A 56,672-nucleotide genomic window follows, 5' to 3' on the forward strand; every position below is an offset into this window, starting at 1 on the left:
GCTGCGCAACCTCGCCATCAGCCGCCACCGACTCGCCGGCGCCACCAACATCGCCGAAGCCTGCCGCGACACCAGCCGCCACCCGCTGCGAGCCGTTGACCTGCTCACATAACTGCAACATCAACTATGCCGGGGCCCTGGATGTGGTGGACCTGGCACCACGACGCGGTGCGCCCGCACCCGGGGTGCGCGCACCCGCGGTCGCGGGCGGCGACCGCGCGGCGCAGCCCGTCGGGGACGGTGCGGTTCGCCCGGCCCACGTCCAAGGGCTGCCCGGCACCGCCGAGCACGACCGGGATGACCGCGGCGTCACAGGCCAGCATCCGCAGGCCCGCCACGGGCAGCCGGCCGCCGAGGTCCAGTACCGCCGACCGGGCCCGACCCTCCAGGTCCTCCAACCCGATCAGCACGTTCAGGTGCGGGCGCCCGCCCCCGCACTGCGGGACGTCGCCGTGGTCCAGGACGTAGCCGCACACCTCGGCCAACGCCTCGGCCTGGCGCTGCGCGGGGCCACGGTCGTCCTCGGCGGTGAGTGGGCGAGCCTTCGCGTCGATGACGGTGGCGATCGCGTCGTAGAGGGCCGGGTCGTCGAACCGGCCCTTGACCAACCCGCCCCCGCCCCGGCGCGGACTCAGCCGCAACTCGTTGACCGGTGCCGGGGCGCGCTCGTCGGGTTCGGGCCCATCCGCGTCCAGGGCCTCGACCAGCGCGACACCCCACGCCGCGAGCTCCGAGGGGGTGTACACCGAGGCCTTCGCGGCCAGCTCGGCCTCCGCCCCGGCCCACACCGCAGGCGCCAACCGCCCCGCCGCACCGGAGGCCAGGACCCGGGCGATCACCTCCACGTGCCGCAACCCCGCCCCACCGGCGGCGAACACCGCCGCGGTCGCCGCCAACCTCGCCGCCACCACGGTGCCGTCGACCCCGACCCGCTCACACACCGCCTCGGCAGCCACCGTGCGACGACGGGCCTCGAACCGCTCCCACCCCACCAGATCGGCCAACGCCACGACCGGGTTGCGGTAGCCGCGCTCGGCGAACACGCCCCGGCGCTCCAGCGCGGCGACCGCCCCCACCACCACCCGGTCCAACCGCCGCGACACGCCCTCGCACACCGTGAGCACCGACACCAGCTCGTCATCGGCCGCGTCGGGCCCGGCCGCATCACACAACGCGTCGACCGCCTCGACGAGCAGGCGGTGAGCGGCGGCGAGCCGGTCGGTGGACATGACCCCAGAATACGCGAACACATGTTCGACACCTATGAATCAGTCCAAACAATTTGCATCTGCGAACACGACATCGACTCTCCCGGATCGAGGGTGTGAGGCGGCGCGGCACGAACCGGGCACACCGTCACGTACTCCCCGCGCGGCATGCCGGCATCCTCGGCGACGAGCACCGGCCGGGGACCGGCGGTCGGCGGTTGGCCCGGGCCTCGACCGCAGCGGGTGCCCGGGCTCGGCAGGGTTCGCGGCCGGAGCCCGACGCTGTCGCGGTGCCCGACCCAGGGCGGCGGACCCGCGCGCCGTGGTCACGCGAGCAGGAGCGCCACGGGCGCCAGGCGGGGCGCACCGGCGGTCGCCCCGACCTCCGCACGACCGGGCCGCGATGTCCGCGGCGGCCCCGCGCCGGTCCGCCCGTCCGGGTGGCCACCTCCGCCCCGGCCTGCGATCCTCGTCGCCGTCGTCGGAGCCCGGCCGGGTCCGGCGCGCGAGAAGGAGGAGGCCCGGTGACGCACGCCGATTTCGCCGCCCGCCCCGACTGCGCGGCCGGGGCGCTGTTCGTCGACGACGAGGGGCGGGTGCTGATCGTCGAGCCCACCTACAAGCCGCGGTGGGAGATCCCCGGTGGGCAGGTGGAGCGCGGTGAGACCCCGCGGGAGGCCTGCCTGCGGGAGCTGCGCGAGGAGCTGGGGCTCGACCTGCCGCTCGGGCGGCTGCTGGTCGTCGACTGGGCACCGCACGTGCGCGACGAGCACGTCCGCTTCGTCTTCGACGGCGGCACGCTCACCGATGCGCAGCTCGACGGGATCGAGCTGACGACCGGCGAGCTGGCCTCGTGGGCGTTCCTCCCCCCGGACGAGCTGTTCGTGATGCTGACCCCGCGGCTGGTCCGGCGGGTGACGGCGGCGCTGGAGGCGCGCGGCGAGGGCGTCACCAGCTACCTCGAACACGGCGCGCCTGCCGAGAGCGCGCTGACCCCTCCCGGCGGCTGAGGCACTGCGACCCACCCGGTTCGGGTGAACGGCCGCAGACCGCGGCTGCCCTCGCCGGTACGGTCGGGCGCGCTGCGGGGCCACCCGCCGCGGAGGAGGAGGACACGTGCCACCCGGACCCGATCCCACCCGGCGGATCCCGGACCCGACGCGGCGCTTCGACGGCCCGTCCACGGCGCGGACGCCCGGACCGGCCGCAGGCCCGACGCCCGGCGCGCTGCTCGGGGGCCGCTACCGCCTGCAGGAGCTGCTCGGTTCCGGCGGGATGGCCGACGCCTACCGCGCCGAGGACCAGCGGCTGAACCGGCCCGTCGCCGTGAAGATCTTCCGGCCGGGCACCGACCCGGACGGCGAGCGGCGGTTCACCGAGGAGGCGCAGCTGCTGGCCAACCTGCGCCACCCCGGCCTGGTCGCCGTGCACGACTTCGCCGTGGAACAACACCGCGCCTACCTCGTCATGGAGCTGGTCGACGGGCCGACCCTCGCGCAGGAGCTGGCCCGCGAACCCTACGACGCGGCGGCCGCGACCCAGGTCGGCGTCGAGCTGGCCCGGGTGCTCGCCTACGTCCACGACGAGGGCGTGGTGCACCGTGACGTCAAGCCGTCCAACATCCTCGTCGAGCCGGACGGGCGGGTGCGGCTGGCCGACTTCGGCATCTCGCGACTGGTCGGCACGTCCGGCCTGACCTCGGCGGACGGGACCATCGGCACGGCAGGCTACCTCGCGCCCGAGCAGGTGCGCGGCGAGACCGCGGGCCCCCCGGCGGACATCTACGCGCTGGGCCTGGTGCTGCTGGAGGCCATGACCGGGGAGCGCGAGTACCCCGGCGACGGCTGGGACTCCGCCGACGAGCGCCTGCGCCGCGCCCCGTCGGTGCCGCGGACCGTGCCCAAGCCGCTGCGCAGCACGCTGGTGGCGATGACGGCCGCCGACCCGGCCCGCCGACCCGATGCTCGTGAGGTGGTCACCCGGCTCGACCGCCCACCGGTGGTCGTCGACGAGGAACCGCCGCGACGCGGCGGCCGGGCCGCGCTCGTCGCGCTCGCCCTGGTCGCCCTGCTGGTGGTGGCCGTGTTCGCGCTCACCCGCGGCGGCGACGAGACCGACCCGGCCGCCGCACCCGAGACGACCGCGGAGGCGACACAGCCCCCGGAGACGACGGACGCCGAACAGCCGACCGACGAGCCGGTGACCGACGAGACCGACACCCAGGACCCCGGGATCGTCATCCCCGACCTGCCCAGCGACCTGCCCGAGCTCCCGGACCTCTCCGGCATCCCGACCGAGCTCCCCGACCTGCCGGAGATCCCGCAGGACACCCAGGACGACGCCCGCAACCTGTGGGAGCAGTTCACCGACTGGTTCTCATCGCTGTTCTGACCGCCATAACCTCGCCACGAGGCCGCTCGACGCCGGACCCGGATCGCACTCGACGGAGGACGGTGTCGCCGCGCCGACCACACCGCCACCGGCTCCCGCCAGTACCGGCACGGCACGGGCCTGCGCGGGACCCGAAACCGTCGGGGGCCCTCGCTACGGTCGTCGGGGTCGAGCGGGAGGAGCAGGAGATGACACACGACGACGAGATGACACACGACGACACAGCACCCACGGAGTACCCCCCACGGCTGGGCAAGGTCGCCCGCCGCGAGCTGGCCGTGCACGGCTACACCCGCTACGACCAGCTCACCGCCGTGACACCCGCGCAGCTGCTGGCGATCCACGGAGTCGGGCCCAAGGCGATCCGGATCCTGACCGAGGAGCTGGCCGAGCGGAACCTCACCTTCGCCGGCTGATAGGTGGGGTCGGACCCGCGCGGCCCGCGTCGCCGAGGAACGCCGGGTACGGTTCCCTCGTCGACGTCCTGCTCGTGGCCGAACGGGCGCGCGCGGTGGCGTGACGGCACCGGCCCCGCCAGCTCCAGGTCCGGTCACGCCGACCAGCGCCCTCCACCAGCACGAACCGGGCATGCCGACACCGCGGCCGCGGAACTCGTCGTCGATCACGCGTCGTGCCCCGTTCCCCGTGGCCGAACGATGCCATTGACCCGGTGCAGCAGGCAGGAAGAGTGGCCCGGAGGCGACGATGCCGAGCACATCGATCACCACCACGGACCGCGGCGTGGCCCGGCAGGCGTGCGCGGATGTCTACTTCCCGCACCGGATGGTCGTCCTGCACGAGCCGAGCGACTTCGCCATGTCGTTGTCCGCGGTGAGCCTGGGACCCGTGTCGGCCGGCCTGCTCGGCTACGCGGGCGAGGTGCGGATCGAGACCGACGAGCTGGAGACCGGGTACGAGGTCAACGTCCCGCTGAACGGGCACCTGCGCACCTGGACCGGGCACGCGGACGTCTGCGCCGACCCCGGCCTGGCCGCGGTGTACCGGCCGGACGGGCGCGCCCGCCTGCACGGGTGGGCCGGTGGCGGGCGGCTGTTCGGGCTGAAGATCGAGCACCGGGCCCTGGAGGAGACGCTGGAGGACCTCACCGACCGGCGCGTCCGGTCCACCGTGCCGCTCGGCGCGAGCCTGGACCTGCGCGCCGGAGCGGGCCGGCAGTGGTGGAGCCTCGCCCGCGCGCTCGTCGACCTCGCGCGCGATCCGGAGGGCCCGATGTCGCGCCCCGTCGTCGCCCGCCCGCTGGCGCAGAGCGTGATCGCCGCGTTCCTGCACGCGGTCGACCACCCCCATCACGACCTGCTCACCCGCCGACCCGCCGCCCCCCGGCCCGCGACGGTGCGCGCGGCCGTCGAGCTGCTGGAGACCGAGCCGGAACACCCATGGACCACGCCCGAGCTGGCCCGGCGCGTCGGCGTCAGCACCCGCGGGCTGCAGGCGGGGTTCACCCGCCACGTCGGCGCACCGCCGATGGCCCACCTGCGACAGGTCCGGCTCGTCCGGGCGCACCTGGAGCTGCAGGCCGCCGACCCGACCCGGGTCTCCGTCGCCGCCGTCGCCGCGGGGTGGGGCTTCACCCACCTCGGCCGGTTCGCCGCGAGCTACCGCGAGCGCTACGGCTGCCTGCCGTCGCACACGCTGCGTTCCTGACTGCCGAGATCGGATCGCCGCGGTGCGCTCCGCGGATCGACCGTGACCCACACCACACCTAGCGTCGGCGCGGACCGAAGGAGGCGCGCCGTGACCACCACCGACCTGCCGGCCGACCAGTTCGACTTCAACCCCCTGGTATCCCCGCACCGGGAGGACCCGCACCTGTTCTACCGGGCCGCCCGCGCCCGGCCGCTGCAGCTGAGCCCCACGCTCGGCGCGTACATGGTCACCCGCTACGACGACCTGCGGACCGTGATCGACGATCCGGCGACCTACTCGTCCGCACCGGCCGTTCCCAAGATCTACTCGAACGCTCCCGAGGTCGTCGAGGTGCTGCGCCGCGGCAACGTCCCCGAGACGACCGCCGTCGTCAACGAGGACGAGCCGGCGCACACGCCGATCCGCCGGGTGTTCGACGCCGGGTTCACCGGCGCCCGGGTCCGGGCGATGCTGCCGACGATGCACTCCACCGCCGACGCGCTGATCGACGCGTTCCAGGCGGACCGGGCGGACCTCGTCGCCGACTACGCCATACCCTTCGTGCAGACCGTGATCAGTGCGATCATCGGCTTCCCTCCGGAGGACACCGCGCAGATCCAGGTCTGGACCGACGACCAGAACACGCTGTGGAACGTGCTGGCCCCGGTCGAGGAGCACCTGGCCGCCGCCGAGCGGATGGGCGAGTACACGCGCTACCTGCAGGCACTGATCGACGAGCGCCGGGCCCACCCCCGCGAGGACCTGCTGTCGGACCTGATCCACGGCGCGAACGGCTATCCGGGCGTGCCCGACGACTACACCCAGTGCATCGTGCGCGGTGCCGCCCGCGTGGCCGGGTTCGACACCACCCGCGACGCCATCACCTCCACCATGCTCGCCGTGCTGCAGGACCCGTCGATCCGCGAGCGCGTGCTGGCCGACCCGGTGAAGATGATCCCGAAGGCCACCGAGGAGGTGCTGCGCCGCGACGCCCCGCACCGCGGCCTGTTCCGGATCACCACCCGCGACACCTCGCTCGGCGGCACCGACCTCCCGGCCGGGACCCCGCTGCTCCTGCTGTTCGGCTCCGGCAACCGCGACGAGACCGTGTTCCCGGCCCCCGACGACGTGGACCTGGACCGGCCGAACGTCCGCGACCACCTCGCCTTCGGCCGCGGCCTGCACGTGTGTCCGGGTGCCCCGATGGCCCGCGCGGAGATCCGGGTGGCGTTGGAGCACCTCATGAAGCGACTGCCGGGGCTGCGCCTGGCCGCAGGGTACGAGCCGACCTACATCGCCAGCTACTTCTTCCGGGGGTTGGAGTCGCTGCACGTCACGTGGTGACGCCGCGGCGACGCGCGCTTCACCTGAGGACCGGGCGTCGTGCCGGGGCCCCGGCGTCGCGTCGGCCACCCGGGCGCCGGGACGGTCAGGTGGCGCGGCCCACCGGTTCGGGCAGCACCATGAGCAGCACGTCGGGCTGGCCTGCGGGCAACCACCCCGGCCGGGCGCGCCCGATCTCCGTCCAGCCCCGGTGCCGGTACATCTCGACGGCCGTGGAGTGCCCCGGCAACACGTCCAGCACCGGCAACCGCCCGCTGCCCCGGATCGCCGCGACCGCGGTGTCGTGCAGCGCGCCGCCCACGCCCCTTCCCCGGTGGCCGGCACCGGTGAACAGCACCGTGACCGCGGCCGGCTCCTCGCCAGGGCGCAGCCGGGCGAACTCGACGGCCAGCTCCCGGTCGAGCCGCGCGACGGCGACGTGTCCCGCGACAGCGCCGTCGACCTCGGCCACCCAGGCCCGCTCCTCGGTCTCCCGGACGAGGAAGTCCTCGACGGGGAACGGCAGCGGCCAGCGCAGCGGGTACCGCGACTGCGCCTGCTGCCCGGCGAGCAGGGCGACCAGACCGTCCACGTCGTCGGGTCGGCGCGGCCGGACCGTGACGTGGTGGGGCATCGGACCAGCCTCGCATCCCGTGCGGATCCACGGCCGGCAACCCCGGACTGCCGTTGCGTCGGGCGGTGGCCGCCCGGGTGTCCCCGGAGATCGGTCGAGCGGCCCGTCGCGGTCCCGCCACGGGCACGACCCCGATGTGCCCGGGACGGAGATCGATGTCGTGCCCGAACAGGTGAATCGGTCTCGCGCCCCGCATCGTCGCAGTTCACGGCGCGTTCTCCGATCGACAGCACCCTTCGACGTCGGGATGTTCATGCGTCGCCTCATCGCCGTGACCGCCGCACTCGGTGCGGCCGTCGCCGCCACGATCGCCACCTCCTCCGTCGCCCTGGCCCACGACCAGGTCGTCGAGGTGCCGATCTCCTTCGCGGTGCAGAACACGAACACCACCACCGTGCCGTGCACCTCGGACGGCGGGGACTACACGGTGCGGGGCACGCTCGTCGCGCCGCGGGAGGCCGTCGAGTCCGGCGGCTCGGTCTCGTTGCTCCTGCACGCGGTGACGTTCGACCAGGACTACTGGCAGTTCGACGGCGTCGAGGACTACAACGTCGCCCGGCAACTGGCCGAGGAGGGCCACGCGATCGTCGCGGTCGACCGCCTCGGCTACGGCACGAGCGACCGTCCGGCCGGCCTCGACACCTGCTTCGGCTCCGAGGCCGACGTGGCCCACCAGATGGTGCAGGCGCTGCGGTCGGGCGACTACGAGCTGGGCGGCGCGGACGGCACGTCGTTCGAGCACGTGTACCTCGGCGGGTCGTCGGTGGGCGGCCTGATCTCGAACCTCGCGGCCGCGCACTACGGCGACGTCGACGGCGTGCTGAACCTCTCGTGGGGCGACTTCGCGGCCTCGCCCTACGGCGCGCTGGAGGTGGCCGATGCCTCGCGGCGCTGCCTGCTGGGTGGCGACCCGGGTGCGGAGCCCGACTACGCGGTGTTCGCGAAGGACAGCATCGACACCTTCTACTTCAACAGCGCCGAGCAGGCGGTGCGCGACGCCGTCCCGGCCCCGAACGCCGACCCGTGCGGGCAGGTGCTCTCGCTCGGCCCGGCCCTGACGGTCGACAGCCTCATGCTGGCCCGGATCGACGTGCCGGTGCTCGTCCAGTTCGGCGACGCCGACGCGATCTTCCCGCCCCCGGCCGCCGACCTCCAGGCCGCCCGATACCTCGGCAGCCCCGAGGTCACGAAGTCGATCATCGCGGACGCGTCGCACTACCCGGTGCTGGAGGCGAACCACGCGCAGGTGGTCGCGGACGTCGACGCCTGGTTGGACGCCCGCTCCGGCTGATCCTGCGGCGGCCGGGTCGACCGGCCACCGCACGTGCGTCCGCGCGGGGTGAGCCGATGTCCACCGGCCCCGGGGCTCCGCGACGATCCGTGCGCCGAGCGAAGCGTCCAGACAGGGCTCGCCGGCACCGGTGGGGAAGTGCCGATGGGCACCGGAGCACCTCAGGAGCTCTGCCGCCCGGGCGCCCGCCTTCGGCGCTGGTGGCGAACGAACGCCTCACCGACGGTCCCGATCAGCATCCCGAGTGAGCCCACCACGAACAGCCACAGGGCAACCCGCTCCAGCTGGGGAACATGAAGAACACGCCGCCCACGACGAACGTGGCGTTGCCGACTTCGCCGAGGACGAGATGGATCAGCGGGAAGTCCTGGATGACATCCCGTTCGAGTCGAGTGGTCTCGTTGCGGCAGGCCGACGGTCATGGCGAGCGGGTACCTCGAGGTGCAGCTGGACTGGGTCGCCGCGGACCAGGGCCGGGTGGCGGCGCTGGCCGCGTTGCTGCTGACCGTGCCGCTGCAGGTGCTCGCCTCGGTGTTCGGTTTCCTGGCCCGTGACCCCGTCGCGGAGACAGGAATGGGCCTGCTGGCCGGAGCCTGGGCCGTGGCCGGCATGGTCACTCTCACCTCCGCGCCCGGCACGACCAGCCGGGCGCTGGGCGTCGTCCTGCTCGCCGTCGCCGCGGCGCTGCTGGTGCCGTGCGCCGCTGCCACGGGCAAGATCCTGACGGCCGCGGTGATGGCCATGTCGGCGCTGCGGTTCGCGGCCACCGGCGTCTACGAGCTCACCGCGTCGGGGACGTGGGCGACGGTCGCCGGCTGGATCGGCGTCCTGCTGGCCCTGCTCGCGCTCTAACGCCGCCCTCGCGTTCGAGCTGGAGGACCAGCGCAAGCGCACCGCGTTGCCGGTGCTGCGCCGGGGCGCCGGCGCCGAGGCGATGGAGGGCTCGGCAGCCGAGCAGGTGGCCGGCGTCCGGCACGAAGCGGGCGTGCGGGCTCAGCTCTGATCAGCGGCGCGCGCCGGGCGTGGTGGCGAATCGCAAGCACTGCTTCTTGCGGAAGTTAGGTGAGCCTGGGTTGAATACGGGCGCCGGTTCCCGATCACGGAGGTACCCCATGACCACCGCACTCCTCGAGCGTCCGGACGTCTCCGCAGCCACCCGTCGGGAGTTCCTGGCCGGGCTCGCGGCCGCCGGCCTGCTCACCGGCTGCGCGTCGGGACCGCCCGCGGCGCCTCCGGCCGCCACCGTCGACTTCCGCTACCTCGACGTCGTCACCACGGTGCCGGCGCAGCCACAGCGGGTGCTCGTCGTCGAGGGGCGCGGCGACCTCGAGTTCGCGCTCTCCGCCGGCTACCCCGTGATCGCGACCGGGCTGTTCGGTGCGGAGCGGGCGATCGCGCCGCACCTCGCGTCGCCGGAGACCCGAGACGTCACGATCCTGCGGTCGACCTACGACGCCATGGACTACGAGGAGATCGCGGCGCTCCGGCCCGACCTGATCCTGCAACCGGCCGACGCGGCCGCCGCCGACTTCTACGGCAACACGCTGCTCGCCGCGATCGCCCCGGTGCTGCCGGTCACCGCGCGCGGTGGCATCTGGCGGGAGGACCTGCTCGCGCAGGCGGAGCTGCTGGGCAGGCGGGCGCAGGTCGACGCGCTGGTCGGCGGCTACGACGACGCCGTACGCCGGGCCCGTGCAGAACTCGGCGACGTCCGGTCGCGGGGCCGGGTCGCAATGCTCGCCTACGGCGCGTCGGCCCTGGTCTGGACCGACACCCTCGCCACGACGGTGGGCGCCGACCTCGGCATGGACCTCGCCTTCCACGAACCGGGCGGCGCGGAACCGGGATTCGCCGTGGCGCCCGAGAACTTCTCGATGCTCGCCGAGGCCGACGTGCTGTTCCTGCAGGCGAGCAACCCGGCCGCGCCCGAGGAACTGGCAGCCGTGCCCACCTGGCAGGCGCTTCCGGCGGTGCGGGCGGGTCGGGTCGTGACGCTGAGCCCGGCGCTGAACAACGGCTTCGCCCGCACCGCCACCGCGCTGGTGGAGGTCTTCGCCGGGGCGCTGCGCGGCTGAGACGCCGTACATCCGAGAGGTCCAGCAGGCCCCGGTCGTCCACTCCGGTCCTGGCGGAGTTCGGACTTCGCCGACGTCTCGTGACATGAAGGGTGGCCCGCTCCGCTGGCGAGATCGCGAACCCGAGAGAAGATGATGTTCAGATGCGGTGGGCCCCCGGGGGATCGAACCCCGAACCCGCGGATTAAAAGTCCGCTGCTCTGCCGATTGAGCTAGAGGCCCGCTCCTTCAGCCTACGGCGACACCCAGCAGGCTCGCTCATCAGACGGGCGTGACAGAGGGTGGGTGTCCACTACGCTGCGTCACCGCCCATCCTGGGGGCATGCGCTCATCCCCCATCATCGGCCTCTGCGTGATCGGTGCGTTCGCGCTGACCGCCTGTGGTGGCGCCGCGGCGTCCTCCCCGGCCGCGACGCCCTCCAGCACCCCTGACCGCAGCGTCCAGGTCGGCGCCACGTTCGGCACCGACCCGGGCGACGTCGCGATCACCTACGACCCGGCGCTCGTGCCGGTCGGGGCGCGCGCGGCCGTCAGCTCCGAGACCGGCGACGACGGCACCGTCGTCATGCTCGCCGTGCGCGGTCTGCAGCCGGACCGGCGCTACGGCGCCCACGCACACGTGGAGGCCTGTGGGGACACGGGCGACGCGGCCGGACCGCACTTCCAGAACGAGGTCGACCCGGTGCAGCCCAGCGTCGACCCGGCGTACGCGAACCCCCAGAACGAGATCTGGCTCGACCTGACCACCGACTCGGCGGGCGCCGGCAACGCCACCGCCGACGTCGAGTGGGGGTTCGACCGGGACCGACGCGCCAAGTCCGTGATCATCCACGAGATGGGCACGGCCACCGCGCCCGGCGAGGCCGGCAAGGCCGGCGCTCGTCCGGCCTGCATCAACGTGGAGTTCTAGCCGTTCACCGGAACGCCCGGTCGACGTCGCGGAACGCGCCCAGCTCGAAGTCGGCCACGAAGTACTCGTGGTCGCGGCGCAGCCGGTCGTCGGCCTCCTCGGCGTAGCGCAGCATGTCGTCGACGAACAGCTCGACGGGCCCCATCGCGGCGAGGATGTCCGGCTCGACGTCGTGGTCGATGCGCCCGCTCTCGTCGGACAGCGAGTGGGCATGGGCCAGGCTGCGCCCGCAGATGCGGGCGTAGCCCGGCCAGTCCTTCTTGCCGATGTCCTCGACGTCGATGCTCTCGCGGTACGGGGCCCGCTCACGGGACATGAAGCTGCGGCCGTCGAACTCGATGCCGCCGTAGAAGACGTCGCCGTTGACCAGTTGCACGCTCTGCGCGTGCGCGATGCGCTCGCCGGCTCCGTCGACGGCGAAGTCCGACGGCGGCACGAGACCGGCGAGAGCCGACCGCCGGGCCTGCTTGAACTCCAGGATCAGGTCGTCGGTGGCGTCGGCGCGGCGCCCCTCGATCAACACGTAGTAGCGGTCGAGGCCGAGCGAGGCGGTGCCCTGGCCCTTGCGGATCGCGACGTCCTTCACGCGCATCCGGCCCGCCCGCTCGGGGACCTCGATGCCCTGTTCCCGCACGAGCCGGTCGACCAGGTCTTGGAACTCCTCGCGCCTGCTCGTCACCGGCACGAGCTTGCGGCTCGAGCGGAATCCCTGGCCGTACTCGTCGTGGTAGTCCGACGCGAGCCACTTGTGGCGCTCCTCCTCGGCCGCGTCGAAGATCTTGCGGATCAGCTTCGGAGCGTTGTCCCGGCGGATCTGGTGGTCGCCCTCCGACCCGTCGCGGGCGAAGGTGCGGATGCCCTCCACGTACCCCTCCACGAAGCAGCGGGCGATCCGGCGACGCCGTTTGCGCCCGAGCCCGGCCGCTTCGTCGGCGGCCACCAGGAAGCCGGTCGCTCCCCGCTTGATGTCCCAGGTGAAGGGGGCGTAGTAGGCCTCGTCGAAGTCGTTGACGCCGAAGATCGGCACGTTGTCCGAGCTCGGCATCACCCCGAAGTTCTCCGGGTGGACGTCGCCGAGGGCCAGCACCGTGGGCATCAGCGCGTCCTCGCCCGCCAGGTCCCGGTAGAACAGCAGGCAGGTGCCGCGGTGGAACGAGTACCGCGACGCGGCGAGCTTCTCGAACTTCGCCGCGGTCTCCTCGGAACCCTGCATGATGCGCGTGCTGTGGTCCTCGCGCACCGTCTGCCGGACGTGCAGCCTGCGGTCGTTGTCGGTCAGCAACCGCGGCAGCAGGACCATGCCGCCCGCGGCCCGCTGCTGGGCGAGCTCGCGGAACGACTCCATGCGCGAGGTGGGCGCGGCCATCCGCTGGGCGGTGGGAGCGTCGCCGTCCGCCCGGTGGGCGCGCAGCGCCTCGGCCAGGCCGTCGCGGCCGAGCGTGGACCGTCCGGGGATCCCGGACCGCTTCGCCAGGTCGTAGAGGTCGCGGCGCGTCGCGCGGGCCAGGGTCTCGTCGTCGGGAATCACCTCTGCGTCCTACCCGATCGCCGCGATGATCGCAGGCCGGTGGCGGCCGAGGTACCGGCCGGCGCGGCGAGCGGGGACACTGGAGGGGTGAGCGCCCCGACCCGTACCCGGCCCCTGCGCATCGGGCCCTACGTCTCCGACACCCCGGTGGTGCTGGCCCCCATGGCCGGCATCACCAACGCGGGGTTCCGACGGCTGTGCCGCGAGCAGGGGGCCGGGTTCTACGTCTGCGAGATGATCACCTCGCGCGGGATGGTCGAGCGCAACCCGCTGACGCTGCGCATGATCGCGATGGACGCTGACGAGCGGCCGCGGTCGATGCAGCTCTACGGCGTCGACCCGGTCGCGATGGGGCAGGCCGTGCGGATCGTGCGGGAGCGCGACCTCGCCGACCACATCGACATGAACTTCGGCTGCCCGGTCCCGAAGGTCACCCGCAAGGGCGGAGGGGCGGCGCTGCCGTACAAGCGGCGGCTGTTCGAGGCGATCGTGCGGGCGGCGGTCGACAACGCCGGGCCGCTGCCGGTCACCGTCAAGATGCGGATCGGGATCGACGACGAGCGGCACACCTTTCTCGACGCCGGGCGCCGCGCGGTCGACGCCGGGGTCGCCGCGGTGGCGCTGCACGCCCGCACCGCGGCCCAGCGCTACTCCGGGCAGGCCGACTGGTCCGCCATCACCCGTCTGCGCGACGCGCTGCCCGCGGAGGTGCCCGTGCTGGGCAACGGCGACATCTTCTGCGCAGCCGACGCGCTGACGATGGTCGAGCGCACCGCCTGCGACGGGGTCGTGGTCGGGCGGGGCTGCCTGGGGCGGCCGTGGCTGTTCGGCGACCTGGAGGCCGCGTTCGCCGGTAGGCCGCTGCCCGCTCCGCCCGCGTTGGGCCAGGTCGCCGCCACCATGCGCCGTCACGCCGTGCTGCTGCAGGAGCACATGGGCGAGGACAAGGGCATCCGCGACATGCGCAAGCACATCGCCTGGTACCTCAAGGGCTTCCCGGTCGGGCCCGAGGTGCGCCGCCGGCTCGGGCTCGTGAGCGGCATCGACGAGCTCGACGAGCTGCTCGCCCAGCTCGACAACGACCAGGAGTTCCCGGCGGAGGCCGACGGTCCGCGCGGCCGCCAGGGCTCCCCGGGCCGGGTCGTGCTGCCCGAGCGCTGGCTCGACGACCCCGACGACCCGAGCGTCCCCCTGGGTGCCGAGCTGGAGCACAGCGGAGGCTGACGCCGCGGCGCCCCCGCCGCTCACCGGCGTCGGTGCGTCCACCGTGCACACCACTGCGTCACCGTGCACAGGTCGTGGCGTGTGCACGGTGGAGGCCAGGTGTGCACGGTCGTCCCGATCACGTCGCACCCGGTCGGGTGGGCGTCCCGCGCGAACGGGTTGGTCGCCTCAAGAGCCCCACCCGTCACGTCGACACCAGGTTCGAGACAGCACCGGCGGAGACGGAGGTGGGCATGGGCACCAGTACGGGTACATCACCGCGGGCGGTGGCACGGCACACCGCGGCCGCCGAGGAACTGGCCGCCGCGGGGCGCTGGGAGGAGGCCTACCAGCACCTCCGTTCCGCGATGCAGATTCTCGGCGGCCGGGCAGCCCCGACCGACGAGCTCGACCGCCTGCGCCGCGAGCACGCCGAGGCCCGGGAGCACGCCCGCCGCGACAGCCTCACCTCCAGCTACAACCGCCGCTACCTCGACGAGCGGCTGCTCGCCCTGCTGGACCCCCCGTTCCGCGCGGGAGCGCTCGGCGTCTCGGTGGCGATCGTGGACGCCGACCACTTCAAGCAGGTCAACGACACCTACGGGCACCTCTTCGGTGACCGCGTGCTGCAGCGGCTGGTCACCCTCCTCGACGCCGACCTGCCCGACGGCGCGTTCTGTGCCCGCTACGGCGGCGAGGAGTTCGCGATCGTGCTGCCCGACCGCGACCTGGAGACGGCGGTACGCGTCTGCGAGGCCGCCCGGGACCGCGTCGACCGCCACCCGTGGGCCGAGCTGGACCCAGGTCTGCGGGTCACGGTCAGCGCCGGGGTCGCACACACCGCGGGGCCCTCGCACCCCCAGGTCGAGCGCGTCGTCGGCGCCGCGGACGTCCTGCTCTACGCGGCCAAGGACGCCGGCCGCAACGCCGTCGCCTACCGGGACCCGCACAACGAGGAGGTGCGGCTCGCCGGACCGGCCGCACGCCGCCGCGGCGTCCCCCAGCCCACCGACGTCCCCCGCCACGTCCGGCCCGGGCGGGCTGGCTGACCGAGACCCGCCTGTGATCAAACCGGGGACGCTCCGTACGCTCAACGATCGCGTGGGGGACCGGTCGTCGGGGACACGGGAGGTGGCGTGGCGGACGGCAGTGACCGTGCACGGCGCGCGCCGACGCCCGACGAGCTCCTCGCACGCCACGGGTTGGTCGGCGGACCGCCGACGCCGCCGGGCCGCGCGGAGCGGCGGCGGGCCGACGAACAGCGCCGCGCCGACGTGGACCGCCGCACCCCGCAGCGGGAGCGCCCGCACCCCGATCAGCAGCGCCGTCCCGAGGTGCGCCCGCGCGAACCGTTCCCCGAGGACGACGGGCCTCGCGTCGCGTACCGGAACGGCGGCCCCCCACCCGGCGCCCGGCCTCCTCGCCAGGCGCAGGCTCGCCCCCTGATCGCGGGCCCCGCGGCAGACCCGCAGCGCCCGCACGCAGCCCCCGGGCCGCGTCCCGCGCCGCCGCAGGCCAGGCCGTCCGCGGCCGTACCACCGCACGCCGCGTCGTCCCCGGCCGCACCACCGCGAGCGACGCGGTCCGCGGCCGCACCACCCCACGCCGCACCATCCCCAGCCGCACCACCCCAGGCCGCGCCGCGCTCGAGCGGGCGACCCCCGGGCGGCGACGGCGCGCCGCCCCGCGGGCTCCCGCGAGCGTCACAGGCAGCGCGGCACGCTTCCCCGTCGGCCCACCCGACGTCCCCGGCGCCCACCGCGGACCCCCGACCGTCACACGCACCCCCGCAGGCACCCCTGCCGAGCCCGCACGCCGCACCCGGCCGCCCCGCCACCCCGCGACCGCCCGCAACCGCGGCGCGGGCATCCGTCCCGCGGCAAGGTGCCGCCGCGGGCCCGGCCGTGGAGGGCACCGCACGCCCGCGCACCACGCGCGCCGCGGCCCTGGCCACCCAGCGCGGGGCGCCACCGCCGCCCCGGACCGCCATCCCGCCGCAGGCCCCGGGCGGTGAACCCGCACTGCTCGGTCGCGCAGGCTCGACCGACGGCGCACCCGCTCCGGCAGCCGTGCCACGCACCCGGCGGGGCGAACCCGTTGCGCTCCACCGACCAGACACGACCGGCCCCGACACCGCGGCACCAGCGTCGTCCGGCACCCGGACCGGTGACCCGGCACCGCCCCGCCGGCCGGGAACGACCGGCCGCAGCACCGGATCACCAGGCAGGGTCGGCCCGAGCGGTCGCGTACCGGCCGGAGCAGGCGCGACCGGCGGCGAACCCGGGTCGACGCCCGGCGCGACCGCCCGACGGGCAGCGACCTCCCCCGCCGATCCCCCGGCCTCCCGCACCGACCGTCCCCGTCCGGACGGGGGTGACCGCGCCCGCCACATCGACGAGACGCTCAGCCGGATGACCGCCGCCCACGCCGGCGTCACGCTGGGCGAGCCCGCGACGGAGCACGACCCACCCGCCAGGTCCGCACCATGGCGCCGCATCCCGGCCGGCCGGCTGCTGCTCGCCGTGCTGGCCCTGGCCCTGTTCGGCACCACGGCGTTCCAGTACGTCGGAAAGGCGCGGCTGGACGACGCGCTGAGCAGCGTGGAGGCGCTCGATCGCGACTACGGCGCGATCGTCGACGCGGCGGAGCAGGCGGGCGACGAGAACGTGCTGATCGTCGGTCACGACCCGGCCGGCACCGCGACCGGCGGGCCACGCGCCGACACCGTGCTGATCGCGCACGTCCCGGCGGACGGCGGAGACGTCGTGGGGATCGCGGTGCCGCGCGACCTCGAGGTGAACCGGCCCCCGTGCCGGCGCTACGACCCGTCGAGCCGCACCTACCTCGACGAGACGGTGCCCGCGCAGGCCCGCACGCCACTGATCTCGGCGTTCGACGTGGGCGGCCCGCAGTGCGCCACGCGCGTCGTCCAGCAGCTCACCGGGCTCGCCGTCACGCAGTTCGTGGGGCTGGACCTCGCCGGGATCGGCGGGCTCGTCGACACCGTCGGCGGCGTGGACGTCTGCGTCGAGCAGCCGGTGATCGACGGGTTGCTCGGCGCCGTCGTCCCGGGGGCGGGGCACACCACGCTCGACGGCAGGCGGGCGGTCGACCTGGTCCGGGCCCGCACCGTCGAGGGCGACCCCGGCGGTGGGCGCGGCGCGCTGGAACGCCAGCAGCGGGTGCTGGCCGCCGTCGTCGACAAGGTGCTCTCGCGCGAGGTCCTGCTCGACGCGGGCCGGGTCGGGTCGATCGGCGCGGTGATCGGCGGCGCCCTCACCGCGGACGGCACCGACCTTGACCGCATCCTGGCCACGGCCGGCGCCCTGCGCAGCTTCGCGGCCGAGGGCGTGACGTTCACGACGGTGCCCATCGCCGAGGGCACGAGCGGCCAGGGCAACACCCTGCTCCGCGACGCCGACGCGAACGCCTTGTTCGCCGCCCTGCGCGACGGGGAGCCGGTGCCCGAGCAGGCCGTGCTCGCGGCGGCGGGCGGGTTGGCCCCGTCCGACGTCACGGTGCAGGTCCTCAACGCCTCGGATCGCCAGGGGATGGCCGCCGAGGTCGGCGACACGCTCGGGACGCTCGGTTTCGGGGTCGGGGAGGTCGGCAACGCCGAGAACCCGACCGACCAGACCGTCATCCGCTTCTCGCCCGACCGCGCGGCGGCGGCCGACCTGCTGGCCGAGACCGTGCCGTCGGCCAGATCGGCACCCGACCCGGGGGCCAGCGGCGTGCTCCAGCTGGTGCTCGGCCGCTCCTTCGACGGGGTCATCCGGGCCGCGACCACCGCCGGACCCGCCCCTCCCGCCGGTCCCGCGGTGAGCTGCGCGTAGGCCCGGTCGACCAGCGTTCACCCGTGGTTCACCCACGGCTGCTGCCCGGTCTCGCCCACCGCACTACCCTGCGCATATGCGCGATGCCTACCAGGAACAGCTCGACACGCTGGCCGACGGCCTGGCCGGCATGTGCGACCAGGTCGCCGAGGCGATGGCGAAGGCCACCCGCTCGCTCCTAGAGTGCGACCTGCAACTCGCCGAAGAGGTCATCTCCGCCGATATCAGGATCGACGACCTGCGGGCCGGGGCCGAGGAGAAGGCATTCGCCCTGCTGGCCCTGCAGGCCCCCGTCGCCACGGACCTGCGCACGGTGGTGTCGGCCATCCACGGTGCGGGCGACATCGAGCGCATGGGCGATCTCGCGCTGCACGTCGCGCAGGGCGCCCGCCGCCGCCATCCGCAGCCCGTGCTGCCCGACGAGGTCGCCCCGTACTTCGCCGAGATGGGGCGCGTCGGCGTCGAGCTGGCCACGAAGGCCGGTGACGTGATCCGCACCCGCGACCTCGGACGCGCCGAGGAGCTGGAGCGTGACGACGACGCGATGGACGACCTGCACCGGCACATGTTCACCGTGCTGATGGACCCGTCCTGGAAGCACGGCGTGGGACCGGCCGTCGACATCACGCTGCTGGCCCGGTTCTACGAGCGCTACGCCGACCACGCCGTGGCCGTCGCGCGGCGCATCGTCTACGTCGTCACCGGCAGCATGCCGGGCCCGCTGACGGTCTGACCCCATGGTCCCCGAGCCGCTCCCGAAGCAGCTGGCCGAGCTGTCCGAGCTGCTCGCGCAGATGTGCACCCACGCGGCCGGGTCCCTGCAACAGGCCACCTCCGCGCTGCTGGAGTGCCGCGAACGGCTCGCCGCCCGGGTGATCGGGCGGGAGGCCGAGCTCGCGGCGCTGTGCGCGCGCGTCGAGGAGGTGGCCACCGACGCCCTGCTGTTCCACTCGCCCGTGGCGGGCGACCTGCGGGCGGTGGTGTCCACCATCCGGTCAGCGGGCGACATCGACCGGATGGGCCGCCTCGCCCTGCACGTCGCGCAGACCGCGCAGCGCCGCAGCCCGCAGCCCGTACTGCCCCCCGAGGTGCGCGAGGACTTCGCGGAGATGGGCCGGCTGGCGGTGCAACTGGCGCTCAAGGCCGCCGACGTCGCCCGCTCGCACAACGTGCTGCAGGCCGTCGAGCTGGACGCCGACGACGACGCGATGGACGCGCTGCACCGGCACATGTTCGAGGTGCTGATGGACCAGGGCTGGCCGCACGGCGTCGGCGCGGCCGTCGACATCACGCTGCTGGCCCGCTACTACGAGCGGTTCGCCGACCACGCGGTGGCCGTGGCGCGCGAGACCGTGTACGCCGTGACCGGGCAGGAGCCCGACGCGATCCCGATCTGACTCAGGTGCAGCAGGACGGGTCGAGGACCCGGCACAGCGCGCCGAGGGCGTCCGGGCGGGCCCGGTAGTAGACGTTCATCCCGCGGCGGATGCCCACGACCAGCCCGGCCTTGCGCAGCTGGCCGAGGTGATGGCTCACGGTGGCATCGGTGAGCCCCACCGCCGCGGCCAGGTCGCACGTGCACACCTCCTCGGTGGCCAGCAGCATCGACATCAGCCGCACGCGGGTGGGATCGGCCAGTGCCTTGAGCCGCAACGCCACCTGCAGCGCCTGGCCCTCCCCCATCGCACCGGCCGCGACGGGCGCGCAGCAGATGGGCTCGGTGAGGTCCAGGACCGGCAGCGCGCGGGGCATTCCACGAGACTACTTGACATATGTCGAATAGGTGTCGCAGGGTGGCCGAGTAGTTCGACATACGTCTCACAGGTGGAGGACCCCGTGTCCCGTGTCCAGCTCGCCCTCAACGTCGACGACCTCGACCAGGCCGTCACCTTCTACTCGAAGCTGCTGGGCGTGGACCCGGCCAAGACCAGGCCCGGCTACGCAAACTTCGCCGTGGCGCAGCCCCCGCTGAAGCTCGTGCTGCTGGAGAACCCCGGCCGGGGCGGCACGCTCAACCACCTCGGCGTGGAGGTGGACGACAGCGAGACCGTGCACTCCGAGATCGCCCGGCTCGCCGGTGAGGGGCTGTTCACCGACGAGGAGATCGGCACCACCTGCTGCTTCGCCACCCAGGACAAGGTGTGGGTGACCGGCCCGGGGGGCGAGCGCTGGGAGGTCTACACCGTGCTGGCCGACAGCGAGACCTTCGGCGAACCGTGCAGTTGCACCGACCCGTCCGAGGTCTGCTGCGCCGCCGCGGCCTCCCGCTGATCCGGCGCTCGCTGAGGTCCACCTCACCCCCGAGGCCGGCGGTGGGCCGTCGCTCGGCAGGGCGGCCGGGTCGTCCGGCGGGCTCCCACGGCCCGCCGGACGACCGCGTCTCAGCTGCCGATCTCGCCGCCGTCGTCCTTCGTGACCACCACGGTGGAGGACCGGGGACGCGAGGTCCCGCCGTCGGGCCAGGTGCTGAACTGGCCCGGGTTCGCGGGATCGAGCTCACCCTCCGGCGCCTCGCCGGGGTGCTGGATGCCGACGAACATCGTGCGCTCGTCGGGCGTCACGACCACGCCGGTGACCTCGCAGCCGTTCGGGCCGACGAGGAACCGGCGGGTCTCGCGGGTGTCCGGGTCGGCGGCGAGCATCTGGTTGTTGCCGAAGCCCTCGTAGGCGCCGGCGTTGACCGTGCTGGAGGACACGTCGGTCTGGATCCAGAGCCGGCCCTGCGGCGAGACGTAGATGCCGTCGGGCGAGCCGTACTTGTCACCCACGATCGTCGAGCCGTCGGCCGGGTCCCCCGGGTCACCGGCGAGGGCGAAGATCTCCCAGCGGAACGTGGGCTCGTCGTAGTCGTCGCGGTACTGCCAGCGGATGATGTGCCCGTAGACGTTGGCCGGGCGCGGGTTCGCCGCGTCGACCGGCGGGCCGTCCTCGACCCCCCGGCCGCTGTTGTTGGTCAGCGTGCAGTAGACGAAGCCGGTCTCGGTGTCCACGTCGATCCACTCGGGCCGGTCCATCTTGGTGGCCCCGAGCACGTCGGCGGCCTGCCGGGCCCGGATCAGGACGTCGGCCTGGCTGGTGAAGCCGGCCGCCTGCAGGGCCGGGTCGTCGTGGGTCAGGGCCAGCCACTCACCGGTGCCGTCCTCGTTGAACCTCCCGGCGTAGAGGACACCGTGGTCGAGCGGGTGCTCCTTGCGCCGCAACGCCTCCTTCCACGGGCGGTCGGACACGTAGCGGTAGATGTACTCGTTCGTCTGGTCGTCACCGGAGTAGACGACCACGCGCCCCCGCGTGGTCTCGACGACCCAGGAGCCCTCGTGCTTGATCCGACCCAGGGCCGTGCGCTTGACCGGGGTGGAGTCCGGGTCGAAGGGGTCGATCTCGGTGACCCAGCCGAACCGGTGGGGCTCGTTGGGCTCCTCGTCGGCGGAGAACCGGGTGTCGGTGGTGTACCAGAGGTATCCGGCCTCGCCGATGCCGTAGCGGTCCTCGAGCTCGGTGGGCTCGCCGGTCTTGTTGAAGTAGCCGTTGAAGTTCTCCTCGCAGGCGAGGTAGGTGTTCCACGGGGTGTGGCCGAAGGCGCAGTTGTTGATGGTGCCGAGAACCGTCGTACCGGTCTTGTCTGCGCTGGTCTGCAGCAGCGGGTCACCGGCGGCCGGGCCCGCGATCTCGATCGGCGTGGACGCCGTGACCCGCCGTGCGAAGGGCGACGGGCGCTCGACCGTCCACGCACCGTCGCGCAGGCGCAGCTCGATGACCGAGACGCCGTGCGCGGCCTGGGACTTGGCGGTCTTCTCCGCGTCCCAGTCCGCCGTGCCGTCGGTGAACAGCAGCACGTCGTCGGTGTACTCGTGGTTCTGCACGAGCAGCCCGCGGCGCACCCGGCCTCTGCCGTTGTAGGCCTTCCCGCCCTCGGTGAGCGGGAAGAACCACACCGCGTCGTTGTGCATGCCCCACTGCCGGGCCTGGTCCTCCGCGGAGTTGCCGGCATCGGGGAGGAACGCCGGGCCGTCGGAGATCGGGTCGCCCCAGGAGATCAGGACCTTCGCGGTGTAGCCCTCGGGCACCACGACCGCGTCGGCCGACGAGACGGGGATGCCGGTGAAGCCGAGCAGCTCGCGGCGGCGACCGGGCGCCCCGGCGTGGGCCACGGATGCGCCGCCGAGGAACGTCGCGGCAGCGGCGGCCACCCCGCCGACGAGCACGGTCCGCCGGGCGAGGGCGGCGTCGAGGACGTCGGAGAACCTCGGGTTGGTGGTGGGGTTGGAGACGAGTCCATCGTCAACGGGAGACATGGGGCGAATGCCATCACGCCGGCCCCCAACCCCTGTCCACCATCGGGTGAACAGAGCGGGAAATCAGCTCCGACGCCCGTCCGCCTCCCGCAGCGATGAAGGCGCGGGCGCGCACGGTCCGATGTGCGGCAGCCGAGCTCGGCAGACGCGACGACGGGCTCAGCCGCGGCCCCCGGCACGACACGACCTTGACGACCACACATAGCTCAGCAACTATTGACTCAATGAACGATGACGAAGACCTCGCGCACCGTGCCGCGATGCACCACGCACTCGGCGACCCGTCGCGGCTCGCCGTGGTCGACGCGCTGGCGTTCGGCGAGGCGTCCCCGGTCGAGCTGCAGTCCCTGCTCGCGATGCCGTCCAACCTGCTCGCACACCACGTGCAGGTACTCGTCCGGGCCGGGATCGTGCGCCGCACGCGCTCCGAGGGCGACCGGCGGCGCACCTACCTCGGCCTCACGCCCGGCGCCCTCGACGCGCTCGTGGCCACCGTCGGCCGCAGCGCCCCGCGCGTGGTCTTCGTCTGCACGCAGAACTCCGCGCGCTCCCAGCTCGCCGCCGCGATGTGGAACGCCGGCAGCCCGGTGCCCGCCACCTCGGCGGGCACCCGCCCCGCCCCGCGGGTGCACCCCGGGGCGCTGGCCGCGGCCCGGCGGCACGGCGTCGCGCTGACCCCGACCGCACCCCGTCGCGCCGCCGACGTGCTGCGTCCCGACGACCTCGTGATCACCGTCTGCGACCAGGCGCACGAGGAGCTCGGCGCGGCGCCCGGCACGGCGCACTGGTCGGTCGCCGACCCCGCCCGCGACGGCGACGTCCCCGCGTTCGACGCCGCCGTCACCGATCTCGCCGGGCGGATCTCCCGCCTCGCGCCCACCGTGCACCCGACCGCAGAGAGGTCAGCATGACCACCGGATTCCAGCGCCGACCCGACCTGAGCATCGACCAGGTCCTCGCCCTGAAGACCGCGTCCGTGAGCCTCCAGCGAGCGTTCTCGGACATGTTCGGCGTCGAGACCATCGAGCGGTTCCTGCACGCGTCCTACGACGAGTTCGCGGGGCGGGCCGTGGTGCTCAACTACCTCCCGCTGCTCGCCGAACGGTTCGCGAAGCAGCGCCTGCAGGCGCTGGCCATGGTCGAGGGCAAGGCCGGCACCGGCACCCCGACGGTCCTGTTCCTGTGCACCCACAACGCCGGCCGCTCCCAGATGGCGATGGGCTTCTTCACCCACCTGGCGGGCGACCGGGCGGTGGCCTGGTCGGGCGGTTCGGAGCCGGGGAGCCGGGTCAACGCGGCCGCGGTCGAGGCGATGGCGGAGGTCGGCATCGACATCTCCGGCGAGTACCCGAAGCCGTGGACCGACGAGATCGTGCGTGCCGCCGACGCCGTCATCACGATGGGCTGCGGCGACGCCTGCCCGGTGTTCCCGGGCCGCCGCTACGAGGAGTGGGTGCTCGAGGACCCCAACGGGATGGACGTGGCGAGCGTGCGGCCGATCCGCGACGAGATCGAGCGGCGGGTGCGCGTGCTGCTCGACGAGCTCGGTGTGACGGCGCAGTGATCCCCCTGCCCCGCCGCCTGCTGGCGGAGTTCCTGGGCACGGGACTGCTCGTCGCGGTCGTGATCGGCTCCGGGATCGCGGCCCAGCAGCTCTCGCCCGACGACACCGGCCTGCAGCTGCTGCAGAACTCGATCACCACCGTGTTCGGGCTCGGCGTGCTGATCCTGATGTTCGGCCCGGTCTCGGGTGCGCACTTCAACCCGGCCGTGTCCGCCGTCGACTGGTGGCTGGGCCGCCGGGGCCGGACCGGGCTCAGCGCGCCCGAGCTGGGGGCCTACGTCACGGCCCAGATCGCCGGCGGCATCGCCGGTGCCGTGCTGGCGAACGTGATGTTCGAGCTGCCCGCCGGGCAGCTCGCGGTCACCGACCGCAGCTCGCCCGGGCTGTGGGTCGGCGAGGTCGTCGCCACCGCCGGGCTGGTCATGGTGATCCTGGCGCTGGCGCGCACCGGCCGGGCGTCGCTGTCGGCGGTGGCGGTGGCGAGCTGGATCGGCGCGGCCTACTGGTTCACGTCCTCGACGTCGTTCGCCAACCCGGCGGTCACGGTCTCCCGGATGTTCAGCGACACCTTCGCCGGGATCGCACCGGCGTCGGTCCCGGCGTTCCTGCTGGCCCAGCTGGTGGGAGCGGCGATCGGCGTGGGTCTCACGGTGGTGCTGTACCCCGCGGTCGAGCGCGCGGCCGGCGCGGTCGTCGTGGAGCGGGAGTCGGCGTGACGCGGGTGCTGTTCGTGTGCGTCCGCAACGGCGGCAAGTCGCAGATGGCTGCGGGGCCGACGTCGTCGTGACGCTGGGCCGCGAGGCGCACGTCGACGGCGACCACGTCGAGAACTGGGACACCGACGAGCCGTCCGAGCGGGGGATCGAGGGCATCGAGCGGATGCGCCTGGTCCGCGACGACATCGCGGCGCGGGTGGCCGAACTCGCTCGGCGACTGGCATGACGAGGGCCCGGGAGCACGTGCTCCCGGGCCCTGTCGTGTCCGCCGGATCAGCCGAAACGACCGGAGACGTAGTCCTCGGTGGCCTTCTCCTTGGGCTGCGAGAAGATGGTCTTGGTCTCGTCCATCTCCACGAGCTTGCCGGGCTTGCCGGTGCCCTCGATGTTGAAGAAGCCGGTGTAGTCGCTCACGCGGGCGGCCTGCTGCATGTTGTGGGTGACGATGACGATCGTGTAGTCCTGCTTGAGCTCGTTGATCAGGTCCTCGATGGCGAGGGTCGAGATCGGGTCGAGCGCGGAGCACGGCTCGTCCATGAGCAGCACGTCGGGCTGCACGGCGATGGCCCGGGCGATGCACAGCCGCTGCTGCTGCCCGCCGGACAGGCCCGCACCCGGCCGGTCGAGCCGGTCCTTGACCTCGTTCCACAGGTTCGCGCCGCGCAGGGACTGCTCGACCAGCTGGTCGGTGACCGACTTGCTGGCCTTCTTGTTGTTGAGCTTCTGCCCGGCGATCACGTTGTCGTAGATCGACATCGTGGGGAACGGGTTGGGCCGCTGGAACACCATGCCGACCTGGCGTCGGACGGTCACCGGATCGGAGCCCGCCGCGTAGAGGTCGGTTCCGTCGAGTTCGAGGGACCCCTTCACGTACGCGCCGGGGATCACCTCGTGCATGCGGTTGATGGAACGCAGGAAGGTCGACTTGCCGCACCCCGACGGCCCGATCAGCGCGGTGACCTGCGCCGGTCGGATCGACATGGTGACACCTTCGACCGCCAGGAAGGATCCGTAGTAGATGTTGAGGTCGCGGACCTCGATGCTCTTGGCCACGTCGGCGAGTCCTTATCGGGTCTTGGGCGAGAACAGGCGGGAGATCAGCCGGGCGACGAGGCTGAGCACCATCACGATGAGCATCAGCACGAAGGCTGCGGCCCACGCCCGGTCGAGCCCGGGCTGTGGCGGAACGCCGGGTTGGGTGTAGGAGTAGTAGGAGAACACCGGCAGCGAGGCCATCCGCCCGTCGAAGGGGTTCAGGTTCACGCCGGTCGTGGCGCCCAGGGTGATCAGCAGGGGCGCGGTCTCCCCGATGACCCGGGCGATCGCCAGCGTGATGCCGGTCGCGATGCCCGCCACGGATGTCCGCAGAACCACCCGGACGATCGTGCGCCACCGGGAGACACCGAGCGCGTAGGACGCCTCACGCAGCTCGTTCGGCACGATCTTGAGCATCTCCTCCACCGAGCGGACGACGACCGGGATCATCAACACGCTCAGCGCGACCGCGCCCATGATCCCGAGTCGCACGCCGGGGCCGAAGAACAGGGTGAACAGCGCCACGGCGAACAGCCCCGCGACGATCGACGGGATGCCGGTCATGACGTCGACGAAGAAGGTGATCGCCCGGGCGAGCCGGCCGCGGCCGTACTCGACGAGGTAGACGGCGGTCATGACGCCGATCGGTACCGAGATGACCGCGGCCAACCCCGTGACGATGAGCGTCCCCATGATCGCGTGGTAGGCGCCGCCGCCCTCCCCGATCACGCCGAGCATCGAGTTGGTGAAGAACTCGACGTCGAACCGGTTCGTGCCCAGCGTGACGACGGTGAACAGCAACGACACCAGCGGCACCATCGCGATCACGAAGGCACTTCCGACGATGGCCGTCACCAGGCGGTCGGTGGCCTTGCGCGGGCCCTCCACCGCCCGCGCCCACCCGTAGAGCAGCGCGACGTTCCCGACGGCCACGCCGACGACGAGCAGCGCCAGGTTGGTGCCGAACGACAGGCGCAGCACGAGCGCGACGGCGACCACGACGCCGAACACGATCCACGGCGCGCGGGGCGGGAGCTTTCCCGCACCGCCGGGCGACCGGACCGGCGCCTCCGGCTGCGTCGACTGCGACCCCGTGGTCCTGGTCGTCGAGGTGCTCATCAGTTCGCTCCCGAGAACTCGCTGCGCCGGTTGATGATGTAGCGCGCGAACGCGTTGACCAGGAACGTCACCACGAACAGCACCAGGCCCGTCGCGATGAGCGCGTTGACCGCGAGCCCGCTCGACTCGGGGAAGTCCAGTGCGATGTTCGCCGCGATGGTCAGGGCGTTCTGGTTGCCGATGATGTTGAAGGTGACGATGCCGAGCCCGGAGATGATCAGCGCCACGGCGATGGTCTCGCCCAGCGCCCGGCCCAGCCCGAGCATCGCGCCACTGATGATCCCGGACCGCCCGAACGGCAGCACCGCCATCTTGATCATCTCCCAGCGGGTCGCGCCGAGGGCGAGGGCGGCCTCCTCGTGCAGGCGCGGGGTCTGCAGGAACACCTCGCGGGACACGGCGCTGATGATCGGCAGGATCATCACCGCCAGCACCAGACCCGCGACGAGCATCGTCCGGCCGGTGGTCGAGGCCGGCCCGGCGAACAGCGGGATCCAGCCGAGGTTGTCGGCGAGCCACTGCGCCGAGGGCACCGTGGCCGGCGCGAGCACCGTCACGCCCCACAGCCCGTAGACGAGGCTCGGGATGGCGGCGAGCAGGTCCATCAGGTATCCGAGGACCCGGGCGAAGCGCGGCGGCGCGTAGTGGCTGATGAACAGCGCGACGGCGACGGCGAACGGTGTCGCCACGATCAGGGCGATCGTCGCGGACAGCAGGGTGCCGAACAGCAGCGGCCAGACGAACCCGATGAACGCCCGCTCGTTGCCCACCTCCTCCGGGGAGGCGAAGATCGCCGGTGCGCCCTCGACCAGCAGGAAGGCCGCGACGCCGGCGAGCACGAGAAGGATCAGGACCCCCGCGCCGGTGGCCAGCCCGGCGAAGATCTGGTCTCCGGGACGCCGGGCCGGCGACGCGGTGGCCGGAGTGGGCGTCTTCGGCTCGATGGTGGTGCTCACGTCGTCCCTTCCGAGGGATGGGGTCGAAAATGGCGCGACGTCGCGCCGGTCACGGACCGGCCCGGGAAACCGTCACACCATGGTGACGGTCGCCCGGGCCACGTGGCTAGTGAACTCTCACACTCAGGCGCCGGCCGAGATCGAGTCGATCGCGGCCTGGAACTGCTCGCGCTGCTCGTCGGAGATCGGCGCGGAACCGGCGTTGTCCGCCGCGGCCTGCTGGCCCTCCTCGGAGACGACGTAGGAGAAGAACGCCTTCACCAGATCGGCCGTCTGCTGGTCGGAGTAGGTGCCACAGGCCAGCTCGTAGGACACCAGCACGACCGGGTACGTGCCGGCCGGTGCGTTGGCGTAGTCGATGTCGATGGCGAAGCTGCCATCGGGACGACCCTCCACCCGCGGGGACGCGGACACGACCTCGGCCGCCGCCTCGGGGGAGTACTCGACGAACTCGCCGCCGACACCCACCGCGACCGTACCCAGGTCACCGACCTGGCTGGCGTCGGCGTAGCCGATCGTGCCGTTGCCGGCGCCGATGGCCTGCACCACGCCCGCGGTCTGCGGCGCGGCCTCGCCCTGGATCTCGGCCGGCCAGTCACCGCTGACCTCGAAGGTCCAGGTGTCGGGCGCGACCGCGGCCAGGTAGTCCTGGAAGTTCTCGGTGGTGCCCGACTCGTCGGAGCGGTGCACGACCGTGATCGGCAGGTCGGGCAGGGTGGCGCCCGCGTTGTCGGCCGCGATCGCCGGGTCGTTCCAGTTGGTGATCTGCTGGGTGAAGATGGCCGCGATGGTCTGCGGCTGCAGGTTGAGGGTGTCGACGCCCTCGAGGTTGAACGCCACCGCGATCGGCGAGATGTACGCGGGAAGCTCGAGGACGTTGCCGCCGCAACGCTCGAGCGCGGCCGGCAGCTCCTCCTCGTCGAGGTAGGCGTCGCTACCGCCGAAGTCGGTGCCGCCGGCGGTGAACTGCTCGCGTCCGCCACCGGAGCCGATCGGGTCGTAGTTGACCTGCACGCCGGGGTTGGTCGAGTTGAACCCGGCCACCCAGGCCTGCATGGCGGCGGCCTGCGAGCTCGCGCCCGCGCCGGCGATCGAGCCGGACAGCTCGGTGTCGCCGTCGCCGCCGGCGGGGGCAGCGGTCTCGTTGGCCGCGCCGCAGCCGGCGAGCAGCAGAGCACCGCTGGTGGCGAGGCCCACCGCGGCGATTCGGGCACGTGCGCTGTGCCGCAGGGTCTTCACGTGAGGTCCTCTTCTCGTCAGTTCCCGGAAGGGGTCGATGCGGCTCGGGGTGGCCGCTCGCGACGAGACGCTAGGTATCGACGGTGGACGCACTCCCCCGATCAGGTAAACGGGGAATGAACACATCACCGGTCGTGAGGTAGACCACCCGAAAGTTGAGAGTCGTGACCTCACCGTGACCTGCGGGTTTCATGATCGCGCCCTCGCTTCAGGGATGGCGCGCGGGTGAACGGAGCGTGGCTCTCAGCTCACGTTCGGACCAGTCCTGGAGAACAGGACGTCGCTGTGGCGCAGGGTGAAGCCGAGCTTGCGGTAGACCCGGACCGCGGGCTCGTTGTCCGACTCGACGTAGAGCAGCACCTGGCGCAGGCCGCGTTCGTGCAGGTGGCGCAGCCCCGCGACGGTCAGCACCGCGCCCAGGCCGGTACCGTGCGCGGCCGGGTCGACGCCGAGTACGTACACCTCGCCGATCCGCTCGGGCTCGGTGTGGACCTTCGTCCAGTGGTAGCCGAGCAGGCGGCCGGTGTCGTCGACGGCGAGCAGGAAGCCCTCGGCATCGAACCACGGCTCGGCCTCCCGCGCCCGCACCTGCTCGACCCCCCAGCCGCCCTGCTCCGGGTGCCAGTCGAACGCGGCGTTGTTGACGCGCAGGAACTCCGCCTCGTCCACGCCCACGACGAACGGGCGCAGCGTGACACCGGGCGGGAGCGGACGGGCCGCGGGGGCGTCGGGCAGCTCGAGGTGCATCTGCCACAGCGTGCGGGCGCGGTGCAGGCCCAGTCGCTCGGCGATCGCCACCGCACCCGGGTGCTCGCCGTGGGCCCACACCCGCACGGGCCCGGCGCCCGCGCGGTCCAGCAGCTCGCCCACCAACCGGGTGCCCAGCCCGGCCCGGCGGTGGTCGGGGTGCACGACCAGCTCGCCGCCGCCGGCCGGGTCGAGGTGGGCGAACCCGACGAGCGCGCCGCCGTCGCGGGCGAGCAGGTGCGACACGTCGTCGCCGCGCAGTGCCAGCAGCACCTCGTCGGACAGCGGCGCGCTGCCGTCCACGGCGGCCGCGGCCGAGGCGAGGGCCCGGACCTCGGCGCTCCCGGCGTCGTCGAGTCCGGCCCGCCACTGCAGTTCGATCACGCAGTCCAGGCTAGACCTCTGCCACCCGGGCCCCCGCTACGCGCGGCCGTAGGCCCGTTCGTCGGACTCCTCGTCGTCGGTCTCGACGAGCGTGGTCGGGCCGAGCGCGTTGCGGCCGGGCCGCACGAACTTGTAGCCCACGTTGCGGACGGTGCCGATCATCTGCTCGTGCTCGGTGCCGAGCTTGGCGCGCAACCGGCGCACGTGGACGTCGACGGTGCGGGTGCCACCGAAGAAGTCGTAGCCCCACACCTCCTGCAGCAGCTGCGCGCGGGTGAACACCCGGCCCGCATGCTGCGCGAGGTACTTGAGCAGCTCGAACTCCTTGTAGGTCAGCTCGAGGAGCCGGCCGCGCAGCCGGGCGGCGTAGGTGGCCTCGTCGATCACCAGCTCGCCGAGCACCAGCGCGCCGCCGCCCGCACTGCTGTCGTTTCCGGGGCGGGCCTTGAGCAGCCGCAGCCGGGCGTCCACCTCGGCGGGCCCGGTGGTGGGCAGCAGGATCTCGTCGACGACCCACTCCCCCGAGACGGCCACCAGCCCGCCCTCGGTGAGCACGGCGACGACGGGGACGTCGGTGCCGGTGCTGCCGAGCAGGCGGCACAGGCTGCGCGCGGCGACGAGATCGGTGCGTGCGTCGACGAGCACCGCGTCGTGCGGCCCCGCGTCGAGCAGGGCGGCGACCTCGGGCGCCGCGGTGCGCACGCCGTGCGGAAGCAGCGCCAGCGCGGGCAGGACCGAGCCGGCGTCGGGGTCGGCCGTCAGCAGCAGCAGCTCCACGTGGTCCTCCTCAGGGAGTCCGGACACGGCGGGCGACGCTGACGCACCGTTCACACCCGCGTGACCTGGCCGGAACCTGCACGCGGATCGGGCAAGGTTACCCCGAGTCGCGCCGGTCCACGAGCGGCGCGGCCCAGGTCACCACCCGCATCGGCTCCCGATGCGGCCCCGCTCTACGGTCAGGGCTCCCCGTCGGACGCCCTCGGAGGTCGGATGAAGCGCCTGATCATCGGGCTGCTCGTGCTCGCCGGACTGCTCGTGGCCGCCGACTTCGGGGCCGCCGCGCTCGCCGAGTCGGCGGTGTCCCGGCAGATGCGTGAGCAGCTCGCCCTCCCCGACGATCCCGACGTCCGCATCAACGGGTTCCCGTTCCTCACCCAGGCCGCGGCCGGCACGTACTCCAGCATCGACGTCGTCGCGCGCCGGCTGCAGGTCGGCGACCTGCAGGAGGTCGAGGTCTCCGCGCAGCTGCGCGACGTCGAGGCGCCGCTGTCGGAGGTGCTCGGGTCCGGGCCGACGTCGTTGCGGGTCGGCACGGCCGAGGGCACCGCACGGATCGGCGCCGCCGACATCGAACGGCTGCTGGGCGGCTCGGTGGACGACCTGCGGATCGAGACGCTCGACTCCGAGACGCTGGACCAGGCCGTGGCGGACGGCGCGGACGCCTCCCTCGCCGATGTCGACCCGGACACCGTCGCCCGGCTCGTCGGCGTCACGACGGTGCTCGGCCAGGAGACCGAGGTCGCGGTGATCGTCGGGTTGGAGCTGGTGGACGGCGGGACCGTACGCATCGTGCCCCGCGACATCCGGATCGGCGGCCCGGACGCGCCGGCGCTGCCCGAGGTGGTCCAGGAGCCGCTGCGCGCGCAGTTCACCGTCTCCGTCGACCCCGGCAGCCTCCCGCTGCAGGTGACCCCGACCAGCCTGCGCGCGCGCGACGGCCTGCTGGAGATCAGCGGCAGCACCACCGACCGGGTGCTGGGGGCGGGCGCGGGCGGCACCGGCTGACCGGACGAGTGGGACTTCCGTACGAACCTGTGCGACGGGAGTCCCGCTCGTCGGAACACCCGGGGGCCGGAGCGGGTTGACCGGTTCATGGATCTGGTCGGAGCTACCGCGCTGGTCGGTGTGCTCGTGCTCGCAACCGGTGCCGGGCTCGTGCTGCGGGCCCGCGACGGGCGGGTGCGACCTGGCCGCCCACCGCGCGCGGGGACGGGCCGAGGCCGGGCCACCGGCGGCTGGGCGCTCGCCGGGCGCGCCCCCGGTCCGGCCGAGCGGGTGCTGCTGCTGCAACTGTCCTCCCCGGTCTGCACGCCGTGCCGGCGCACCGCCGACCTGCTCGACGGGCTGCACGCGCGCCGCCCCGAGATCGTCCACCGGGAGGTCGACGTGGCCGAGCGCCCGGACGTCGCCCGCGCGCTCGACGTGTTGCGCACCCCCACTGTCGTCGCCTTCGACCGCGCCGGAACGGAGCTGCTGCGGGTGTCCGGGGTGCCGAGGGTGGCCGATCTGGAAGCCGCGCTGACACCGGCGCTGACCGCCTGATGACCCCGGGTGACCCGCTGGGCGGGAGCCTGCTCCCGGAAAGCGGGATCCTCGGCTACGCTCGCACCGTGTTCTGGCCGCTGACCCGTCGCCGCGCAGTGGACCTGTGCCGCGTCGGCAGCTGCCTGTGTCGCACCTCCTGAGCCGAGCCCCCTTCCACCCCCCTCTCTCAGGAGCATGTCCATGTCCGCATCCGTGCGGTCCGATCCCCCTGTCGACCCCCGCGGAGTCCGCTTCGCCGCGGCCCTCACCACCGCGGTGCTGGCCGTCGTCCTGCTCACCGGCAGCGATTGGCTGCTCGGCGCGCAGGCCGTCGTGTTCGCGCTCGGCGCCTTCGCCGGGTCGCGATTCGCGCCCTACTCGGTGCTCTACCGCATCCTGCTCGCCCCACGGCTCGCGCCGCCCACCGAGCGGGAGGACGCCGCACCCGTGCGGTTCTCCCAGCTCGTGGGGCTCGCCTTCGCCGTCGTCGGGGTCGCCGGATACCTGACCGGGCTCACCGTCCTGGGCGTCGTCGCCACGGCGCTCGCGCTGGCCGCGGCCTTCCTCAACGCGGCCTTCGGCCTCTGCCTGGGCTGCGAGATGTACGCCGTCATCGCAAGAATCCGCAACAAGAAGCTGGGAGCAACAGCATGAGCCGCGAGGACGTCCTCGTCACCGCCGACTGGGCCGAGAAGAACCTCGGCACCGAGGGCATCGTGTTCCTCGAGGTCGACGAGGACACCACCGCCTACGACGGCGGCCACCTGTCCGGCGCCGTCCGCGTCAACTGGACCACCGAGCTGCAGGACCAGGTGCGCCGCGACATCGTCGACGCCGACCAGTTCGCGGCCCTGCTGTCCGCCAAGGGCGTGAGCAACGACGACACCGTGGTGCTCTACGGCGGCAACAACAACTGGTTCGCCGCCTACGCGTACTGGCAGTTCACGCTCTACGGCCACGCGCAGGTCAAGCTGCTCGACGGCGGGCGCAAGAAGTGGGAGCTCGACGGTCGCCCGCTGACCACCGACGAGACCACCCGCCCGGCCACCACCTACACGGCGAAGCCCGCCGACACCTCGATCCGCGCGTTCCGCGACGAGGTGGTGGCGGCCATCGGCACGAAGAACCTCGTCGACGTCCGCTCGCCCGACGAGTTCTCCGGCAAGATCAAGGCACCGGCCCACCTGCCGCAGGAGCAGTCCCAGCGGGCCGGCCACATCCCGACCGCGATCAACATCCCGTGGAGCAAGGCGGCCAACGAGGACGGCACGTTCCGCTCGAACGAGGAGCTGGCGAAGCTCTACGGCGACGAGGGCTTCGACGGCGCGAACCCGACCATCGCCTACTGCCGCATCGGCGAGCGCAGCTCCCACACCTGGGTCGTGCTGCACGAGCTGCTGGGCCACGGCGACGTCAAGAACTACGACGGCAGCTGGACCGAGTACGGCTCGCTCATCGGCGTGCCGATCGAGCTCGGCGCCGGCGCGAAGGCCGGTGCCTGATGGGGTGCGGCGCGCCTGACCAGTCGGCGACACTGCCGGCGGGCACCGACCTCAGCACGGAGACCGTGCTGGCCGGGCGGGTCCTCGCCGGTGGCGAGCCGGTCGCGGGCGCGTACGTGCGGCTGCTCGACGGCACCGGCGAGTTCACGGCCGAGGTCGTGGCATCGGCGGACGGCGACTTCCGCTTCTTCGCCGCGCCGGGCACCTGGACGGTCCGGGCACTGAGCCGCTCGGGGAACGGCCAGTCGGAGCTGCGGGCCGACGCCCCCGGCCTGCACCGGACGGAGATCGCGGTCGGCTGACCCGGCCCAGGTTGGTTGCAGCATGGCCACCTTCACGCAGTCTCGTTGCGTGAAGGTGGCCATGCTGCAATGCGGGACGGGCGCGGCGGGCCGTGCAGGCCGCCCGGGCCGGACTACGGTGGTTCCCGTGCACTGGTTCTTCACCGGCCTGCTGATCGCGGCCAGCGCGGGCACCGTGGCCTACACCGGCTACCTGGTCCGCCGTCTGTTCACCACCGAACCGCCCGCGGACGCCGCGTCGTGAGCGGCCCCGATCCCGAGCTGCCCGGCACCATCACCGGCCCGGCCAACGCCGCGCCCGACTCGCCGCGACGCAACCGGCCCCGGTTCGACGACCTGCCGGTTCCCGACGACACCGCGAACCTGCGCGAGGGACCGGACCTGCACCAGCAGTGCCTGGGCCTGCTGCCGCTGATCGGCGTGTGGCGCGGCACGGGCGAGGTCGTCTACCCGACGATCGAGGGCCCCTACTCCTACGGCCAGCAGCTCGTGTTCGCCCACGACGGGCGCCCGTTCCTGAGCTACGAGGCCCGGGCCTGGCTGCTCGACGAGGACGGCAAGGTCATCCGCCCCGCCGCGCGCGAGACGGGGTTCTGGCGCCCGCAGGACGGTGGTGAGCTGGAGGTGCTGATCACGCACGCCACCGGCATCGCCGAGCTGTTCTACGGCCGTGCGCTGGACCTACGCTCGTGGGAGATCAGGACCGACGCGGTGGTCCGCACCGCCACCGCCCAGGACGTGCAGGCCTCGCACCGCCTCTACGGGCTCGTGGAGGGCGGCGACCTCGCCTACGTCGACGAGCGCGCCATGATGGGCCAGCCGCTGCAGCCGCACCTGTCGGCCCGGCTGAGCCGCGTCGCCGGATAGGCGCTGGTGCCGCGTCGAAAGGTCCGGCACTAGACCAGCACTAGACCGTCGCGGACTCGCGCAGCAGGGTGGCGAGCTCGTCGTCGGGCAGGCCGGACAGCCGCGCGAGCTGGTCGGGGGCGAGCCCGGCCGCAGAGAGCCGGGCCAGCACGGCGCGCAGGGTCGCCCGCTCGTGCTGCACCGCGCCGGTCAGCCGGTCGAGCTGCCGGCGGCAGGACTCCAACTCGACCGTGGCACCGACGGCGCGCACCGGATCGTCGAGGAGGACGGCCAGCAGCCGGTCCCGCGCGTCGCCCCGACCACCGGGGTGCGCCGTCGCGTCCGCCCTGGCCTCGCGGGCGGCGAGCGCCTGGGCCACGGCGGCCGCGACCGTGCGTCCCGATCCGGCCCGCTCGACGGCCGCGGGTTCCCGCCAGGTCGGGGTGCCCTCGCCCCGCGCCGGATCCGGCGACGCAGCCGCACGGGCCGGTTCCGCGGCGAGCGCACGCCGCCGCCGCCGTCTCACCGTGAGCACCACGATCGCGACCACGACCAGCACCGCCACCCCGGCGGCGATCGCGAGCAGGACGTCAGGCGTCAGGGCCGGCTGCATGAGTGCGCACCGTACGCCCCCGGTGGTGACTACGTGCAGTCAGGACCCTGCGGAGCGTGACGGCGACCCCGACCGGGCCGACCCGTTGGCCGCCGTGCCCTTCTCCATGGCGCCCTCGGTGTCCTTCGGACCGCCCGTCGTCGAACCGTCCCCGTCGGGACGGGTCGCCTGCCCCGGTGACGGCGACGGTGAGGAGGTGTCGCGGGGCCGGACGGCACCGACCACCGTGGTGGCCTCGGCCCCTCCGGCCTTCGGGGGCTGCGCCCCGTCTCCCCCGGTGGGACGCACCGACGGCACCACGGCGGTGCGGTCCGCCGCCGACCCGTCCTGCTCCGCCGCAGGCTTCGGGGCGTCCGACTCGGCAGCGCGCGCTTCGGTCTGCCTGCCGTCGGACTTCGGCCGGAACAGGTCGGCCGGCTCGATCTGGGGCTCCGTGCGGGGCCGCAGCGACGAGTCGGACTCCGCCACCGCTGGATAGGCACCGGAGGGCAACCGGTGCGCGGCCTTGCCCGCCACCCGCTCCGTACGGGCGGGGGCGGCGGGCGCGGACGCCGCGTGCGGCTTCGGCGTCGGGGACACCACCGGCGGCTTCGGCGTCCCGGGCTTCTCCATCGCAGGCTTCGCCATCGTGGGCCTCGCCGCCGTGGGAGCGGGTGACCCGGTGCGCGCGGGGTCGCCCGAAGGCGCAGGCGGTGCGGCCGCCGCCGGCGCGGGCTGCGGCGACGGCCCCTTCGGTGGCGTCCCCGCCTGCGGGGGCGGGGGCGCGTACGGGGGCGGCGGCTGCGGGCCGCGGAACTGGTCGGGTCCCTGCGGGCCCGGCCGAGGCACCTGCGGGGTGCGAGCCTGCATCTGCGTGGTGGGGGCGGCGAGCAGGCCCTCCAGCTGGGAGCGCATCCGGGTGAGCTCGCCGAGGACGGCATCGCGCTGCCGGATGAGGTCCGCCACCTGGCTGCGCACGCCCTCGGCCTCGGCACGGGCCGCGGCGTGGGCGTTGCGCCGGATCTCCGCCGCCTCCGCCTCGGCCTCCGCGAGGATCGACTGCATGCGGTCGGTGAAGTTGCCGATCGTGTCGGGTCCGCCGTCGGGACGCGGCCGCGGCGTGGGCCGGGGCCGGTTCGGGTCCGGCTGGCGGTTCGGCGCGACCACGGGAACCGGCTGGCTGCGCACGATCTCCAGGTCGCCCCGCATCCGCACGAGCACCCGCTGGAGCCGATCGACGTGCTCGTCGACCTGGCGGCGGTCGTAGCCGCGCAGCACGACGTCGAAGCGTGGGGCGCCGGGCACCCCCGCGTCATTCGTCATCGCTTGCCCTCCCTGCGTCGCCCTGCATTCGCCGAGGGTAAGGGGGTCGTTTCGCCCGAACCCGGCCGTTCACCCTGCTGGAGCATACCGACCGGGCGGACCCGCGCGGTGCCGGAGCGCGCCCCCGCACCCGACGCCACCCGTACGGGTCTCACCTACCATCGCCGGTGTGGACACCACATCTCGGACCGTCGACGGGCCGGAGAGCCTGAAGAACACACTGCACCAGCGGGGCCTGCGGATGACTCCGCAGCGCCAACTCGTGCTCGACGCCGTCCGGGACCTCGGCCACGCCACCCCGGAGCAGATCTGCGCCCAGGTGCAGCGCGCGGCTCCCGCCGTCAACATCACCACGATCTACCGCACCCTGGACCTGCTGGAGAAGCTCGGCCTGGTGCGACACACGCACCTCGGCCACGGGGCGCCCAGCTACTCCGAGCAGGAGCACCAGCACGTGCACCTGGTGTGTCACGAGTGCGGGACAGTGATCGAGACGCCGTCGGACCTGATGAACGACCTCGCGGAGCGCCTGAGCGGCACGTCGGGCTTCGAGCTCGACGTCACGCACGTGGCGCTGTCGGGCCGCTGCGCGGACTGCGCGAGGGCCGGCTCGTGAACCCGATCCCGACCGACGCCCCGGACCGCGACAGCGCCGTGGCCGCCCACCACGGTGACCCGTTCGCCGAGCAACGGGCCATGGCGCGGTCGGCCGCGGTGGTCGACCGCAGCCACCGCGACGTGATCGCGGTGCCCGGCGAGGACCGCCTGAGCTGGCTGCACCTGCTGCTCACCCAGCACGTCAGCGAGCTGCCCGCAGGCACCGGCACCGAGGCGCTGGTCCTGGACCTCAACGGGCGCGTGCTGCACCACATGGCCGTGGCCCACGTCGGCGACGCCGTGCTGCTCGACACCGAACCCGGCGATCTCCCCGAGCTGCTCGACTACCTGACGAAAATGGTCTTCTGGTCCAAGGTCGAGCCGCGGGACGCCACCGCGGAGCTCGCCGTGCTCAGCGTCGTCGGCCCGGACACCGCCGCGGTGCTCGCCGCGGCCGGTGCGCCGGTTCCCGAGCGCCCGAGCGGTGCGCTCCCGCTGGACGGCGGCGGGGCCGTGCGGCGGATGCCGTGGCCCGGGGTCGACGCCGCGGACCTGCTGGTCCCCCGAGCCGAACAGGCCGCGTGGTGGGCCCGGCTGACGGCCGCGGGCGCCCGCCCGGCCGGCACGATGGCGTTCGAGGCACTGCGTGTGGAGTCCGGGCAGCCCCGCCTGGGCACGGACACCGACGAGCGCACCATCCCGCACGAGGCCGGCTGGATCGGCTCGGCCGTGCACCTGACCAAGGGCTGCTACCGGGGGCAGGAGACGGTGGCCCGCGTCGCCAACCTCGGTCGCCCACCGCGCCAGCTGCTGTTGCTGCACCTCGACGCCGGGGACGAGCACCTGCCGCGGACCGGCGACCCCGTGCTGCGCGACGGCCGGGCCGTGGGCCGGGTGGGCACCGTCGTGCAGCACCACGAACTCGGCCCGGTCGCGCTCGCGCTGGTGAAGCGGTCGGTCCCGGTGGACGCCGCACTCGTGGCCGGCGCGGACGAGCGCGCGGCGCCCGCCCGCATCGACCCCGACTCGGTGCCGCCCGAACCCGGCGACCCGCCCCCCGGCCGCGCAGCCCAGGGCGGCCTGCGCCGCTGATCCCCTGCCCACACGTGCCCGCCGTCGCACACCCCGCTGACGGTCGCACACCCCGCTGACGGTCGCACACGCCGCAGCCCGTGCGAGGGCGTGGAGGGTGTGCGAGGACGCGGCTCGCCGGCGAGCCGGCGCGCTTCCACGCGCTCTCTGCGCCTGCCTGCGCACCGCGTGCTGTCCCAGCATGCAGGACGATGCTCTCGCATTGCAGGAACCGGGCGTACGGTCGGAGCATGGACGCGCCCCGGTACCGGTGGGTGGTGCTGGCCGTGGGCACCTGCGCGCAGGGCGCCACCGCGGCCTACTTCCTCGGGCTCGCCGCCGTCACACCGGCGCTGCGCGACTACTTCGCACTCGACCTGGCCGGGGTCGGGGTGCTGATCGGCGTGATCTCCGTCGGCCTGGTGCCCACGCTGATCCCCTGGGGGGCCGCGGCCGACCGGTTCGGCGAGCGCGGTGTCATGACCATCGGCCTGCTCGGCGCCGCCACCGCGCTCGGCGCCACCGCCCTGCAGACCGATCCCGTCGCGGCGGGCGCGCTGCTCGTGCTCGCGGGCGCGTCCGGCGCGGCGGTGAACGCCGCGAGCGGGCGTGCGGTCATGACGTGGTTCCCGGCCGGCAGCCGCGGCTTCGCGATGGCCGTGCGGCAGACGTCGGTGCCGCTGGGGGCGGCGCTGGCCGCGCTCGCCCTCCCGGTCGTCGCGGTGACGGGCGGCGTGCCGGCGGTGTTCGTCACGCTCGCACTCACCAGCCTCGCGGCCGCCGTCGCCGTCGCGGTCTGGGTGCGGGAGCCACCCGGGGCCCCGGCCCGGCGGGTCCGGGCCACGGGCCGCACCCGGGACGTGCTCGCCGACCGCAGGCTGCAGCGGCTCAGCCTGGCCGGGCTGCTGCTGGTAGTGCCCCAGTTCCTCGGTTCGGTGTTCCTGGTGGAGATCCTCCACGAGGGCAGCGGCCTGCCGCTGGCCGCGGCGGGCGCCCTGCTCGGACTCACCCAGCTCCTCGGGGCGGCCGGGCGGCTCGGCAACGGGATGTGGTCCGACCGCGCGGGCCGGCTGCGTCCGCTGCGCATCGTCGCCGCGGCGGTGGCGGCGGGCTTCGCGCTGGCCGCGCTGGTCCAACCGGGCCCGGTCGTACTGCTGGCCGCCGTGCTCGTCCCGGCCGCGGCGCTGGCCATCAGCTGGAACGGGCTGGTCTTCACCGCGGCGGGCGAGCTGGCCCCGCCCGGCCGCGCCGCCACGGCCATGGCGGTGTCGAACACGGCCAACTACGTGGCCGCCGCGGCCACCCCGGTACTCGGCGGGCTCGTCGCCCAGGCCCTCGGGTGGCCCGCCATGCTGACCCTCGGCGCGGTCGCGGCGCTGGGCGCCATCGCCGCACTGCACCACCTCGCCGAGCCGGGCGGGGTAGCCGCCCCCGCACCCGCACGCACGCGAACGTGACACCGGCGATGCCACGTCGCACGTCCGGGCATCGGCACGGTACGGTGGTGCCAGGACACTGATGACATGAATGGGGCCGCCGAACATCCGGCCGCCCCTTCCCTGTTGTAAGGGGGACCAGCCATGGGGCGCGGACGAGCCAAGGCCAAGCAGACGAAGGTGGCCCGCGAGCTCAAGTACAGCTCCCCCACTATGGATCTCGACGCTCTGCAGCGTGAGATCGGCAGTGGGACGGTGCTCCACGAGCCGGATGTGGAGGCCGACGAGGTCGACCCCTACGCCCCGGACGACGACGGGGACGGCGACCACCGCAGGCGCTGACGGCGCACAGCCGCACCCGGTCCCGGCGACGTCCGTGATCCCGGTCGCACCCGACCGGGTCGCTCCCGGGCTCCCCGGGTGGTCCCGGCCGCGCCGGCGCACCTGAGGGCGATGACCGCCCGCGACCACGCTGCCGTCGCCGCCGACCCGCCCGACCCGATCACCAGCCACCTCGACCGGACCGGCCGCCTTCACCGGGCGCGGGTACCGTCCCGGCGCCGATCCGCCACCTCCCTCGGCCGCGAGCGCGAGGCAGTCGCCGGGCGTAGATACGGATGGCGCGACGGTCTTGTCGTGACCACCGGCGGCCACGGCCGGGAACCGACGCGCTCGTCGCGGTCCCGCTCGGCGGGCCCCCGGCGGCCGTCCCGTCAGAACCGCGGGTGGTCACCGCACAGGTCGACACCGACCTCGCCGCGCCCCACCTCGCCGAGCACCCACGCCGGCACGTGCCGGGCGGTCAGGACGGCCAGGGCCCGGTCGACGTCGTCGGCGGGCAGCACGGCCACCATCCCGACGCCCATGTTGAACGTCTTCTCCATCTCGGCCCGCTCGACCCGCCCGCGGGAGGCGATCAGGTTGAACACCGGGTCGGGGGTCCAGGTGCTGCGCTCGACGGTGGCCCGCACGCCGTCGGGCAGGACCCGTTCCAGGTTGCGCCCCAGCCCGCCGCCGGTGATGTGGGCGAAGGTGCGCACGCCGGTCTCGGCCGCGAGTGCGAGGCAGTCGCGGGCGTAGATGCGGGTGGGGACGAGCAGCTCCTCCCCCAGGGTGTGCCCGAACTCCTCGACGTGGCCCTGCAGCGACATCCGCGCGATGTCGAGCAGCACGTGCCGGGCCAGCGAGTAGCCGTTGGAGTGCAGACCCGACGCGCCCATCGCGACCAGCACGTCCCCCGGGCGGACCCGGTCGGGCCGCAGCATCGCGTCCGCCTCGACGATGCCCACCCCGGTGCCGGAGATGTCGTAGCCGCCCGCTTCCATGAGACCCGGGTGCTCCGCCGTCTCACCGCCCAGCAGCGCGCACCCGGCCTGCTGGCAGCCCTCGGCGATGCCCTTGACGATCGCGGCGATCTGCTCGGGCACGACCTGCCCGACCGCGATGTAGTCCTGCATGAACAGCGGCTCCGCGCCGCAGACGACGAGGTCGTCGACCACCATGGCGACGAGGTCGAGGCCGATGGTGTCGTGCTTGTCCATCGCCTGGGCGATGGCCACCTTCGTACCGACGCCGTCGGTGGACGCGGCGAGCACCGGGTCGGTGTAGCGCCCGATCCGCAGTGCGAACAGCCCCGCGAAGCCACCGATGCCGCCCAGCACCTCGGGCCGGTTGGCCTTCTCCGCGTAGGGACGCAGCGCGTCGACCGCGCGCTCCCCCGCCTCGATGTCCACCCCGGCGGCCGCGTAGGAGGCGCCCGGGGTGTCACCTGAGGTGATCGGCAGCATGATCGTTCTCACTCTCGGGGCTGGGGGAGGTGGGTGGGGCTACGGGCGGTCGGGTACGACCGCGGCACCGTAGCCGACCGAGATCGGTCCGGCATCCCCCGAGGCCACGCCGTTGGCCCCGGGGTGGACCGGTTCGAGCAGGTGCTTGCCGAGGCGGGCCTCATCGGGCAGCGGGATCGGATACTCGCCGTCGAAGCAGGCCGAGCACAGCCGGGTCCGGGGCTGCTCGCTGGCCGCGATCAGGCCGTCGAGCGAGACGTAGCCCAGGGTGTCGGCGCCGACCGAGCGCCGAATCCCCTCCGTGTCGAGCGACCCGGCGACGAGCTCGGCGCGGGTGGCGAAGTCGATGCCGTAGAAGCACGGCCAGCGCACCGGCGGCGACGCGATCCGCACGTGCACCTCCAGGGCCCCGGCCTCGCGCAGCATGCGCACCAGAGCGCGCTGGGTGTTGCCCCGCACGATGGAGTCGTCGACGACGACGAGCCGCTTGCCGCGGATGACGTCGCGCAGCGGGTTGAGCTTGAGCCGGATGCCCAGCTGGCGGATGGTCTGGCTCGGCTGGATGAACGTGCGGCCGACATAGCCGTTCTTGACCAGGCCCTGCCCGTACGGGACGCCGGACTCCTGGGCGTAGCCGATGGCGGCGGGCGTGCCCGACTCCGGCACCGGGATCACCAGGTCGGCCTCGACGGGGTGCTCCTGCGCGAGCCTGCGGCCGATGTCGACGCGGGTGGCGTGCACCGACCGGCCGGAGATCGCGGTGTCCGGGCGGGCCAGGTAGACGTACTCGAACACGCAGCCCTTGGGCTCCGGTGCGGCGAAGCGCGAGCTGCGGATGCCCTCGGCGTCGATCGCGATCAGCTCACCGGGCTCGACCTCGCGGACCATCGACGCGCCCACGATGTCCAGGGCCGCGGTCTCGCTGGCCACCACCCAGCCGCGCTCCAGGCGACCGAGCACGAGCGGGTGGACGCCGTGGCGGTCCCGGGCGGCGTAGAGCGTCTGCTCGTCGCCGAAGACCAGGCAGAACGCCCCGCGCAGCCGGGGCAGCAACCGCATCGCGGCCTCCTCCACCCCGATGTCGGCGGCGGTGCCGGCCATGAGCTCGGTGATGAGGTCGGAGTCGGTGCTGGACTGCATCCGGGCCCGGCCGGACGCCGGGGCGGCACCGAGCGCCGCCACCTCGTCGCGCAGCTCGGCGGTGTTGACCAGGTTGCCGTTGTGGCCCAGCGCGATCCCGCTGCCGGTGGCCGTGGTGCGGAACGTGGGCTGCGCGTTCTCCCAGGTGGTGGATCCGGTGGTGGAGTACCGGCAGTGCCCGATGGCCAAGTGGCCCTTGAGCGAGCTCAGTGTCTGCTCGTCGAACACCTGGCTGACCAGGCCGAGGTCCTTGAACACCACGGTGCGGCGCCCGTCGGACACGGCGATGCCGGCGGCCTCCTGACCTCGGTGCTGCAGGGCGTAGAGGCCGTAGTAGGCGAGTTTGGCGACGTCCTCACCGGGCGCCCACGCGCCGAAGACACCACATTCCTCGCGCGGTGCGTCGTCGATCGGATCGGTTTCGGGCTGGGTGCGGGAGGAACCCAACACACACGCTCCTGTCGCGGTTCACGGCCGAGCAGTCAGGACCCGATCCTACGCCGCGCGAGGCCCGTGACCCACTCGGCGGGACCCGCGTCACCGAACCAGCATCCCTGCCCGACGTCGCAGCCGAGCGCGGCGAGCCGTTCGGCCTGGACCCCGGTCTCCACCCATTCGGCCGTGACCTCCAGCCCGAGCGCGTGAGCCATCTCGATCAGCGCCTGCACGATCGAGGCGTCGACCGGGTCGGCGACCGGGTGGCGCAGGCCGTCGATGAACGATCCGTCGATCTTCAGGGCATGCACCGGCAGCCTGCGCAGCCAGGCGAGGCTGGAGTAGCCGGTGCCGAAATCGTCCAGGGCCATCCGCACACCGGTCGCCCGCAACGCGGTGATCGCCTCCAGGGCGGCGGTCTCGTCGGCGAGCACCGCCTGCTCGGTGATCTCCAGCTGCAGGCACTCGGCGGGCAGCCCCGTGTCCCGCAGCACCGACGCGACCACCCGCGCGAAGTCGCGCTCCACGAGCTGCACAGGAGAGACGTTGACGCTGACGAACGGTGCGTGCGGGCCCAGCTCGCCGAGCCACCGGACGGCCTGCTCGCAGGCGGCCTGCAGCACCCAGCGGCCCAGCGCGACGATCGAGCCGCTGCGCTCGGCCAGCTCGATGAACCGGCCGGGGCCGAGCAGGCCCCGGGTGGGGTGCTGCCAGCGCGCCAGCGCCTCCACCCCGCGCAGCCGGCCGTCGGAGAGGCCGACGAGCGGCTGGTGGACGAGCCGGAACTCGCCGCGCTCCACGCCGCCGGGCAGCCCGCTGAGCAGCGCGAACCGCGCGGACTCCCCGGCGTCACGCTCGGGGTCGAACACGACGCGCCGCCCACCGCCGTGCTCCTTCGCCCACGACAGCGCGACGTCGGCCGCCCGCATCAGCTCCGCAGGGCAGGCGAGCGAGGTCGGCGCGGCCGCCACGCCGATGCTGGCCGACATGGTCAACGAGTGGCCGCCGACGAGGAACGGGGTGGCGAACGCGTCCAGCACGCGGTCGGCGATCCGGCACACCTCGGCGAGGCCCGTGGGATCGGTGACCAGCACCGCGAACTCGTCGCCACCGGTCCGGGTGACGAGGTGCTCACCCGCGGCCATCTGCAACCGGGCCGCCACCGCGAGCAGCACCTGGTCACCGACCTGGTGCCCGAACCCGTCGTTGACGGCGGTGAGTCCGTCGAGGTCCAGGGCGCAGATGCCCACCCGCTCCGCCCCGCCGGGCTGGAACGAGCGCTGCACCCACTGCTCGGTGAGCGATCGGTTGGGCAGTTGCGTGAGCTGGTCGTGGTAGGAGGCGCGCTGCAGGCGCAACCGCAGCCGGGTGCGCTCGGACTGGTCCTCGACGACCGCCAGCAGGTGCGTGGCCGTACCGGCGTCGTCGCGGACGAGGGAGGCGACCACGTCGGTGAACACCACCAGCCCGTCGCACCGGACGAACCGCAGCTCCGTGCGCATCGCATCGGCCTCCCCGCGGACCAGCCGCCGGAAGCGGTCGAGGGCCTCGGTGAGGTCGTCGGGGTGCACGAAGTCGGTGAACGGGCGAGGCTGGTCCAGCGGCGAGCCGATGCCGAACATGGTGCACATGGCGGGGTTGCAGTCGATCACGAACCCGTCGAGGTCGGCGATCGCGATCCCGACGGCACCCTGGGTGTAGACGGTGCGGTAGTGCGCCTCGCTCACCGCGAGCGCCCGCTGCACCCCCTCGTGGACGCGGATGGTGGCCCGCAGCGCGTCGGCCTGCTCGGCCACGGCGCGGTCGCGCAGCTCGGCGACGAAGCCGGTGACGAGCTCGTCGAGGGCCGTGGCCAGCCGGTCCGGGTCGGCGCCGAGCGCGACGGGACCCTCGGCCCGCAGCAGCCGCAGGCTGGCCGGGAGCAGTTCCTCGGCCGCCTCGGCGACGCAGGACGCCGGCCCGCACAGCCCGCTGGTGAGCAGGGCACCGCCGATGTCGCGCGCCGCCATCGGCCAGAAGGGCTCGGCCACCAGCGTGGTGGCGAGCCGGCGCAGCAGCGTGGCGAGGCGCCCGCAGAGCGCGGGGTCGGGCTCCGGGGCGAGCTCGGCCCACCGTACGGCGAGTCGTTCCAGCGCCGACTGGTGAAGGCTGCGTGCTGCAACCATGTCGACACCGCCTGTCACCCGATCGGACCGTTCTTCTGTGTGATCCGCCCTATTTTCCGTCTCAGGATGTGTTTACGCCACCACGACCGTTCCCGGTTCGTCGGTTGTCCGACGGTGGCAGGGTCCATTCAGTGCAGCGGTAGGTGTCGTGCCACCTCACCCGTCCGCGAGCCCGACGCCCGCAGGGCGCCGTCCTGGACCGCCTCGTCCCAGCTCAGCACGCCGGCGGCGAGCGCCAGCCAGGTGCGCGCGTCGGTCTCCACCACGTTCGGAGGAGTGCCGCGCCCGTGGCGCGGCCCGGCGACGCACTGCACGGCGCCGAACGGCGGCACCCGGACCTCCACGCTTCGGCCCGGCGCCGCCCGGGCCAGCGCCGCGAGGCTCTCCTTCACGGCCGCGCGCAGCACGGCGCGGTCCGGGCCGTCGCCACCGGCGAGCCACGCCGACAGGGCGTCGCCGAGAGCGTCACCGTCCGCACCTGCGTCCTCCGACGACACCGAGCCCACCTGTCCGATCGGTCGGGTACCCGTACGGGCGGTCAGGTCCGGCCGAACAGCGACGGCAGCGTGGCCTCCCACGCCGCCCGCAGCTCGACGAGCGGGAGCGGCGACAGACCGGCCACCTCGAGATCCGGCCCCCCGGTGACGCCGAGCTCCGCGGCGGGCACGCCGGCCGCTGCCGCGGCGTGCAGCAGCGCGGCGACGTCGCCGGGCGCCACCGTGACCAGCACCCGGGCCGATGACTCGGCGAACAGCGCCACGAACGCGTCCGCCCCGGGGGGCGTCACCCGCGCACCGTGCCCCCCGACCAGGCACGACTCGACCAACGCCTGCGCCAGGCCGCCGTCGGAGAGATCGTGGGAGCCGGTGAGCGTGCCCGCGGCGGCGGAGGTGGCCAGCAGCGCCGCCAGGCGCTGCTCGGCGGCCAGGTCCACCGTCGGGGGGCGGCCACCGAGGTGCCCGTGCGCGACGTGGGCCCACTCGCTGCCCCCGAACTCGTCGCGGGTGTCGCCGAGCAGCACGATCACGTCGCCGTCGCGGGTGAACCCGGACGGCACGCGGCGCGCCACGTCGTCGATCACCCCGAGCACGCCGACCACCGGTGTCGGGAGGATCGCGCGGTCGCCGGTCTGGTTGTAGAAGCTGACGTTGCCCCCGGTCACCGGCACGCCGAGCTGCGCACATCCGTCGGCGATGCCCCGGACCGCCTGCTCGAACTGCCACATGACGTGCGGGTCCTCCGGCGAGCCGAAGTTCAGGCAGTCGGTGACGGCCAGCGGCACCGCCCCGGACGTGGCGACGTTGCGGTAGGCCTCGGCCAGCGCGAGCTGCGCGCCGGTGTAGGGGTCGAGCGCCACGAACCGGGCGTTGCAGTCGGTGGCGACGGCGATCCCGCGGCCGGTGACCTCGTCGACGCGCACGACGCCGGCGTCGGCGGGCTGGGCGCCCGCGGTGTTGCCGCGGACGTAGCGGTCGTACTGGTCGGTGACCCACGCCCGACTGCACAGGTTCGGGCTCGCAGCCATGCGCAGGATCTCGGCACGCAGCTCGGCGGGGGTCCGGGGGCGGGGCAGCGCCTCCGGGCCGTCGGCGACGAGCGCGTCCTGACCCAGCCCCCGCTGCACCGGGCGGTGGTACACCGGGCCGTCGTGGGCGACCGTGCGCGGGGGCACGTCCACCACGGTCTCACCGCGCCAGGTGATCACCAGCCGGCCGCCCTCGACGACCTCGCCGATCACGTTCGCCAGCACGTCCCACCGGGCGCAGACCGCCATGAACGCCTCGATGTCCTGCGGCCGCACCACGGCGCACATGCGCTCCTGCGACTCGCTGGACAGGATCTCCGCGGGCGTCATCCCGGTGGCCCGCAGCGGCACGGCGTCCAGGTCGACGTGCATGCCGCCGTCGCCCGCGCTGGCCAGCTCGGAGGTGGCGCAGGACAGCCCGGCGCCGCCGAGGTCCTGGATGCCGACCACCAGACCCGCGTGGAACAGCTCCAGGCAGCACTCGATGAGGACCTTCTCGGTGAACGGGTCGCCGACCTGCACCGACGGCAGCTTCTTGCGGCCCGCGGTGGCGTCCTCGTCACCGGCGAACGTCTCGCTGGCCAGGACCGAGACCCCGCCGATGCCGTCCAGGCCGGTGCGGGCGCCGAACAGGACGATCCGGTTGCCGGTGCCCGAGGCGAACGCCAGGTGCAGGTCCTCGGTGCGCATCGCACCCACACACAGCGCGTTGACCAGCGGGTTCCCCGCGTAACCCGCGTCGAAGACGACCTCGCCGCCGACGTTGGGCAGGCCCAGCGAGTTGCCGTAGGTGCCGACGCCGGCCACCACGCCGGGCAGCACCCGGGCGGTGTCGGGCGCGTCGGCCGGGCCGAAGCGCAGGGGGTCGGCCACCGCGATCGGGCGGGCCCCCATCGCCATGATGTCGCGGACGATCCCGCCGACGCCGGTGGCCGCGCCCTGGAACGGTTCCACGTAGGACGGGTGGTTGTGCGACTCCACCTTGAACGTGACGGCCCACCCGTCGCCGATGTCGACCACGCCCGCGTTCTCGCCGATGCCCGCGAGCATCTTCCGGCGCATCTCCGGCGTCGTGGACTCGCCGAAGTAGGCCAGGTGCACCTTCGAGGACTTGTACGAGCAGTGCTCGCTCCACATCACCGCGTACATCGCCAGCTCGGCGTCGGTGGGACGACGGCCGAGGATCTCGCGGATGCGGGCGTACTCGTCGTCCTTGAGACCCAGCTCGCGGTAGGGCTGCGGCTGGTCGGGGGTGGCGGCGGCGCGGGAGACGGTGTCGACGGCAGGCACTGCGGGGGAGGCGACCACGGCTGCCGAGCCTACGTGCCCCGCGACGCACACACCCGCGACGGGCGGGCCTGCCGGACGTGCCCGACTCGGACGTGCTCGCAGGTGACGTCCGTGGCGGCGCGGGCCCGGTCGTCGAGCCCGAACGGCCGCCCCACCCGGCCCACCTGGAGGCAACTACAACAGGGCGCCTACCATTGCGCCGAATGGCCTAGAAGTCGTACTCCGATCCCGAGGTGTGCTCGTGCGTGTCGTGGTGACCGGCGGAGCCGGATTCCTCGGATCCCATCTCTGCGATGCCCTCGTCGGGCGCGGCGACACCGTCGTCTGCGTCGACGACCTCTCCACCGGGCAGGTCGAGAACATCGCCCATCTGCGCGCCGAGCCGCGCTTCCGTTTCGTCGAGACGGACGTCAGCCGCTCCCTGGACGTCGCAGGCCGGGTCGACGCGATCGCCCACCTGGCCAGCCCGGCCTCCCCCGTCGACTACCACCGGATGCCGCTGGAGACCCTCGCGGTGGGCAGCCGCGGCACCGAGCACTGTCTCGAGCTGGCCAGGGACCGCAGCGCCCGGTTCGTGCTGGCCTCCACCAGCGAGGTGTACGGCGACCCGCTCGTGCACCCTCAGCACGAGGGGTACCACGGCAACGTCAATCCCACCGGGCCACGCAGCGTCTACGACGAGGCGAAGCGCTTCGCCGAGGCGCTGACCACGGCGTACGCGCGCTCGTGCGGCGTCGACGCCGGCATCGTGCGGATCTTCAACACGTTCGGCCCGAGGATGCGTCCGCACGACGGCCGCGTGGTGTCGTCCTTCGTCGACCAGGCCCTGCGTGGCGAGCCGTTGACCATATACGGCGACGGCAGCCAGACGCGCAGCTTCTGCTACGTCGACGATCTGGTCCGCGGGCTGGTCGCCATGCTGGACAGTGCCGAGCCCGGCCCCGTCAACCTCGGCAACCCCGAGGAACGCACCGTCGCCGAGCTCGCCCGGCTCGTGCTGGCCCTGACGGGCTCCTCGGCGCCCGTCGTCCATCTCCCGCTGCCCGTCGAGGACCCCGCCCGGCGGCGCCCGGTCGTCGACCGGGCGCGCGAGCGCCTCGGCTGGACGCCCGAGGTCTCCACCGAGGAGGGCCTGCGCCGGACGATCACCTGGTTCGCGGCGCGGGCGACCGCACCGGCGGCTCTCGCCGGGGCCTGACCGGCACTCGTGACCACCTCGACGGCCGGCACACCTGTCCGCGGGCGGCACCGCAGCCGGCACGGCGGATGGGACGGGACCGCCCCCCGCGCGGAGATCGCCCGGATCTCGGGCGGTCGCGTCATCGCCATTCCCCCGAGCGGGCCGACCTTCCGGGCACGACGCGGTCGCGATCGTCGCCGACCCGACCCGCGCCTGCTCGTGCCCGCGCTGCCGCGCCGGGACCGGATCGCCGTGGCCGTGCTCTCGGCGGGCTGGCTGGTGAGCCTGGGCGTGTTCTGGACGTGGTGGCTGCAGCCCGAGCACCGCACGTTCCTGGCCGGGATCGTCGTCAACAGCATCCTGCTGCTGTACCTGACCTGCCTGCCGGCCTACTTCCTGCTCACGGTCAACCGCGTGCGACGGGTGGACCCGGCGGTGCCCGTCCCGGCCGTGCGGGTGGCGTTCGTCGTGACCAAGGCCCCGTCGGAGCCGTGGGCCGTGGCCCGGGCCACCCTCGAGGCGATGCTCGCGCAGCACTTCCGCGGTCGCTACGACGTGTGGCTCTGCGACGAGGACCCGACAGCCGAGACCGTGGCGTGGTGCGCCGCTCGCGCCGTGCGGATCTCCACGCGCCGGGGCGTCGCGGCCTACCACCGGACGAGCTGGCCGCGGCGCACCCGCTGCAAGGAGGGCAACCTCGCCTACTTCTACGACCGGTGCGGCTACCGGGACTACGACGTGGTCGCGCAGCTCGACTGTGACCACGTCCCGAACCCGGGGTACCTCGCGCACGTGGTCCGGCCCTTCGCCGACCCGGCGGTCGGCTACGTGTCCGCGCCCAGCGTCTGCGACCGGGAGGGCACCGGATCGTGGTCGGCGCGCGGCAGGCTGCACCGCGAATCGGCGTTCCACGGCGCCATCCAGGCCGGCCACTCCGGTGGTCTGGCCCCGGTCTGCATCGGCTCCCACTACGCCGTGCGCACGGCGGCCGTGGCCGAGATCGGCGGCATCGGGCCCGAGCTCGCCGAGGACTTCTCCACGGCGTTCCTGCTCAACTCCGCGGGCTGGCAGGGCGCGTTCGCCCTCGACGCCGAGGCCCGCGGGGACGGGCCGCTGACCGTCGCGGCGATGCTCACCCAGGAGTTCCAGTGGTCGCGCAGCCTGACCACGCTGCTGCTCGACCTCGTCCCTCGACACCTCGCCCGACTGCCGTGGGCCCTACGCCTACGCTTCTTCTACGCGCTGGTGTTCTACTTCCTGCTCGTCGTCACGACGGGGGTCGGGCTGCTGCTGCCCCCGATCGCCGCGGTCACCGGGCTGCAGTGGGTGCGGGTCGACTACCTGGCCTTCCTCGGACACTGGTGGCTGCTGTCGGCCTGGCTTATCGGCGTACTGCTGGTGCTGCGCCGCAACGGCCTGCTCCGCCCCCGCCGCGCCCCGGTGCTGAGCTGGGAGAACTGGCTCTACGCCCTCGTCCGCTGGCCGTACGTGGCGTGGGGGGTGCTGGCCGCGGTCGGGCAGCGGTTCCGCCCGACCGCGATCACCTTCCGGGTCACCCCCAAGGTGCGTGCCGGGCTGGAGCCGCTGCCCGTACGGCTGGTACTGCCCTACGTCGTGATCTCGGTCGGTCTCAGCGTGGCCGCCTTCACCGGGGAGGTGCGCACCGGGGCCGTCGGGTACGTCGGGCTGTGCCTGCTCGGCGCGGCCGCCTACGCGACGGTCGTCACCGCCGTCTCGGTCCTGCACGGCGTCGAGGCCGCCCGGGCGGCCGGCACGGGCCGGTGGTCCGGGGTCCGGCACACCGCGGCCGTCCCCCTGGCGCTCGGTGTGCTGGCCCTGGCCCTGCTGGCGGTACCCGCGTCGCTGTTCCCGTTGTACATCCAGATCGCCCTCGCGCGATGACCGTCCCGGAGGATGCCGTGTCGACCGTCCTGGTCACCGGGGGCGCGGGCTTCATCGGCTCGCACACCTGCGTCGAGCTGCTCGACCACGGCCACGCCGTGGTCGTGGTCGACGACCACTCCACCAGCTCCCCCGCCGCGCTCGACGCCGTGCAGTCCCTCAGCGGCCGGCGCCTCACGGCCTACCGGGCCGACCTGCGCGACGCGACCGCCCTCGACGCCGTGTTCGGCGCCCACCGGATCGATGCAGTGATCCACTTCGCGGCCCGCAAGGCCGTCGGGGAGTCGATCGCGATGCCGCTGGAGTACTACGACATCAACGTCGGCGGCACCGTTGCCCTGCTGCGGGTGATGCTCGCTCGCGGGGTGCACCGTCTGGTGTTCTCCTCGTCCTGCTCGATCTACGGCGACGGCGGCGGCCACCCGCTCACCGAGGACGACCCGGCGCGCCCGACCAACCCGTACGCCCGGTCGAAGTGGATGTGCGAGCAGGTGATCGCCGACACCGTCCACCGCCACCCGGAGCTGTCCGCGCTCGCGCTGCGCTACTTCAACCCGGCCGGGGCGCACCCGAGCGGGCTGCTCGGCGAGGACCCCCGGGGGGCGCTGCACAACCTCATGCCCTACCTCATGCAGGTGGCGGTCGGGCGGCGGCCGCGCATCGAGGTGTTCGGCTCGGACTACCCGACCCCGGACGGCACCGCCGTCCGCGACTACGTGCACGTCGTGGAGATCGCCGAAGGACACCGGATGGCGCTGGAGCGGTTGCGGCCGGGGCTGCGGGTGCTCAATCTCGGCACCGGCGTCGGCACCTCGGTGCTGCAGCTCGTGGAGGCCTTCGCCGAGGCCAGCGGCCGGAAGATCCCGTACGACCTGGTCGCGCGGCGTCCCGGCGACGTGGCCGAGCTCGTCGCCGACGCGGGCCGGGTCGCAGGCGAGTGGGGCTGGCGGGCGCGGCGCGACATCGGCGAGATGTGCCGCGACGCGTGGCGCTTCCAGCAGCTGCACCCCGAGGGCTACCCCGGCTGAGCCTGCAGCGCCCCGATGTCCGGCGCGCCGACGCGGACCGGGGCGCCCGCGAGGTCGGACAGCGCCGTCCCGGGCGCCAGCAGATCGGTGAGGTCGAGGCCGGCTCCGCGCAACGGCGAGTCCGCGCCCGGGGCGAACCCGGCGAGGGCGGCGGCGTCGCCGGGGACGGTCGCCTCCAGCCCGACGAGCGGGCCGGGCAGGAGCGGATCGGTGTCCAGGCCGCTCCCACCGGGCTCCTGCCCCGTTCCCGCACTCCATTCGCCCAGCGAGGAGTACTCCTGCGGGCCCCAGATCAGCGACCAGTCCACCCCGTCCGCCACGTAGGCGTTGCCGTCCAGCGCGACCGCACCCCGGTCGAAACCGGACTCGGCCAGTACCAGCGGGCCGGCCGCGTCGCTGACGAGCAGGTTGTTCCGGGCCTCGACGGCGGTGATGCCCGGGCCGAGCCGCAACGCGGAGGACGGGTCGCTCGCCTGCGGTGCCATCACCACGGTGTTCTGGTATATCCGCACGTCGTCGACGCGGCCCAGCACGGTGATGCCCCCGTACACGCTCCACCGCCGGGCGTCGCCGCTGCTGACGTTGAACCGCACCGTGCTGCCGGTATGGGCGTCGTTGTCCCGACCGGTGTAGACCAGGTAACCCGGCCCGTGATTGTCGTAGGACAGGTTGTACTGCAGCACCGAGTCCGCGGTGTTCTGGTCGAGCCCGAACCCGCCGCCGTCGGCCAGCTTCGCCGTCCGGTTGCGGTAGGACAGGCTGTGCTCGATCACGACCCCCGTGGAGTCGTAGGTCCAGATCCCGACCGGGCCCTCGCCCGCTCCCCCGGACCCGCCGTTGTCGTGCGCGACCGAGCGCGTCACGGTGCCGCCTCGGACGCTGCCCAGGGCGATGCCGCTGCCGGTGTTGCGCGTCAGGTTGGCGGCGTCGCCCGCGTTGTCGTGGGCCGTCACACCGGACACCGTCACGGCCTCGTGCGCGAACCGCGGGTCGGCCGCGTCGAACTCCGGGCCGTACACCGCGAGGCCGGCGTCCCGGTTGCCGTGCACGACCGAGTCCGCGATGCGGACGTCCCGGAACCCGGTGCCCGCCCGGGAGCTGCCGACCTCGATGCCGTGGACGAACCCGCTGGCCTCCACGCGCTCGACGACGGCGTGCCCGAGCCTGCCGTCCTCGGCGAGCTCGCTGAAGAAGCGGATCCCGGCCGATCCCGGCTGTACCGTGCCGGGCCCGACCACGACCAGGTCGGCGATCTCCACCCCGGCGGTGTCGACGACCGCGACCGCCGAGTCGGCGTGGCCCTCGATCACCGCCCGGCCCTGCCCGTAGGAACCGATCACCAGGGGGCTGTCCGGATCACCGGCGTCCGCGGCGTCGATCAGCAGCCGGCCGGTGAACCGGGACCCGCCCTCGAGCAGCAGGCGCTCGCCAGGGAGCAGCACGGCGGCGGATGCCCGGTCGAGCGTGCGCCACGCCTCGTCCGGGGAGGTGCCGCGCCTGGTGTCGTCACCGGCGGCGCTGACGTAGAACACCCGCTCCCCCGGAGGCGCTCCGAGCGCGGCGCAGGCGGCGAGCAACACGACGCCCACGGCCGTCAGCACGACAGCGGCCCACCGGTCCCGCCTCACTCCGCACCCACTCCCTCCGCCCGTCCCGAGCGTAGGGCCGAGTGGGGTAGCGGTCCGCCCGCCGGGCGGACCACGACCGGGTGACGGGACGGACCGATTCCCGCGACGTCACCGACCCCCGGCCCGGCCCGACGGCAGTTGCACCACGCTCACGAAGAAGTGGTCGATCTGCTTGATCGCCTCGATGAACCCGTCGAAGTCCACCGGCTTGGTCACGTAGGCGTTCGCGTGCAGCTGGTAGCTGCGCAGCACGTCCTCCTCGGCCTGCGAGGTGGTCAGCACGATCACCGGGATGTGCTGCAGCACCGGGTCCTTCTTCACCTCCTCCAGCACCTCGCGCCCGTCGCGGCGGGGGAGGTTGAGGTCGAGCAGGATCAGGTCCGGGCGGGGCGCGTCGGCGTAGGGGGGCTCGTTGCGCAGGTAGGCCAGGGCGTCGGCGCCGTCGGTGACGACGTCGAGGCGGTTGTGCAGGTACTCGTCGAACGCCTCGCGGGTCATCAGCACGTCGCCGGGGTCGTCCTCGACGAGCAGCACGTTGACGATGCGCGACTGGGGTGTCATGCGGTGGACTCCTCGGGGGCGTGGTGTTCGGGGACGTGGTCGTCGGCGACGGGCTGCGCGGGCAGGGTGACGCGCACGGTCGTGCCGGCGCGCTCGCCCGGTTCGAGCCCGATCCGGCCCCCGTGGAACTCGACGATCTTCTTGGCCAGCGCCAGCCCGATGCCGGTGCCGGGGTAGACCTCGCGCGCGTGCAACCGCTGGAAGATCACGAAGACCTTGTCGGCGTACTCGGCGTCGATGCCGATGCCGTTGTCGGCCACCGTGACCTCGACGACGTCGCCGACCCGCCGACCCGCGACCTCCACGACCGGTGGCACTGCCTCCCGGTGGAACTTGAGGCCGTTGGCGACCAGGTTGGCCAGCAGCTGGCGCAGCAGGGCGGCGTCACCCACGACCTCCGGCAGCGGGTGCACGACGATCTCGCCGTCCACCTCGGCCCTGGCCGGCTCCAGCTGGGTGACGACGGACGCGGCCACGGCGTCGAGCGCGACCGGGGTGAAGCCCTCGGTCGTGCGGCCGACCCGCGAGAACGCCAGCAGGTCGTTGATCAGCTGCTGCATGCGCTGGGCGCCGTCGACGGCGAACTCGATGTACTGGTCGGCCCGATCGTCGAGCTGACCGCCGTAGCGGCGCTGGAGGAGCTGGCTGAAGCTCGACACCTTCCGCAGCGGCTCCTGCAGGTCGTGGCTGGCGACGTAGGCGAACTGCTCCAGGTCGCGGTTGGACCGTTCCAGGTCGCGCGTGCGCTCGTCGAGCCTGCGGTTGGTCTCCTGGGACTCGTCCAGGTCGCTCAGGATGCGCGTGCGCATCGCCTCGACGTCCTCCCCGAGCCCGACGATCTCCGCAGGCCCGGTGGCGCGCACCGGCTGCTGCGCGTCGCCGGTGACCACGGCCCGGACCTGCGCGGCGAGGTCGGACACCGGTCGCAGCACGGTGCGGCGCAGCCCGATGCCGGCGGCGACGATGACCAGCAGCAGCACCACCGCCACCGCGACGGCCGCCGCGAGCAGGAACGACGCGGCCGCCCCGACACCCGCCCGGGCCTCCTCCTGGGCGTTCTCCAGCTCCCGGAGCAGGACCTCGGTCCGGGAGCGTACGCCGTCGAAGAGGGCGCGGCCCTCGATCGGGTCCGGCATCGGCTGCGCCGCGTCCCCGGTCGCGGCGATCGTCGGCTCGGCGTAGCGCTCCCGCCAGCGCTGCGCCGCCGTGACGACGCCGTCCAGCTCCGGTCCCAGGTCGTCCAGGTCCGGGGTGGCGCGCAGGACGGCGACCGCGTCGGTCTCGGCCCGCACGCCGGAGCGGTAGGGCTCCAGGAAGTCGGCGCGCCCGGTGAGATCGTACCCGCGGATCCCGGTCTCCTGGTCGAGCAGGGCGACCGACAGCCGCTGGCCCGCGTCAAGCGCGGGCGAGACGCGGTCCAGCAGCACCGCACGGGCGTCGTTGAGCCCGGCCAGCGCCACCGAGCCCAGCACGATGGCCGCCACCGCGAACAGGCCCACCACCGCGGCCGCGGCGCCGAAGATGCGGGCCAGCGGCCAGCCGCCCCCGCTGCTGCGGGTGCCGACCAGCAGCGGGCGCAGCCGGCGGGCCAGCGGCGCGGTCACCGCCCCTCCGCGGCGGACAGCAGCAGGATGGCCACGTCGTCGGCGAGCGGGCCGCCGTTGAGCTGCTGAACACGCTCCACCAGCCGCGCCGGGAGCTGCTGCAGGTCGGTCCGTCGCTCCTCGACGAGCAGGGCCACCAGCCCCTCCGGCCACAGCGGCTCGTCGCTGCCCGTGCCCCGGCCCTCGACGAGCCCGTCGGTGTAGAGCAGCAGCGCCCAACCCGGGTCCAGCCGCACCGAGGCGGGCTCCCAGCAGGCGTCGTCGCGGATGCCCAGCGGCAACCCGACCCGCGGCTCCACCAGCTCGATCCCCGGGAGCAGGACCGGCGGCGGGTGCCCGGCCAGGCGGACCAGCGC

At 73.7% G+C, this 56,672-nt stretch carries 54 protein-coding genes and 1 tRNA gene (1 of these 55 running past the window's edge); 32 read left to right on the forward strand and 23 right to left on the reverse strand.

Features of this window, described 5'->3' with window-relative positions:
- Nucleotides 1–104: 104 nt before the first annotated feature.
- Complete coding sequence (locus Q1K26_RS14560; protein WP_300012128.1) at nt 105–1,229, reverse strand: HNH endonuclease signature motif containing protein; 1,125 nt, start codon at nt 1,227–1,229, stop codon at nt 105–107.
- 503 nt (nt 1,230–1,732) lie between these two features.
- Between Q1K26_RS14560 and Q1K26_RS14565 the strand changes: the two genes are divergently transcribed.
- From Q1K26_RS14565 to Q1K26_RS14585, 5 genes are all read left to right on the forward strand, one after another.
- On the forward strand, nt 1,733–2,218 hold the full coding sequence (locus tag Q1K26_RS14565) for an NUDIX hydrolase (RefSeq protein WP_300012131.1): 486 nt from the start codon (nt 1,733–1,735) through the stop codon (nt 2,216–2,218).
- A 106-nt stretch (nt 2,219–2,324) separates the two neighbouring features.
- Nucleotides 2,325–3,599 (forward strand): serine/threonine-protein kinase, encoded by a 1,275-nt coding sequence (locus tag Q1K26_RS14570; RefSeq protein WP_300012133.1) that lies wholly within the window; start codon nt 2,325–2,327, stop codon nt 3,597–3,599.
- Between the two features lie 188 nt (nt 3,600–3,787).
- Nucleotides 3,788–4,015, forward strand: a complete 228-nt coding sequence (locus Q1K26_RS14575; protein ID WP_300012136.1) for a hypothetical protein — start codon at nt 3,788–3,790, stop codon at nt 4,013–4,015.
- A 289-nt stretch (nt 4,016–4,304) separates the two neighbouring features.
- Nucleotides 4,305–5,264, forward strand: a complete 960-nt coding sequence (locus Q1K26_RS14580) for an AraC family transcriptional regulator (RefSeq protein WP_300012139.1) — start codon at nt 4,305–4,307, stop codon at nt 5,262–5,264.
- Between the two features lie 90 nt (nt 5,265–5,354).
- Nucleotides 5,355–6,590, forward strand: coding sequence for a cytochrome P450 (locus tag Q1K26_RS14585; RefSeq protein ID WP_300012142.1), 1,236 nt, complete (start codon nt 5,355–5,357; stop codon nt 6,588–6,590).
- An 85-nt stretch (nt 6,591–6,675) separates the two neighbouring features.
- On the opposite strand, the gene Q1K26_RS14590 is transcribed toward Q1K26_RS14585, so the two are convergent.
- A complete protein-coding gene (locus Q1K26_RS14590; protein WP_300012145.1) occupies nt 6,676–7,203 on the reverse strand; it encodes a GNAT family N-acetyltransferase in 528 nt (175 codons plus the stop codon).
- Nucleotides 7,204–7,474: 271 nt separating this feature from the next.
- On the opposite strand from Q1K26_RS14590, the gene Q1K26_RS14595 reads away from it, so the two are divergent.
- The 3 genes from Q1K26_RS14595 (at nt 7,475) to Q1K26_RS14605 (ending at nt 10,569) form a co-directional block, all read left to right on the forward strand.
- Nucleotides 7,475–8,494: an alpha/beta hydrolase gene (locus Q1K26_RS14595; protein WP_300012148.1), complete on the forward strand. Its 1,020-nt coding sequence runs from the start codon at nt 7,475–7,477 to the stop codon at nt 8,492–8,494.
- Nucleotides 8,495–8,914: 420 nt separating this feature from the next.
- Nucleotides 8,915–9,346, forward strand: coding sequence for a hypothetical protein (locus tag Q1K26_RS14600; RefSeq protein ID WP_300012151.1), 432 nt, complete (start codon nt 8,915–8,917; stop codon nt 9,344–9,346).
- 260 nt (nt 9,347–9,606) lie between these two features.
- Nucleotides 9,607–10,569: an ABC transporter substrate-binding protein gene (locus Q1K26_RS14605; RefSeq protein WP_300012154.1), complete on the forward strand. Its 963-nt coding sequence runs from the start codon at nt 9,607–9,609 to the stop codon at nt 10,567–10,569.
- Between the two features lie 149 nt (nt 10,570–10,718).
- Here the strand turns inward: Q1K26_RS14605 and Q1K26_RS14610 are convergent.
- Nucleotides 10,719–10,791: transfer RNA gene (locus tag Q1K26_RS14610), tRNA-Lys, on the reverse strand.
- Nucleotides 10,792–10,891: 100 nt separating this feature from the next.
- Here Q1K26_RS14610 and Q1K26_RS14615 point away from each other — a divergent pair.
- Nucleotides 10,892–11,479 carry a superoxide dismutase gene (locus Q1K26_RS14615; protein ID WP_300012157.1) on the forward strand — a complete coding sequence of 196 codons (588 nt, stop codon included), beginning with the start codon at nt 10,892–10,894 and terminating at the stop codon, nt 11,477–11,479.
- Nucleotides 11,480–11,483: 4 nt separating this feature from the next.
- Here the strand turns inward: Q1K26_RS14615 and Q1K26_RS14620 are convergent, their stop codons facing one another.
- On the reverse strand, nt 11,484–13,007 hold the full coding sequence (locus Q1K26_RS14620) for a DUF2252 family protein (protein WP_300012160.1): 1,524 nt from the start codon (nt 13,005–13,007) through the stop codon (nt 11,484–11,486).
- Between the two features lie 87 nt (nt 13,008–13,094).
- On the opposite strand from Q1K26_RS14620, the gene dusB reads away from it, so the two are divergent.
- The 5 genes from dusB to phoU (Q1K26_RS14645) all read left to right on the forward strand — a co-directional run bounded on the left by dusB (nt 13,095) and on the right by phoU (Q1K26_RS14645) (nt 19,443).
- Nucleotides 13,095–14,231: a tRNA dihydrouridine synthase DusB gene (dusB, locus tag Q1K26_RS14625; protein ID WP_300012162.1), complete on the forward strand. Its 1,137-nt coding sequence runs from the start codon at nt 13,095–13,097 to the stop codon at nt 14,229–14,231.
- Between the two features lie 233 nt (nt 14,232–14,464).
- Nucleotides 14,465–15,259, forward strand: a complete 795-nt coding sequence (locus tag Q1K26_RS14630) for a GGDEF domain-containing protein (RefSeq protein ID WP_300012165.1) — start codon at nt 14,465–14,467, stop codon at nt 15,257–15,259.
- Nucleotides 15,260–16,621: 1,362 nt separating this feature from the next.
- Complete coding sequence (locus Q1K26_RS14635) at nt 16,622–18,046, forward strand: LCP family protein (RefSeq protein ID WP_300012168.1); 1,425 nt, start codon at nt 16,622–16,624, stop codon at nt 18,044–18,046.
- A gap of 76 nt (nt 18,047–18,122) precedes the next feature.
- Nucleotides 18,123–18,779, forward strand: a complete 657-nt coding sequence (gene phoU / locus Q1K26_RS14640) for a phosphate signaling complex protein PhoU (RefSeq protein ID WP_300012171.1) — start codon at nt 18,123–18,125, stop codon at nt 18,777–18,779.
- 4 nt (nt 18,780–18,783) lie between these two features.
- On the forward strand, nt 18,784–19,443 hold the full coding sequence (gene phoU / locus Q1K26_RS14645; RefSeq protein WP_300012174.1) for a phosphate signaling complex protein PhoU: 660 nt from the start codon (nt 18,784–18,786) through the stop codon (nt 19,441–19,443).
- 1 nt (nt 19,444) lies between these two features.
- Here the strand turns inward: phoU (Q1K26_RS14645) and Q1K26_RS14650 are convergent, their stop codons facing one another.
- Nucleotides 19,445–19,798: an Rv2640c family ArsR-like transcriptional regulator gene (locus tag Q1K26_RS14650; protein ID WP_300012178.1), complete on the reverse strand. Its 354-nt coding sequence runs from the start codon at nt 19,796–19,798 to the stop codon at nt 19,445–19,447.
- An 84-nt stretch (nt 19,799–19,882) separates the two neighbouring features.
- On the opposite strand from Q1K26_RS14650, the gene Q1K26_RS14655 reads away from it, so the two are divergent.
- Complete coding sequence (locus Q1K26_RS14655; protein ID WP_300012181.1) at nt 19,883–20,317, forward strand: ArsI/CadI family heavy metal resistance metalloenzyme; 435 nt, start codon at nt 19,883–19,885, stop codon at nt 20,315–20,317.
- A 110-nt stretch (nt 20,318–20,427) separates the two neighbouring features.
- On the opposite strand, the gene Q1K26_RS14660 is transcribed toward Q1K26_RS14655, so the two are convergent.
- Complete coding sequence (locus Q1K26_RS14660) at nt 20,428–22,338, reverse strand: PhoX family phosphatase (RefSeq protein WP_300012184.1); 1,911 nt, start codon at nt 22,336–22,338, stop codon at nt 20,428–20,430.
- Between the two features lie 224 nt (nt 22,339–22,562).
- Here Q1K26_RS14660 and Q1K26_RS14665 point away from each other — a divergent pair, with 224 nt between their 5' ends.
- From Q1K26_RS14665 to Q1K26_RS14680, 4 genes are all read left to right on the forward strand, one after another.
- Nucleotides 22,563–23,249 (forward strand): helix-turn-helix domain-containing protein, encoded by a 687-nt coding sequence (locus Q1K26_RS14665; RefSeq protein WP_300012187.1) that lies wholly within the window; start codon nt 22,563–22,565, stop codon nt 23,247–23,249.
- Nucleotides 23,246–23,902, forward strand: coding sequence for an arsenate reductase ArsC (locus Q1K26_RS14670; protein WP_300012190.1), 657 nt, complete (start codon nt 23,246–23,248; stop codon nt 23,900–23,902). Before Q1K26_RS14665 ends, Q1K26_RS14670 begins: the two co-directional genes overlap by 4 nt.
- Entirely contained in the window at nt 23,899–24,618 is a 720-nt protein-coding gene (locus Q1K26_RS14675; protein WP_300012193.1) for an MIP/aquaporin family protein, read from the forward strand. The genes Q1K26_RS14670 and Q1K26_RS14675 overlap by 4 nt, the downstream gene beginning before the upstream one ends.
- Before the next feature lie 67 nt (nt 24,619–24,685).
- A complete protein-coding gene (locus Q1K26_RS14680) occupies nt 24,686–24,844 on the forward strand; it encodes a hypothetical protein (protein WP_300012196.1) in 159 nt (52 codons plus the stop codon).
- 47 nt (nt 24,845–24,891) lie between these two features.
- Here Q1K26_RS14680 and pstB read toward each other — a convergent pair whose 3' ends face one another.
- The 6 genes from pstB to Q1K26_RS14710 form a co-directional block, all read right to left on the reverse strand.
- Nucleotides 24,892–25,671: a phosphate ABC transporter ATP-binding protein PstB gene (pstB, locus tag Q1K26_RS14685; protein ID WP_300012199.1), complete on the reverse strand. Its 780-nt coding sequence runs from the start codon at nt 25,669–25,671 to the stop codon at nt 24,892–24,894.
- 12 nt (nt 25,672–25,683) lie between these two features.
- Entirely contained in the window at nt 25,684–26,772 is a 1,089-nt protein-coding gene (pstA, locus tag Q1K26_RS14690) for a phosphate ABC transporter permease PstA (protein WP_300012202.1), read from the reverse strand.
- Nucleotides 26,772–27,728: a phosphate ABC transporter permease subunit PstC gene (gene pstC, locus Q1K26_RS14695; protein WP_300012205.1), complete on the reverse strand. Its 957-nt coding sequence runs from the start codon at nt 27,726–27,728 to the stop codon at nt 26,772–26,774. The genes pstA and pstC overlap by 1 nt, the downstream gene beginning before the upstream one ends.
- 123 nt (nt 27,729–27,851) lie before the next feature.
- Nucleotides 27,852–28,967: a phosphate ABC transporter substrate-binding protein PstS gene (gene pstS, locus Q1K26_RS14700; protein ID WP_300012207.1), complete on the reverse strand. Its 1,116-nt coding sequence runs from the start codon at nt 28,965–28,967 to the stop codon at nt 27,852–27,854.
- 243 nt (nt 28,968–29,210) lie between these two features.
- Nucleotides 29,211–30,098 (reverse strand): mycothiol synthase, encoded by an 888-nt coding sequence (gene mshD / locus Q1K26_RS14705; protein ID WP_300012209.1) that lies wholly within the window; start codon nt 30,096–30,098, stop codon nt 29,211–29,213.
- Between the two features lie 36 nt (nt 30,099–30,134).
- Nucleotides 30,135–30,875 (reverse strand): response regulator transcription factor, encoded by a 741-nt coding sequence (locus tag Q1K26_RS14710; protein WP_300012650.1) that lies wholly within the window; start codon nt 30,873–30,875, stop codon nt 30,135–30,137.
- Nucleotides 30,876–31,088: 213 nt separating this feature from the next.
- On the opposite strand from Q1K26_RS14710, the gene Q1K26_RS14715 reads away from it, so the two are divergent.
- From Q1K26_RS14715 to Q1K26_RS14740, 6 genes are all read left to right on the forward strand, one after another.
- A complete protein-coding gene (locus tag Q1K26_RS14715) occupies nt 31,089–31,883 on the forward strand; it encodes a DUF2993 domain-containing protein (RefSeq protein ID WP_300012211.1) in 795 nt (264 codons plus the stop codon).
- A gap of 87 nt (nt 31,884–31,970) precedes the next feature.
- Entirely contained in the window at nt 31,971–32,420 is a 450-nt protein-coding gene (locus Q1K26_RS14720; RefSeq protein WP_300012213.1) for a thioredoxin family protein, read from the forward strand.
- A gap of 195 nt (nt 32,421–32,615) precedes the next feature.
- Nucleotides 32,616–33,056 (forward strand): DUF4395 domain-containing protein, encoded by a 441-nt coding sequence (locus Q1K26_RS14725; RefSeq protein ID WP_300012653.1) that lies wholly within the window; start codon nt 32,616–32,618, stop codon nt 33,054–33,056.
- Complete coding sequence (locus Q1K26_RS14730; protein WP_300012215.1) at nt 33,053–33,904, forward strand: sulfurtransferase; 852 nt, start codon at nt 33,053–33,055, stop codon at nt 33,902–33,904. The genes Q1K26_RS14725 and Q1K26_RS14730 overlap by 4 nt, the downstream gene beginning before the upstream one ends.
- A complete protein-coding gene (locus tag Q1K26_RS14735) occupies nt 33,904–34,206 on the forward strand; it encodes a DUF1416 domain-containing protein (RefSeq protein WP_300012217.1) in 303 nt (100 codons plus the stop codon). Before Q1K26_RS14730 ends, Q1K26_RS14735 begins: the two co-directional genes overlap by 1 nt.
- Nucleotides 34,207–34,479: 273 nt before the next feature.
- On the forward strand, nt 34,480–35,073 hold the full coding sequence (locus Q1K26_RS14740; protein ID WP_300012656.1) for an FABP family protein: 594 nt from the start codon (nt 34,480–34,482) through the stop codon (nt 35,071–35,073).
- 40 nt (nt 35,074–35,113) lie between these two features.
- Here Q1K26_RS14740 and Q1K26_RS14745 read toward each other — a convergent pair whose 3' ends face one another.
- A complete protein-coding gene (locus tag Q1K26_RS14745; RefSeq protein WP_300012218.1) occupies nt 35,114–35,665 on the reverse strand; it encodes a hypothetical protein in 552 nt (183 codons plus the stop codon).
- A 39-nt stretch (nt 35,666–35,704) separates the two neighbouring features.
- Nucleotides 35,705–36,967: a DivIVA domain-containing protein gene (locus tag Q1K26_RS14750; RefSeq protein WP_300012220.1), complete on the reverse strand. Its 1,263-nt coding sequence runs from the start codon at nt 36,965–36,967 to the stop codon at nt 35,705–35,707.
- 241 nt (nt 36,968–37,208) lie between these two features.
- Between Q1K26_RS14750 and Q1K26_RS14755 the strand changes: the two genes are divergently transcribed.
- The 4 genes from Q1K26_RS14755 (at nt 37,209) to Q1K26_RS14770 (ending at nt 40,413) form a co-directional block, all read left to right on the forward strand.
- Nucleotides 37,209–37,583, forward strand: coding sequence for a transcriptional repressor (locus Q1K26_RS14755; RefSeq protein ID WP_300012659.1), 375 nt, complete (start codon nt 37,209–37,211; stop codon nt 37,581–37,583).
- Nucleotides 37,580–38,656 (forward strand): folate-binding protein, encoded by a 1,077-nt coding sequence (locus Q1K26_RS14760; RefSeq protein ID WP_300012222.1) that lies wholly within the window; start codon nt 37,580–37,582, stop codon nt 38,654–38,656. The genes Q1K26_RS14755 and Q1K26_RS14760 overlap by 4 nt, the downstream gene beginning before the upstream one ends.
- Nucleotides 38,657–38,886: 230 nt before the next feature.
- Nucleotides 38,887–40,092 (forward strand): MFS transporter, encoded by a 1,206-nt coding sequence (locus tag Q1K26_RS14765; protein WP_300012224.1) that lies wholly within the window; start codon nt 38,887–38,889, stop codon nt 40,090–40,092.
- 123 nt (nt 40,093–40,215) lie between these two features.
- Nucleotides 40,216–40,413 (forward strand): DUF3073 domain-containing protein, encoded by a 198-nt coding sequence (locus Q1K26_RS14770; protein WP_300012226.1) that lies wholly within the window; start codon nt 40,216–40,218, stop codon nt 40,411–40,413.
- Nucleotides 40,414–40,784: 371 nt separating this feature from the next.
- On the opposite strand, the gene purM is transcribed toward Q1K26_RS14770, so the two are convergent.
- From purM to purL, 5 genes are all read right to left on the reverse strand, one after another.
- Nucleotides 40,785–41,858, reverse strand: a complete 1,074-nt coding sequence (gene purM / locus Q1K26_RS14775) for a phosphoribosylformylglycinamidine cyclo-ligase (protein ID WP_300012228.1) — start codon at nt 41,856–41,858, stop codon at nt 40,785–40,787.
- 39 nt (nt 41,859–41,897) lie between these two features.
- Nucleotides 41,898–43,448, reverse strand: a complete 1,551-nt coding sequence (purF, locus tag Q1K26_RS14780; protein WP_300012230.1) for an amidophosphoribosyltransferase — start codon at nt 43,446–43,448, stop codon at nt 41,898–41,900.
- Nucleotides 43,449–43,480: 32 nt separating this feature from the next.
- A complete protein-coding gene (locus tag Q1K26_RS14785; protein ID WP_300012232.1) occupies nt 43,481–45,598 on the reverse strand; it encodes a GGDEF and EAL domain-containing protein in 2,118 nt (705 codons plus the stop codon).
- Between the two features lie 128 nt (nt 45,599–45,726).
- Nucleotides 45,727–46,095 (reverse strand): sterol carrier family protein, encoded by a 369-nt coding sequence (locus Q1K26_RS14790; protein ID WP_300012233.1) that lies wholly within the window; start codon nt 46,093–46,095, stop codon nt 45,727–45,729.
- A gap of 41 nt (nt 46,096–46,136) precedes the next feature.
- Complete coding sequence (gene purL, locus Q1K26_RS14795) at nt 46,137–48,431, reverse strand: phosphoribosylformylglycinamidine synthase subunit PurL (protein WP_300012234.1); 2,295 nt, start codon at nt 48,429–48,431, stop codon at nt 46,137–46,139.
- Between the two features lie 223 nt (nt 48,432–48,654).
- Here purL and Q1K26_RS14800 point away from each other — a divergent pair, with 223 nt between their 5' ends.
- From Q1K26_RS14800 to galE, 3 genes are all read left to right on the forward strand, one after another.
- Complete coding sequence (locus Q1K26_RS14800; RefSeq protein ID WP_300012236.1) at nt 48,655–49,611, forward strand: UDP-glucuronic acid decarboxylase family protein; 957 nt, start codon at nt 48,655–48,657, stop codon at nt 49,609–49,611.
- Nucleotides 49,612–49,812: 201 nt separating this feature from the next.
- Nucleotides 49,813–51,495 (forward strand): glycosyltransferase, encoded by a 1,683-nt coding sequence (locus Q1K26_RS14805; RefSeq protein ID WP_300012238.1) that lies wholly within the window; start codon nt 49,813–49,815, stop codon nt 51,493–51,495.
- Complete coding sequence (gene galE, locus Q1K26_RS14810; protein ID WP_300012240.1) at nt 51,492–52,523, forward strand: UDP-glucose 4-epimerase GalE; 1,032 nt, start codon at nt 51,492–51,494, stop codon at nt 52,521–52,523. Before Q1K26_RS14805 ends, galE begins: the two co-directional genes overlap by 4 nt.
- On the opposite strand, the gene Q1K26_RS14815 is transcribed toward galE, so the two are convergent.
- From Q1K26_RS14815 to Q1K26_RS14830, 4 genes are all read right to left on the reverse strand, one after another.
- Nucleotides 52,511–54,151, reverse strand: a complete 1,641-nt coding sequence (locus Q1K26_RS14815) for a right-handed parallel beta-helix repeat-containing protein (RefSeq protein WP_300012242.1) — start codon at nt 54,149–54,151, stop codon at nt 52,511–52,513. The two genes, galE and Q1K26_RS14815, sit on opposite strands and share 13 nt — an antisense overlap.
- 108 nt (nt 54,152–54,259) lie before the next feature.
- Nucleotides 54,260–54,712, reverse strand: a complete 453-nt coding sequence (locus Q1K26_RS14820) for a response regulator (RefSeq protein ID WP_300012244.1) — start codon at nt 54,710–54,712, stop codon at nt 54,260–54,262.
- On the reverse strand, nt 54,709–56,316 hold the full coding sequence (locus Q1K26_RS14825) for an ATP-binding protein (RefSeq protein ID WP_300012246.1): 1,608 nt from the start codon (nt 56,314–56,316) through the stop codon (nt 54,709–54,711). Before Q1K26_RS14825 ends, Q1K26_RS14820 begins: the two co-directional genes overlap by 4 nt.
- On the reverse strand, nt 56,313–56,672 hold the 3' portion of the coding sequence (locus tag Q1K26_RS14830; RefSeq protein WP_300012248.1) for a SpoIIE family protein phosphatase. It continues 786 nt past the right edge of the window; 360 of the gene's 1,146 nt are visible here — the last part of the coding sequence; the start codon falls outside the window, past its right edge; the stop codon is at nt 56,313–56,315. Before Q1K26_RS14830 ends, Q1K26_RS14825 begins: the two co-directional genes overlap by 4 nt.

The organism is Pseudonocardia sp., from assembly GCF_029263155.1.
Taxonomy (GTDB): domain Bacteria; phylum Actinomycetota; class Actinomycetes; order Mycobacteriales; family Pseudonocardiaceae; genus Pseudonocardia.

What these genes read in the sequence shown, in the direction of transcription:
- Q1K26_RS14560 (WP_300012128.1), bottom strand. Translation starts at nt 1,229, where the DNA reads ATGTCCACCGACCGGCTCGCCGCCGCTCACCGCCTGCTCGTCGAGGCG.
- Q1K26_RS14575 (WP_300012136.1), top strand. Translation starts at nt 3,788, where the DNA reads ATGACACACGACGACGAGATGACACACGACGACACAGCACCCACGGAG.
- Q1K26_RS14580 (WP_300012139.1), top strand. Translation starts at nt 4,305, where the DNA reads ATGCCGAGCACATCGATCACCACCACGGACCGCGGCGTGGCCCGGCAG.
- Q1K26_RS14590 (WP_300012145.1), bottom strand. Translation starts at nt 7,203, where the DNA reads ATGCCCCACCACGTCACGGTCCGGCCGCGCCGACCCGACGACGTGGAC.
- Q1K26_RS14600 (WP_300012151.1), top strand. Translation starts at nt 8,915, where the DNA reads ATGGCGAGCGGGTACCTCGAGGTGCAGCTGGACTGGGTCGCCGCGGAC.
- Q1K26_RS14605 (WP_300012154.1), top strand. Translation starts at nt 9,607, where the DNA reads ATGACCACCGCACTCCTCGAGCGTCCGGACGTCTCCGCAGCCACCCGT.
- Q1K26_RS14615 (WP_300012157.1), top strand. Translation starts at nt 10,892, where the DNA reads ATGCGCTCATCCCCCATCATCGGCCTCTGCGTGATCGGTGCGTTCGCG.
- Q1K26_RS14630 (WP_300012165.1), top strand. Translation starts at nt 14,465, where the DNA reads ATGGGCACCAGTACGGGTACATCACCGCGGGCGGTGGCACGGCACACC.
- Q1K26_RS14635 (WP_300012168.1), top strand. Translation starts at nt 16,622, where the DNA reads ATGACCGCCGCCCACGCCGGCGTCACGCTGGGCGAGCCCGCGACGGAG.
- phoU (WP_300012171.1), top strand. Translation starts at nt 18,123, where the DNA reads ATGCGCGATGCCTACCAGGAACAGCTCGACACGCTGGCCGACGGCCTG.
- phoU (WP_300012174.1), top strand. Translation starts at nt 18,784, where the DNA reads ATGGTCCCCGAGCCGCTCCCGAAGCAGCTGGCCGAGCTGTCCGAGCTG.
- Q1K26_RS14650 (WP_300012178.1), bottom strand. Translation starts at nt 19,798, where the DNA reads ATGCCCCGCGCGCTGCCGGTCCTGGACCTCACCGAGCCCATCTGCTGC.
- Q1K26_RS14660 (WP_300012184.1), bottom strand. Translation starts at nt 22,338, where the DNA reads ATGTCTCCCGTTGACGATGGACTCGTCTCCAACCCCACCACCAACCCG.
- Q1K26_RS14665 (WP_300012187.1), top strand. Translation starts at nt 22,563, where the DNA reads ATGAACGATGACGAAGACCTCGCGCACCGTGCCGCGATGCACCACGCA.
- Q1K26_RS14670 (WP_300012190.1), top strand. Translation starts at nt 23,246, where the DNA reads ATGACCACCGGATTCCAGCGCCGACCCGACCTGAGCATCGACCAGGTC.
- pstA (WP_300012202.1), bottom strand. Translation starts at nt 26,772, where the DNA reads ATGAGCACCTCGACGACCAGGACCACGGGGTCGCAGTCGACGCAGCCG.
- Q1K26_RS14715 (WP_300012211.1), top strand. Translation starts at nt 31,089, where the DNA reads ATGAAGCGCCTGATCATCGGGCTGCTCGTGCTCGCCGGACTGCTCGTG.
- Q1K26_RS14720 (WP_300012213.1), top strand. Translation starts at nt 31,971, where the DNA reads ATGGATCTGGTCGGAGCTACCGCGCTGGTCGGTGTGCTCGTGCTCGCA.
- Q1K26_RS14730 (WP_300012215.1), top strand. Translation starts at nt 33,053, where the DNA reads ATGAGCCGCGAGGACGTCCTCGTCACCGCCGACTGGGCCGAGAAGAAC.
- Q1K26_RS14735 (WP_300012217.1), top strand. Translation starts at nt 33,904, where the DNA reads ATGGGGTGCGGCGCGCCTGACCAGTCGGCGACACTGCCGGCGGGCACC.
- Q1K26_RS14745 (WP_300012218.1), bottom strand. Translation starts at nt 35,665, where the DNA reads ATGCAGCCGGCCCTGACGCCTGACGTCCTGCTCGCGATCGCCGCCGGG.
- Q1K26_RS14750 (WP_300012220.1), bottom strand. Translation starts at nt 36,967, where the DNA reads ATGACGAATGACGCGGGGGTGCCCGGCGCCCCACGCTTCGACGTCGTG.
- Q1K26_RS14755 (WP_300012659.1), top strand. Translation starts at nt 37,209, where the DNA reads ATGACTCCGCAGCGCCAACTCGTGCTCGACGCCGTCCGGGACCTCGGC.
- Q1K26_RS14765 (WP_300012224.1), top strand. Translation starts at nt 38,887, where the DNA reads ATGGACGCGCCCCGGTACCGGTGGGTGGTGCTGGCCGTGGGCACCTGC.
- Q1K26_RS14770 (WP_300012226.1), top strand. Translation starts at nt 40,216, where the DNA reads ATGGGGCGCGGACGAGCCAAGGCCAAGCAGACGAAGGTGGCCCGCGAG.
- purM (WP_300012228.1), bottom strand. Translation starts at nt 41,858, where the DNA reads ATGCTGCCGATCACCTCAGGTGACACCCCGGGCGCCTCCTACGCGGCC.
- Q1K26_RS14785 (WP_300012232.1), bottom strand. Translation starts at nt 45,598, where the DNA reads ATGGTTGCAGCACGCAGCCTTCACCAGTCGGCGCTGGAACGACTCGCC.
- galE (WP_300012240.1), top strand. Translation starts at nt 51,492, where the DNA reads ATGACCGTCCCGGAGGATGCCGTGTCGACCGTCCTGGTCACCGGGGGC.
- Q1K26_RS14820 (WP_300012244.1), bottom strand. Translation starts at nt 54,712, where the DNA reads ATGACACCCCAGTCGCGCATCGTCAACGTGCTGCTCGTCGAGGACGAC.